The organism is Vibrio sp. OPT24, from assembly GCF_015163545.1.
In the GTDB taxonomy this organism is placed as follows: Bacteria; Pseudomonadota; Gammaproteobacteria; order Enterobacterales; family Vibrionaceae; genus Vibrio; species Vibrio cyclitrophicus.
In genome coordinates, this window is sequence record NZ_JADDYI010000003.1 from 34,598 (window position 1) to 79,412 (window position 44,815).

At 45.3% G+C, this 44,815-nt stretch carries 46 protein-coding genes and 1 pseudogene; 26 read left to right on the forward strand and 21 right to left on the reverse strand.

All coding sequences use genetic code 11. The features are described 5' to 3' along the window. The 14 genes and pseudogenes from gidA to glmU form a co-directional block, all read left to right on the forward strand. Nucleotides 1–266: pseudogene (gidA, locus tag IQO02_RS21980) on the forward strand (tRNA uridine-5-carboxymethylaminomethyl(34) synthesis enzyme MnmG); the annotation flags it as partial. Then, a complete protein-coding gene (gene rsmG, locus IQO02_RS00790) occupies nucleotides 266–898 on the forward strand; it encodes a 16S rRNA (guanine(527)-N(7))-methyltransferase RsmG (RefSeq protein ID WP_016767540.1) in 633 nt (210 codons plus the stop codon). The pseudogene gidA and the gene rsmG, both read left to right, overlap by 1 nt. A 14-nt stretch (nucleotides 899–912) precedes the next feature. After that, nucleotides 913–1,686 (forward strand): ParA family protein, encoded by a 774-nt coding sequence (locus IQO02_RS00795; protein ID WP_010433205.1) that lies wholly within the window; start codon nucleotides 913–915, stop codon nucleotides 1,684–1,686. Between the two features lie 23 nt (nucleotides 1,687–1,709). Further along, nucleotides 1,710–2,591: a ParB/RepB/Spo0J family partition protein gene (locus IQO02_RS00800; RefSeq protein WP_010433208.1), complete on the forward strand. Its 882-nt coding sequence runs from the start codon at nucleotides 1,710–1,712 to the stop codon at nucleotides 2,589–2,591. A gap of 191 nt (nucleotides 2,592–2,782) precedes the next feature. Continuing rightward, on the forward strand, nucleotides 2,783–3,172 hold the full coding sequence (locus tag IQO02_RS00805) for a F0F1 ATP synthase subunit I (RefSeq protein ID WP_010433210.1): 390 nt from the start codon (nucleotides 2,783–2,785) through the stop codon (nucleotides 3,170–3,172). Nucleotides 3,173–3,180: 8 nt separating this feature from the next. Next, the gene (gene atpB / locus IQO02_RS00810) at nucleotides 3,181–3,978 is read left to right on the forward strand and encodes a F0F1 ATP synthase subunit A (protein WP_009848124.1); all 798 of its coding nucleotides are present in this window, start codon (nucleotides 3,181–3,183) and stop codon (nucleotides 3,976–3,978) included. 49 nt (nucleotides 3,979–4,027) lie between these two features. Then, the gene (atpE, locus tag IQO02_RS00815) at nucleotides 4,028–4,285 is read left to right on the forward strand and encodes a F0F1 ATP synthase subunit C (RefSeq protein ID WP_004411110.1); all 258 of its coding nucleotides are present in this window, start codon (nucleotides 4,028–4,030) and stop codon (nucleotides 4,283–4,285) included. Between the two features lie 59 nt (nucleotides 4,286–4,344). Further along, on the forward strand, nucleotides 4,345–4,815 hold the full coding sequence (gene atpF / locus IQO02_RS00820) for a F0F1 ATP synthase subunit B (protein WP_010433231.1): 471 nt from the start codon (nucleotides 4,345–4,347) through the stop codon (nucleotides 4,813–4,815). Nucleotides 4,816–4,830: 15 nt separating this feature from the next. Further along, a complete protein-coding gene (gene atpH / locus IQO02_RS00825; RefSeq protein ID WP_010433233.1) occupies nucleotides 4,831–5,364 on the forward strand; it encodes a F0F1 ATP synthase subunit delta in 534 nt (177 codons plus the stop codon). 13 nt (nucleotides 5,365–5,377) lie between these two features. Continuing rightward, on the forward strand, nucleotides 5,378–6,919 hold the full coding sequence (gene atpA / locus IQO02_RS00830) for a F0F1 ATP synthase subunit alpha (protein ID WP_010433235.1): 1,542 nt from the start codon (nucleotides 5,378–5,380) through the stop codon (nucleotides 6,917–6,919). A gap of 48 nt (nucleotides 6,920–6,967) precedes the next feature. Beyond that, the gene (atpG, locus tag IQO02_RS00835) at nucleotides 6,968–7,834 is read left to right on the forward strand and encodes a F0F1 ATP synthase subunit gamma (RefSeq protein ID WP_009848120.1); all 867 of its coding nucleotides are present in this window, start codon (nucleotides 6,968–6,970) and stop codon (nucleotides 7,832–7,834) included. A gap of 34 nt (nucleotides 7,835–7,868) precedes the next feature. Further along, nucleotides 7,869–9,272: a F0F1 ATP synthase subunit beta gene (gene atpD / locus IQO02_RS00840; protein WP_009848119.1), complete on the forward strand. Its 1,404-nt coding sequence runs from the start codon at nucleotides 7,869–7,871 to the stop codon at nucleotides 9,270–9,272. 18 nt (nucleotides 9,273–9,290) lie between these two features. Continuing rightward, nucleotides 9,291–9,713 carry a F0F1 ATP synthase subunit epsilon gene (locus tag IQO02_RS00845; protein WP_010433239.1) on the forward strand — a complete coding sequence of 141 codons (423 nt, stop codon included), beginning with the start codon at nucleotides 9,291–9,293 and terminating at the stop codon, nucleotides 9,711–9,713. Nucleotides 9,714–9,896: 183 nt separating this feature from the next. Next, entirely contained in the window at nucleotides 9,897–11,258 is a 1,362-nt protein-coding gene (gene glmU / locus IQO02_RS00850; RefSeq protein ID WP_010433241.1) for a bifunctional UDP-N-acetylglucosamine diphosphorylase/glucosamine-1-phosphate N-acetyltransferase GlmU, read from the forward strand. Between the two features lie 78 nt (nucleotides 11,259–11,336). On the opposite strand, the gene punC is transcribed toward glmU, so the two are convergent. Continuing rightward, the gene (gene punC, locus IQO02_RS00855; protein WP_016787666.1) at nucleotides 11,337–12,548 is read right to left on the reverse strand and encodes a purine nucleoside transporter PunC; all 1,212 of its coding nucleotides are present in this window, start codon (nucleotides 12,546–12,548) and stop codon (nucleotides 11,337–11,339) included. Between the two features lie 163 nt (nucleotides 12,549–12,711). On the opposite strand from punC, the gene punR reads away from it, so the two are divergent. Then, nucleotides 12,712–13,626 (forward strand): DNA-binding transcriptional activator PunR, encoded by a 915-nt coding sequence (gene punR / locus IQO02_RS00860; RefSeq protein WP_010433246.1) that lies wholly within the window; start codon nucleotides 12,712–12,714, stop codon nucleotides 13,624–13,626. 99 nt (nucleotides 13,627–13,725) lie between these two features. On the opposite strand, the gene ilvA is transcribed toward punR, so the two are convergent. Genes ilvA through ilvG form a run of 5 tightly spaced genes read right to left on the reverse strand, consistent with a single transcriptional unit; the run spans nucleotide 13,726 to nucleotide 20,061 of the window. Next, nucleotides 13,726–15,270, reverse strand: a complete 1,545-nt coding sequence (ilvA, locus tag IQO02_RS00865) for a threonine ammonia-lyase, biosynthetic (protein ID WP_016799607.1) — start codon at nucleotides 15,268–15,270, stop codon at nucleotides 13,726–13,728. 2 nt (nucleotides 15,271–15,272) lie between these two features. Next, the gene (gene ilvD, locus IQO02_RS00870) at nucleotides 15,273–17,114 is read right to left on the reverse strand and encodes a dihydroxy-acid dehydratase (RefSeq protein WP_016787664.1); all 1,842 of its coding nucleotides are present in this window, start codon (nucleotides 17,112–17,114) and stop codon (nucleotides 15,273–15,275) included. 33 nt (nucleotides 17,115–17,147) lie between these two features. Beyond that, the gene (locus IQO02_RS00875; RefSeq protein WP_010433254.1) at nucleotides 17,148–18,116 is read right to left on the reverse strand and encodes a branched-chain amino acid transaminase; all 969 of its coding nucleotides are present in this window, start codon (nucleotides 18,114–18,116) and stop codon (nucleotides 17,148–17,150) included. 12 nt (nucleotides 18,117–18,128) lie between these two features. Beyond that, complete coding sequence (ilvM, locus tag IQO02_RS00880; protein ID WP_010433257.1) at nucleotides 18,129–18,413, reverse strand: acetolactate synthase 2 small subunit; 285 nt, start codon at nucleotides 18,411–18,413, stop codon at nucleotides 18,129–18,131. Nucleotide 18,414: 1 nt separating this feature from the next. After that, a complete protein-coding gene (ilvG, locus tag IQO02_RS00885; RefSeq protein WP_010433260.1) occupies nucleotides 18,415–20,061 on the reverse strand; it encodes an acetolactate synthase 2 catalytic subunit in 1,647 nt (548 codons plus the stop codon). Between the two features lie 471 nt (nucleotides 20,062–20,532). Here ilvG and IQO02_RS00890 point away from each other — a divergent pair, with 471 nt between their 5' ends. Next, nucleotides 20,533–22,056: a YifB family Mg chelatase-like AAA ATPase gene (locus IQO02_RS00890; RefSeq protein ID WP_016767536.1), complete on the forward strand. Its 1,524-nt coding sequence runs from the start codon at nucleotides 20,533–20,535 to the stop codon at nucleotides 22,054–22,056. Nucleotides 22,057–22,183: 127 nt separating this feature from the next. On the opposite strand, the gene IQO02_RS00895 is transcribed toward IQO02_RS00890, so the two are convergent. From IQO02_RS00895 to IQO02_RS00920, 6 genes are all read right to left on the reverse strand, one after another. Beyond that, a complete protein-coding gene (locus tag IQO02_RS00895; RefSeq protein ID WP_010433296.1) occupies nucleotides 22,184–23,137 on the reverse strand; it encodes a DUF2860 domain-containing protein in 954 nt (317 codons plus the stop codon). A 139-nt stretch (nucleotides 23,138–23,276) separates the two neighbouring features. Further along, nucleotides 23,277–23,876 (reverse strand): thiol:disulfide interchange protein DsbA/DsbL, encoded by a 600-nt coding sequence (locus IQO02_RS00900; RefSeq protein WP_010433299.1) that lies wholly within the window; start codon nucleotides 23,874–23,876, stop codon nucleotides 23,277–23,279. A 55-nt stretch (nucleotides 23,877–23,931) separates the two neighbouring features. Further along, a complete protein-coding gene (locus IQO02_RS00905) occupies nucleotides 23,932–24,918 on the reverse strand; it encodes a serine/threonine protein kinase (protein WP_010433301.1) in 987 nt (328 codons plus the stop codon). A 74-nt stretch (nucleotides 24,919–24,992) separates the two neighbouring features. Beyond that, a complete protein-coding gene (gene ccoG, locus IQO02_RS00910) occupies nucleotides 24,993–26,411 on the reverse strand; it encodes a cytochrome c oxidase accessory protein CcoG (protein ID WP_016784122.1) in 1,419 nt (472 codons plus the stop codon). 327 nt (nucleotides 26,412–26,738) lie between these two features. After that, nucleotides 26,739–27,002: a YihD family protein gene (locus IQO02_RS00915; RefSeq protein ID WP_010433308.1), complete on the reverse strand. Its 264-nt coding sequence runs from the start codon at nucleotides 27,000–27,002 to the stop codon at nucleotides 26,739–26,741. 130 nt (nucleotides 27,003–27,132) lie between these two features. Next, nucleotides 27,133–27,300, reverse strand: coding sequence for a hypothetical protein (locus IQO02_RS00920; RefSeq protein WP_010433312.1), 168 nt, complete (start codon nucleotides 27,298–27,300; stop codon nucleotides 27,133–27,135). Between the two features lie 283 nt (nucleotides 27,301–27,583). Here IQO02_RS00920 and IQO02_RS00925 point away from each other — a divergent pair, with 283 nt between their 5' ends. Continuing rightward, a complete protein-coding gene (locus tag IQO02_RS00925) occupies nucleotides 27,584–28,375 on the forward strand; it encodes a sporulation protein (protein ID WP_010433315.1) in 792 nt (263 codons plus the stop codon). A 123-nt stretch (nucleotides 28,376–28,498) separates the two neighbouring features. Next, a complete protein-coding gene (gene trhA / locus IQO02_RS00930) occupies nucleotides 28,499–29,152 on the forward strand; it encodes a PAQR family membrane homeostasis protein TrhA (protein WP_010433318.1) in 654 nt (217 codons plus the stop codon). On the opposite strand, the gene IQO02_RS00935 is transcribed toward trhA, so the two are convergent. From IQO02_RS00935 to def, 6 genes are all read right to left on the reverse strand, one after another. Beyond that, nucleotides 29,149–29,739, reverse strand: coding sequence for a DUF3157 family protein (locus IQO02_RS00935; protein WP_010433321.1), 591 nt, complete (start codon nucleotides 29,737–29,739; stop codon nucleotides 29,149–29,151). The genes trhA and IQO02_RS00935 overlap by 4 nt on opposite strands. A 26-nt stretch (nucleotides 29,740–29,765) precedes the next feature. Next, the gene (locus IQO02_RS00940; protein WP_010433323.1) at nucleotides 29,766–31,211 is read right to left on the reverse strand and encodes a TrkH family potassium uptake protein; all 1,446 of its coding nucleotides are present in this window, start codon (nucleotides 31,209–31,211) and stop codon (nucleotides 29,766–29,768) included. Nucleotides 31,212–31,307: 96 nt separating this feature from the next. Beyond that, nucleotides 31,308–32,684 (reverse strand): Trk system potassium transporter TrkA, encoded by a 1,377-nt coding sequence (trkA, locus tag IQO02_RS00945; RefSeq protein ID WP_010433327.1) that lies wholly within the window; start codon nucleotides 32,682–32,684, stop codon nucleotides 31,308–31,310. A 109-nt stretch (nucleotides 32,685–32,793) separates the two neighbouring features. After that, entirely contained in the window at nucleotides 32,794–34,074 is a 1,281-nt protein-coding gene (rsmB, locus tag IQO02_RS00950; RefSeq protein ID WP_016784119.1) for a 16S rRNA (cytosine(967)-C(5))-methyltransferase RsmB, read from the reverse strand. Nucleotides 34,075–34,193: 119 nt separating this feature from the next. Next, nucleotides 34,194–35,159, reverse strand: a complete 966-nt coding sequence (fmt, locus tag IQO02_RS00955) for a methionyl-tRNA formyltransferase (protein WP_010433333.1) — start codon at nucleotides 35,157–35,159, stop codon at nucleotides 34,194–34,196. Nucleotides 35,160–35,197: 38 nt separating this feature from the next. Next, nucleotides 35,198–35,710, reverse strand: a complete 513-nt coding sequence (gene def, locus IQO02_RS00960; protein ID WP_010433336.1) for a peptide deformylase — start codon at nucleotides 35,708–35,710, stop codon at nucleotides 35,198–35,200. A 140-nt stretch (nucleotides 35,711–35,850) separates the two neighbouring features. Between def and IQO02_RS00965 the strand changes: the two genes are divergently transcribed. Genes IQO02_RS00965 through IQO02_RS00980 form a run of 4 tightly spaced genes read left to right on the forward strand, consistent with a single transcriptional unit; the run spans nucleotide 35,851 to nucleotide 39,113 of the window. Further along, a complete protein-coding gene (locus IQO02_RS00965; protein ID WP_016787660.1) occupies nucleotides 35,851–36,942 on the forward strand; it encodes a LysM peptidoglycan-binding domain-containing protein in 1,092 nt (363 codons plus the stop codon). Further along, nucleotides 36,939–38,051 (forward strand): DNA-processing protein DprA, encoded by a 1,113-nt coding sequence (gene dprA, locus IQO02_RS00970; protein WP_016789736.1) that lies wholly within the window; start codon nucleotides 36,939–36,941, stop codon nucleotides 38,049–38,051. The genes IQO02_RS00965 and dprA overlap by 4 nt, the downstream gene beginning before the upstream one ends. Before the next feature lie 3 nt (nucleotides 38,052–38,054). After that, nucleotides 38,055–38,531 carry a DUF494 family protein gene (locus tag IQO02_RS00975; RefSeq protein WP_009848094.1) on the forward strand — a complete coding sequence of 159 codons (477 nt, stop codon included), beginning with the start codon at nucleotides 38,055–38,057 and terminating at the stop codon, nucleotides 38,529–38,531. 12 nt (nucleotides 38,532–38,543) lie between these two features. Then, nucleotides 38,544–39,113: a type I DNA topoisomerase gene (locus tag IQO02_RS00980; protein WP_010433345.1), complete on the forward strand. Its 570-nt coding sequence runs from the start codon at nucleotides 38,544–38,546 to the stop codon at nucleotides 39,111–39,113. Nucleotides 39,114–39,181: 68 nt separating this feature from the next. Here IQO02_RS00980 and IQO02_RS00985 read toward each other — a convergent pair whose 3' ends face one another. Together IQO02_RS00985 and purE are read right to left on the reverse strand one after the other, a co-directional pair. Further along, nucleotides 39,182–40,312: a 5-(carboxyamino)imidazole ribonucleotide synthase gene (locus IQO02_RS00985; protein ID WP_016799604.1), complete on the reverse strand. Its 1,131-nt coding sequence runs from the start codon at nucleotides 40,310–40,312 to the stop codon at nucleotides 39,182–39,184. A gap of 5 nt (nucleotides 40,313–40,317) precedes the next feature. Further along, nucleotides 40,318–40,803, reverse strand: a complete 486-nt coding sequence (gene purE, locus IQO02_RS00990) for a 5-(carboxyamino)imidazole ribonucleotide mutase (RefSeq protein WP_004735777.1) — start codon at nucleotides 40,801–40,803, stop codon at nucleotides 40,318–40,320. Nucleotides 40,804–40,998: 195 nt separating this feature from the next. Between purE and IQO02_RS00995 the strand changes: the two genes are divergently transcribed. The 4 genes from IQO02_RS00995 (at nucleotide 40,999) to IQO02_RS01010 (ending at nucleotide 43,686) form a co-directional block, all read left to right on the forward strand. After that, the gene (locus IQO02_RS00995) at nucleotides 40,999–41,556 is read left to right on the forward strand and encodes an L-threonylcarbamoyladenylate synthase (RefSeq protein WP_010433350.1); all 558 of its coding nucleotides are present in this window, start codon (nucleotides 40,999–41,001) and stop codon (nucleotides 41,554–41,556) included. A 19-nt stretch (nucleotides 41,557–41,575) separates the two neighbouring features. Beyond that, nucleotides 41,576–42,493 (forward strand): oxygen-dependent coproporphyrinogen oxidase, encoded by a 918-nt coding sequence (gene hemF / locus IQO02_RS01000; RefSeq protein ID WP_102282647.1) that lies wholly within the window; start codon nucleotides 41,576–41,578, stop codon nucleotides 42,491–42,493. Between the two features lie 75 nt (nucleotides 42,494–42,568). Beyond that, entirely contained in the window at nucleotides 42,569–43,399 is an 831-nt protein-coding gene (aroE, locus tag IQO02_RS01005; RefSeq protein ID WP_010433366.1) for a shikimate dehydrogenase, read from the forward strand. Between the two features lie 17 nt (nucleotides 43,400–43,416). After that, on the forward strand, nucleotides 43,417–43,686 hold the full coding sequence (locus IQO02_RS01010) for a DUF1488 domain-containing protein (protein ID WP_010433369.1): 270 nt from the start codon (nucleotides 43,417–43,419) through the stop codon (nucleotides 43,684–43,686). Here IQO02_RS01010 and IQO02_RS01015 read toward each other — a convergent pair. After that, a complete protein-coding gene (locus IQO02_RS01015; protein ID WP_010433372.1) occupies nucleotides 43,683–44,228 on the reverse strand; it encodes a gamma carbonic anhydrase family protein in 546 nt (181 codons plus the stop codon). The genes IQO02_RS01010 and IQO02_RS01015 overlap by 4 nt on opposite strands. Nucleotides 44,229–44,815 lie beyond the last annotated feature (587 nt).

Sequence of the window (44,815 nt, forward strand, 5' to 3'; positions counted from 1 at the left end):
TCCAAGTAAAGTACGATGGTTATATCCAGCGTCAACAAGATGAAATTGAAAAATCACTGCGTCATGAAAACACCAAACTGCCGGCTGACATCGACTACAGCAAGGTAAAAGGGCTTTCTAATGAAGTGGTTCTAAAACTAACTACCGCTAAACCTGACTCGATCGGTATTGCATCGCGTATCTCTGGTATTACACCTGCTGCAATCTCGATTTTGTTGGTTTATCTGAAAAAGCATGGCCTGTTGAAAAAAGGTGAGGAAGCATAATGAGCGTATTGCGCGAAAAACTGGATCACCTGATTGGCCAGACTGAACTTGAAGTATCGGAAAAACAACGTAGCCAATTAGTGGGCTACGTTGAGTTACTCAATAAATGGAACAAGGCCTATAATTTAACGTCTGTTCGTGACCCGCAAGAAATGATGGTGAAACATATCTTAGATAGCATCATTGTTAGCACTCACTTACAAGGCAAGCGCTTTATTGATGTCGGTACCGGCCCTGGTCTTCCTGGGATTCCGCTCTCAATCATGAACCCTGACCGTGAGTTTTACTTGTTAGATAGCTTAGGTAAGCGTATTCGTTTCATCAAGCAGGTGATTCATGAGCTGGGTATCGACAACGTAGTACCGGTTCAAAGTCGCGTTGAAGAATTTCAACCTGAAGAAAAGTTTGATGCAGTGCTCAGTCGTGCGTTTGCGTCAATGACAGACATGGTAGAGTGGTGTCACCATTTACCTAAAGAGCAATCCGGTGTATTTTTGGCTCTTAAAGGACAACATCCTAGAGACGAAATTGATCTGTTACCTGAATGGTGTTCAGTGACAGACATTAAAGCTTTGCAAGTACCAGAGCTTGATGGAGAGCGTCATCTAGTTACTTTATCGCGTCAGGGATAATCAGCGAGGCCATAGTGGGTAAAATAGTAGCAATTGCCAACCAGAAAGGTGGCGTAGGAAAAACAACAACTTGCATTAATTTGGCAGCATCAATGGCGGCAACAAAACGCAAGATATTGGTTGTTGACCTCGATCCTCAAGGTAATGCCACTATGGCGAGCGGTGTCGACAAGTATCAGGTTGAAGCAACTGCTTACGATTTGTTGGTTGAAGACACCCCATTTGATGAGGTAGTTTGTCGGAGTACATCTGGCAATTATGACCTCATCGCCGCAAACGGTGATGTGACTGCGGCAGAAATCAAATTAATGGAAGTGTTTGCTCGTGAAGTTCGTCTTAAGAACGCGCTCGCATCAGTTCGCGATAACTATGATTTCATCTTTATCGATTGCCCACCTTCTTTAAACCTGCTTACAATCAATGCGATGGCTGCGGCTGATTCCGTATTGGTTCCGATGCAATGTGAATATTTTGCATTGGAAGGTTTGACTGCGTTGATGGATACCATCAGTAAACTCGCTGCGGTAGTAAACGAGAATCTTAAGATCGAAGGTCTTCTACGTACTATGTACGATCCTCGTAACCGCTTATCGAACGAAGTATCTGATCAACTCAAAAAACATTTTGGTAGCAAAGTCTACCGAACTGTTATCCCTAGAAATGTGCGTCTGGCAGAAGCGCCTAGTCATGGCAAGCCAGCAATGTACTACGACAAATATTCCGCAGGAGCGAAGGCATATCTTGCTCTTGCAGGCGAAATGTTGCGTCGTGAAGAAGTCCCAGTATAGGTCTAACCAAAGGAATTCGATCAATGTCTAAGCGCGGTTTAGGAAAGGGGCTAGATGCATTGCTTGCAACTAGCTCTCTGGCTCGTGAAAAACAACAAGTAGCTTCTCATAGTCAAGCGTTATCGGCTGATGGTGAGCTCATCGAACTTGCTGTCGGTTGCTTAAAGCCAGGTGTATATCAACCGCGTAAGGATATTGCGCCGGAAGCGCTAGAAGAGTTAGCGGTATCTATCCAATCTCAAGGCATTATCCAACCGATCGTTGTACGCCCTTTAGCGCACGACCAATTTGAGATTATTGCTGGTGAACGTCGTTGGAGAGCGGCTCGTCAAGCTGGTCTTAAACAAGTTCCATGCTTGATCAAGAGAGTAGAAGACAAGGCCGCGATTGCGATGGCATTGATCGAGAACATTCAACGTGAAGATCTGAATGTTATCGAAGAATCACAAGCGCTAGAGCGCTTGCAGAACGAGTTTTCACTTACACATCAGCAGGTCGCCGATGTGATTGGTAAATCCAGAGCTACCGTTAGTAACTTATTACGTCTAAATCAGCTCGAAAATGAAGTAAAAGGTTTAGTTTCCAGTAAACAACTAGAAATGGGGCATGCTAGAGCACTGCTTGCGCTTGAAGGTGTTACCCAGGTTGAGGCAGCGAATACTGCAGCAACCAAAAAAATGACCGTGCGTCAAACTGAGCAACTTGTCAAAAAGTGCTTAAAACCAGACGTTGAAGCTGAATCGAAGCCCGAAGACACTGAGGCCATCGAACTTTCACGAAGACTCACGGAAAAATTGCAAGCAAACGTTTCAGTTACTCGTTCTGTTAGCGGTAAGTCAAAAGTGACAATTACTCTTGATGAGCCTCACAAATTAGAGCAACTTATTGCTAAACTAGAGTACTAAATGAGATAATTGATTTAGGTCAATTATGAAATAAACAAGTAATTTCTTACAAAAGTTGTCGGTTTGTATACAGAAATGTAAATGATTGCTGCATTCTTATTGCAATCAATTTGGCTGAACGTATAATTTTCGCCAATTTCTCAGCACGCTTTTAAGCGAGTGGTAAAGTGGGCTTAAAGAGGAACGAATACATGGTAGCGGCGTTAGCAAGACCAGGACGAGTGCTTGCAAAGCAAATGTTATTGATCGAGCTTAGCGCGGTTATATTAGTGGCGATAGGGTTAGGTTTAGCTGTTAATCCTGATTGGGGTTTTGCTGCATTGGTTGGTGGCGGTATTTTTGTCATCGCGAATGTGGTTTTTTGTGTGTGTGCTTTCCTATTTTGTGGAGCTCGCGCAACTAAGTTAGTTGCGGCGTCGTTTTACGCAGGCGAAGCACTAAAGATCCTTATCACAGTTCTACTATTCTCTATTGTCTACATGTATATGCAGGTGGAATTAATTCCCCTCAAACTGACCTATTTACTGGTTCTAGGTATTAATATCTTTGCGCCAGTGCTTTTCATTAACAATAAAAAATAGGATGAGTTATGGCTGCGCCAACAGCATCCGGATACATTGAACACCATTTACAAAACCTTTCTTTAGCTAAGTTTGGTCTTGTAGAGGAGACAAGTTTCTGGAACGTACATATAGACAGTCTGTTTTTTTCGGTGTTGACAGGGATGTTATTCCTTTGGGTTTTTCGCTCAGTCGCTAAGAAAGCAACAGTAGGTGTACCTGGTAAGCTTCAGTGTTTTGTTGAAATGGTAGTGGAATTCGTTGGCGACAACGTTAAAGAAACTTTCCATGGTCGCAACCCTCTGATTGCCCCACTAGCACTGACTATATTCTGCTGGATTATCATTATGAACTTGATGGACTTAGTGCCTATCGATTTCTTACCATATCCTGCAGAGCATTGGCTAGGTATCCCTTACTTGAAAGTGGTTCCTACAGCTGATGTAAATATAACCATGGCAATGGCTTTGGGTGTTTTTGCTCTGATGATCTACTACAGCATCAAAGTGAAAGGCCTAGGCGGGTTTGCTAAAGAATTGGCACTGCATCCATTTAATCACCCAATCATGATCCCATTTAACTTGGTACTTGAGGTAATTTCGTTATTAGCGAAGCCACTATCTCTAGGTATGCGTTTATTTGGTAATATGTTTGCGGGTGAGGTGGTGTTTATTCTTATCGCGGCAATGCTACCGTGGTACTTACAATGGGTAGGTGCACTACCTTGGGCTATCTTCCATATCTTAGTTATATTGATTCAAGCGTTTGTTTTCATGATGTTGACAATCGTTTACTTATCAATGGCTCATGAAGATAGTGATCACTAAAAAATTTTTAAGCTTTATTCTAACTATTAATGTTAATCGGAGAACGTAAATGGAAACTGTACTAAGTTTTTCAGCAATCGCTGTTGCTATTATTGTTGGTCTTTGTGCCGTAGGTACTGCAATTGGTTTTGCTATTCTTGGTGGTAAATTCCTAGAAGGCGCTGCGCGTCAACCTGAAATGGCTCCAATGCTACAAGTTAAGATGTTCATCATCGCTGGTCTACTGGATGCTGTTCCAATGATCGGTATCGTAATCGCACTACTATTCACGTTTGCTAACCCATTTGTTGGTCAACTAGCAGGCTAATTAACTCTTTAATAGTTAATTAAATTTTTGTAGTTGATTCTTAACGAGGGGTAGCTGTTGTGAATATGAACGCAACTCTGCTAGGTCAAGCAATTGCTTTTTCACTGTTTGTTTGGTTCTGCATGAAATATGTATGGCCACCAATCATGCAAGCAATTGAAGAACGTCAGAAAAAAATTGCTGACGGTCTTGTAGCCGCTGAACGCGCTGCTAAAGACTTGAACCTGGCACAAGCCAACGCTTCTGAGCAAATGAAAGAAGCAAAGCGCACTGCAACTGAGGTTATTGATCAGGCAAACAAACGTAAAGCTCAAATTATTGATGAAGCACGCGAAGAAGCTCAGGCAGAACGCCAGAAAATCTTAGCGCAAGCTGAAGCAGAAATTGAAGCAGAGCGTACACGTGCCCGTGATGACCTGCGCAAACAAGTCGCAACTCTGGCTATAGCTGGTGCTGAGAAAATCCTTGAGCGTACAATCGATAAAGATGTACACGATGATCTTCTTAACAACATTACTGCAAAACTTTAAAGCAAGGGGCTGTATATGTCTGATTTGACTACAATCGCACGCCCCTATGCTAAAGCAGCGTTTGACTTTGCGGTAGATAAAGGTGAGCTAGACCAATGGGGTCAAATGCTTACTTTTGCTGCCGAAGTGGCACAAAATGATGATGTTCACAATTTATTAAGCGGTTCTATGACTGCTGAAAAATTAGCTGAAGTATTCATTGTAATTTGTGGCGAACAATTTGATGAATTCGGCCAGAACTTAATTAAAGTGATGGCAGAGAATGGCCGCTTAATGGCTTTTCCTGATGTTTGTAAAGAGTTCTTTATACTCAAAAAAGAGTATGAGAAAGAGATCGACGTTGAAGTTACTTCAGCTGTTGAACTTTCTGAAGAACAACGCACAAGCATTATCAGCAAATTGGAACTGCGCCTTGCGCGCAAAGTTCAGCTGAATTGCAGTATAGATGAGACTCTACTTAGTGGAGTTATTATTCGAGCCGGAGACCTAGTCATCGATAACTCAGCGCGCAGTCGTTTAGACCGCCTGAGCGATGCATTGCAGTCTTAATGGGGATTGGAGCATGCAACTTAATTCCACTGAAATTAGCGATCTAATTAAACAACGTATTGAATCTTTCGACGTTGTTAGTGAAGCTCGCAATGAAGGTACTATCGTTTCTGTAAGCGATGGCATCCTTAGCATCCACGGCCTAGCGGACGTGATGCAAGGTGAAATGATCGAACTACCGGGTGGCCGTTACGCTCTAGCACTGAACTTGAACCGTGATTCGGTTGGTGCTGTTGTAATGGGCCCGTATGCTGACCTACAGGAAGGCATGAAAGTTACAGGTACTGGTCGTATTCTAGAAGTACCAGTAGGTCCTGAAATGCTTGGTCGTGTTGTAAACACGCTAGGTGAGCCAATTGATGGTAAAGGTCCAATCGAAGCTAAATTGACTTCGCCTGTAGAAATTATCGCACCAGGTGTAATCGACCGTAAATCGGTAGATCAACCTGTTCAAACTGGTTACAAGTCTGTTGACTCAATGATCCCTATCGGTCGTGGTCAACGTGAACTAGTAATCGGTGACCGTCAGACTGGTAAAACAGCAATGGCGATCGATGCGATTATTAACCAAAAAGATTCTGGTATTTTCTCTATCTACGTAGCTATCGGCCAAAAAGCGTCGACTATTGCTAACGTAGTTCGCAAACTAGAAGAGCACGGCGCACTAGCAAATACTGTTGTTGTTGTTGCATCGGCTTCTGAATCTGCAGCGCTGCAATACCTTGCACCTTATGCTGGTTGTGCGATGGGCGAATACTTCCGTGATCGCGGTGAAGATGCACTGATTGTTTATGATGACCTATCTAAGCAAGCTGTAGCTTACCGTCAAATCTCGCTACTACTTAAGCGTCCACCAGGTCGTGAAGCGTTCCCAGGTGATGTTTTCTACCTTCACTCTCGTCTACTAGAGCGTGCTGCTCGTGTAAGCGAAGCATACGTAGAAAAATTCACTAACGGCGAAGTGACAGGCAAGACTGGTTCTTTAACTGCTCTTCCTATCATCGAAACGCAAGCTGGTGACGTATCTGCATTCGTACCAACGAACGTAATCTCGATTACTGATGGTCAGATCTTCCTACAAACTGAGCTATTCAACGCCGGCGTACGTCCAGCTGTTGACCCTGGTATCTCAGTTTCTCGTGTAGGTGGTTCGGCGCAGACTAAAATCATCAAGAAGCTATCTGGCGGTATCCGTACTGCTCTAGCTCAATACCGTGAACTTGCTGCATTTGCACAATTCTCATCGGATCTTGATGAAGCGACTAAGAAGCAACTAGACCACGGTCAAAAAGTTACAGAACTGATGAAGCAGAAGCAATACGCTCCTATGTCTGTATTTGACCAAGCTCTAGTAATCTTCGCTGCAGAGCGTGGATACCTTCAAGATGTTGAACTGTCAAAAGTTCTAGATTTTGAAGCTGCTTTACTGTCGTTTGCTCGTGGTCAATATGCCGATCTAGCAACACAGATCGACACAACGGGTGCTTTCAATAAAGAAATCGAAGCTGAGCTGAAGAAGCTTGTTGACGATTTCAAGGCAACCCAGACCTGGTAATTGGTAGGTGGTCTTAGGGCCACCTCATACCATTAACGGAGAGTAACGATGGCCGGCGCAAAAGAGATACGTAATAAAATCGGTAGTGTTAAAAGCACACAGAAGATTACGAAAGCAATGGAAATGGTAGCAGCTTCAAAAATGCGTCGTTCTCAAGACGCAATGGAAGCTACTCGTCCATATGCAGAAACAATGCGTAAAGTGATCGGTCATTTGGCTAATGGTAGCCTCGAGTATAAGCATCCTTATCTTGAGGAACGTGAAGCCAAACGTGTTGGTTACATCATCGTTTCTACAGACCGTGGTCTTTGTGGTGGTTTGAACATTAACTTGTTCAAGAAAGCCATGAACGACATGAAAGATTGGTCTGAGAAAGGTGCTGATGTAGAGCTTGCAATTGTAGGTTCTAAAGCAACAGCATTTTTCAACAACAGCGGCGCGAAAGTAGCAGCTCAAGTTTCAGGTCTGGGCGATCGTCCAAGCCTTGAAGACTTGATTGGCTCTGTAAGCGTTATGCTGAAGAAATATGATGAAGGCGAATTAGATCGCCTGTTCGTAGTGTTCAACAAGTTTGAAAACACTATGGTTCAAGAACCAACGATCGATCAATTACTTCCTTTGCCTAAATCAGATAGCGAAGAAATGAAACGCAGTCATTCTTGGGACTACATTTATGAGCCCGAGCCAAAACCACTACTAGATGCACTATTGGTTCGTTATGTCGAATCTCAAGTGTACCAAGGTGTGGTCGAGAATCTTGCTTGTGAGCAAGCAGCTCGAATGATTGCTATGAAATCAGCAACAGATAACGCTGGTGACATTATTGATGACTTAGAACTTGTGTATAACAAAGCCCGTCAATCGGCGATTACACAAGAACTTTCTGAGATCGTTTCAGGCGCAGCTGCGGTTTAAGCTTAGGTAAAACTAAATAGTTAGAGGATTAACGATGGCTACAGGTAAGATCGTACAGATCATCGGTGCGGTAGTCGACGTAGAGTTCCCACAGGGCGAAGTACCTCGTGTATACGATGCTCTGAATGTTAATGAAGTGAAAGAGCGTCTAGTTCTTGAAGTTCAGCAACAACTTGGCGGTGGCGTAGTTCGCGCAATCGTAATGGGTAGCTCTGATGGTTTACGTCGTGGTTTGACAGTTGAAAATACTGGCGCTCCAATCTCAGTACCAGTAGGTACTAAGACATTGGGTCGTATCATGAATGTCCTAGGTGACGCGATTGATGAGTGTGGCGAGATTGGTGCTGAAGAGCATTACGCCATTCACCGTGAAGCTCCAAGCTACGAAGAGCAGTCTAACGAGACAGCTCTTCTAGAAACTGGTGTTAAAGTAATCGACTTGATTTGTCCATTCGCTAAGGGTGGTAAAATCGGTCTATTCGGTGGTGCTGGTGTAGGTAAGACCGTTAACATGATGGAACTTATCAACAACATCGCACTTCAACACTCAGGCCTATCTGTATTTGCAGGTGTAGGTGAGCGTACTCGTGAAGGTAACGATTTCTACTTTGAAATGCAGGAAGCAGGTGTTGTAAACATCGAAAAACCTGAAGAATCAAAAGTAGCGATGGTTTACGGTCAGATGAACGAGCCACCAGGTAACCGTCTACGTGTTGCACTGACTGGTCTAACAATGGCAGAGCGCTTCCGTGACGAAGGTCGTGACGTTCTACTGTTCGTTGATAACATCTACCGTTACACACTAGCAGGTACTGAAGTATCAGCACTTCTAGGTCGTATGCCTTCTGCGGTAGGTTACCAACCTACACTAGCTGAAGAAATGGGTGTTCTGCAAGAGCGTATCACGTCAACTAAAGCTGGTTCTATCACGTCTGTACAGGCGGTATATGTACCTGCGGATGACTTGACTGACCCGTCTCCAGCAACAACGTTCGCTCACTTGGATGCAACGGTAGTACTTAACCGTAATATCGCATCTATGGGTCTATACCCAGCGATCGACCCGCTAGATTCTACTTCACGTCAACTGGATCCATTGGTAGTTGGACAAGAGCACTACGACATCGCTCGTGGCGTTCAGTCTACACTTCAGCGCTATAAAGAGCTGAAAGATATCATTGCTATCCTAGGTATGGACGAGCTATCTGAAGAAGATAAGCAAGTTGTATCTCGTGCTCGTAAGATTGAGAAGTTCCTAACTCAGCCTTACCACGTAGCGGAAGTATTTACAGGTGACCCAGGCGTTTACGTACCTCTTAAAGAGACTCTACGTGGCTTCCAAGGTCTTCTATCTGGTGAATACGATGACATTCCAGAGCAAGCGTTCATGTACTGTGGTGCAATTGACGAAGCTATCGAGAATGCTAAGAAGCTATAAGGCTAACTAGGAGGCGATATGGCAGCAATAACCTTTCATCTAGACGTTGTAAGTGCAGAGAAACAACTTTTCTCTGGTCTTGTTGAAACGTTTCAGGTGACCGGTAGTGAAGGTGAACTTGGTATTTTCCATGGTCACACTCCACTGCTGACCGCTATCAAGCCTGGTATGGTGCGTATTGTTAAGCAGCACGGCCACGAAGAAATCATTTATGTTTCTGGTGGTATGGTAGAAGTTCAACCTGGTACAGCGACTGTACTGGCTGATACTGCTATCCGTGGTGAAGAACTAGACGCAGCAAAGGCGGAAGAAGCTAAGCGCAAGGCTGTGGAGAATATCCAAAATCAGCATGGCGACATGGACTTCGCACAAGCGGCCGGTGAACTGGCTAAAGCCATTGCTCAGTTACGAGTTATCGAACTGACGAAGCAGCGCCGTTAATCTTTTATAAGATTATTGGCTCTGAGATAAAGGCGACCTACGGGTCGCCTTTTTGCATTTTTGATACATCGAAATTGTTCAGTTTTACGTATTAATAATGGTTTAGTGTGATTGAGATTTAATTTATAGACCCAAAACGGTTACAATATCGGCTTAATAAAAATAATGTTGGATAGGTTTACAATGAAGTTTAGCGCAGTGATTCTCGCAGCGGGCAAAGGCACTCGCATGTATTCAAACACACCAAAGGTTCTGCATACGCTTGCGGGCAAGCCAATGGTGAAACATGTGATCGACACTTGTAATGGGCTAGGCGCTCAAAACATCAACTTGGTTTACGGCCACGGTGGTGATCAGATGAAAGCTGTTTTAGCTGAAGAGTCTGTTAACTGGGCACTACAAGCTGAGCAGTTGGGTACTGGTCATGCGGTTGATCAAGCATCTGCGCACTTCGCGGATGATGAAAAAGTACTTGTGCTATACGGCGACGTGCCTCTCATCTCTCCAGAAACCATTGAAAATCTATTAGACGCTCAACCCAACGGTGGTATTGCATTGTTAACGGTCGTGTTGGACAACCCAATGGGCTACGGTCGTATTATTCGTCGTAACGGTCCTGTTGTCGCTATCGTTGAGCAAAAAGACGCTACGGATGAGCAGAAGCTTATCAAAGAGATCAATACTGGCGTTATGGTTGCTACTGGTGGCGATCTGAAACGTTGGTTGTCAGGCCTAAGCAACGATAACGCACAAGGTGAATACTACCTGACTGACGTTATTGCTGCAGCTCACGATGAAGGTCGTGCCGTTGAAGCAGTACACCCGGTAAGCCCTATTGAAGTGGAAGGCGTGAACGACCGCTCTCAACTGGCTCGTTTAGAGCGCGCTTACCAAGCTGAGCAGGCTGATAAGCTATTGAAGCAAGGCGTAATGTTACGCGACCCAAGCCGTTTCGATTTGCGTGGTGAATTGCAGTGCGGTATGGATGTTGAGATTGATACTAACGTTATCATCGAAGGCAGCGTAAGCATCGGCGACAACGTGGTTATCGGTACGGGTTGTGTATTGAAAGACTGTGAGATTGATGACAACACCATCGTTCGTCCATACAGCGTAATTGAAGGTGCAACGGTCGGTGAAGACTGTACGGTTGGTCCTTTCACTCGTCTACGCCCTGGTGCTGACATGCGTAATAACTCGCACGTTGGTAACTTTGTAGAAGTGAAGAACACTCGCCTTGGTGAAGGTTCTAAAGCGAACCACTTAACGTATCTAGGCGATGCTGAAATTGGTCAGCGTGTAAACGTAGGTGCGGGTGCAATTACTTGTAACTACGATGGTGCTAATAAGTTTAAGACTATCATCGGCAACGACGTATTTGTTGGCTCAGACAGCCAATTAATCGCACCAGTTACTATTGGCAACGGCGCTACCGTTGGTGCTGGCTCTACAGTAACTCGTGATGTTGCTGAAAATGAATTAGTTATCAGCCGAGCTAAAGAGCGCAAGATCGCGAACTGGCAACGTCCGGTTAAGAAAAAATAGTTCGTAATAAACATGATTATCTAGATATGAAAAAGAGCGAATAATATCGCTCTTTTTTTTTTGGGATTGGATTAGAAACTAGTCTTGTTTCTCATCTGTCACCACTCGAGAGTTATCCGGTGTAGCGAAATGTTCAGATAGCTCTTTGTTTGAAATGATGTAGCCAACCCACAATGCACCTAAACAAATTACCACTGCGATACCTGTTGCGCTCAATGCTTGGCTAGCCATTGCTGCTACCAAGGCACTTGATAGGCCACTGATACTGATTTGCAGGCTGTTCTGTAAACCAGCCGCCGTTGCTGGGCTTTGCTTGGCACTTGATAGAGCACGGTTTACCACGATTGGGTAAAGTGCGCCATTTGCTACAGCAATCAAACAGAAAGGTGCTAGTAGAGGCCAGATTGATGTCAGTTCCCACTGTGATGCGATAAAGATAAGCATCGCCGCTACGCTGAACAAGCCGATAAGGTTTCTTAGTACCACACCATCACCGTACTTCTTCACTGCTTGCTTACCGAAATAACCACCAGCCATGAATGCAATTGTCTGTGGAATGAAGCTAAGGCCTATATCTTTTGCTTCATAACCCAGTTGAGCCATGATCTCTGGCATACCCGTTAGATAAGCGAAGAACGCAGCTGACGCCGATGCAAACATCAATACGTTGCCCATGTATGGCTTTGAATGAAGCAGTGCTTTGATGTCGGTTTTGATCGATGTTTGTTTTATTTCTGGCGCTTCTTTTGGTTGAGCCATGGTCGTTGCGATCAACAATGCGCCCATTAGCGTCAATGTGATAAAGATACTGTGCCAACCAAAACTGTCTGCTAGCAACACACCTAACTGAGGTGCTAGTGCAGGAGATAGCGCTACCAAAGGCATGATAGTCGCAAAAATTTGCTGGCTACTGCTTTGCGAGTAGCGCTTGATAACCATTGCTTGCCAGATTACCGCTGGGGCACATACACCGATTGCTTGAATGAATCGTAGTGTCAGTAGGTGCCATACCTCGGTGCTGAATGCTAAGCCGAATGACGCTGCAGTAAAGATAACAAGACCAACCGCCAGTGTATTTCGGTGGCCATACTTGTCACTCGCTAGACCCCAAAGAAGTTGACCCATTGCCATACCGCCAAGGAATACGGTTAGAGACAGTGCGATTTGTTCTGGACCAGTTGCGAAATCAATCTCCATTGCCTTAAATGCAGGGAGGTACATATCAGTCGCGATAAAACCAAGCATTGAGAGAACTGCAAGATAGACCAATTGAAATTTAGAAATATTCATAAGATGCCATTAAACTAAAGGTAGTGATGTTTTTATCATCAAAAAAATTGTTTGATATACAGAGGTTAAAGTCCCTGTTTGTTTATGCTGACATTCTATTTTTCAGAACTGATAAAATAAAACGCTAAAATATATGGTTATCAATCAAAAAATTTGAAGGCTTATGTTCTCTAAATCCTCTTTAGAAATGCTCGATACGGTTGCTCGCTTAGGCAGTTTTACTGCGGCTGCAGAGCAATTACACAAAGTACCATCAGCGATCAGCTATGGTGTTCGGCAAGTCGAGCAAGAACTGGATGTTCTACTTTTCAGACGTTTACCGAGAAAGGTAGAGCTGACACCAGCAGGTGAGTTGTTCATTGAAGAGGCACGTGCGTTACTGAGACAGATGGAGGAGGTCAGTGCCCAGACTCGCCGAGCGGCACGTGGTTGGAAGAAAACCTTGCGCCTAACGCTCGATAACGTGGTTAAGCTCGATAAGATGAAGCCGATGATTGAAGAGTTTTATCAAACCTTTGAGTTCGCTGAGCTGCAGATCAACATGGAAGTGTTCAATGGTTCTTGGGAAGCCATTGCACAGGGCAGGGCGGATGTCGTCATTGGAGCCACTTCGGCGATTCCGGTCGGTGGCGACTTCGAAGTAAAGGATATGGGGCGTTTAGATTGGGCATTTGTGATGTCGCCAAGTCACCCATGCGTCCGTGAGCAAAACCTTAATGAAGCGTTTGTTAGCCAATACCCAGCAATATGTTTGGATGATACTTCTAGTGTACTGCCTAAGCGACACACAGGACACTTTTCGAATCAAAGGCGACTGTTGTTACCTAACTGGTATAGTGCGATTGAATGTCTAAAAAATGGCGTTGGTGTAGGTTACATGCCAAGGCACATTGCCGCGCCTATTATCGAGCAAGGCTTGCTGGTGGAGAAAATACTGCCAGAACCAAGCCCGCAGAGTCATTGCTGTTTGGTGTGGCGAAAAGACGATAACCATAAATTGATCGAATGGATGGTGAAGTACTTAGGATCGAGTGAGCAACTTCATCAAGATTGGTTGGATCATCGAAAGGCGATCTAATAACTCTTTATAAGATGATCTTTTTCAAGCTTGAGCTGAATATTCACCAATAAAAAGAGCGAGTAAAAACTCGCTCTTTTTGGTTCGATAGCTTAATTCTTAAGACAAGAAGAACTTGTAAGAAGGGTTATCGGTTTCATCTTTACACTGATAACCAAGCTCTCGTAAATGTGTTGAGAACTGAGCTAAATCATCATCGCCAAGTTCGAAGCCACACAATACGCGACCATAATCGGCACCGTGGTTACGATAGTTGAACAGGCTGATGTTCCAATGGGTACCTAAGGTATCAAGGAACTTAATCAAGGCACCTGGGTATTCCGGAAACTCAAAGCTGTATAGGCGTTCTTTCAATGGCTTCGATGGTTTGCCGCCAATCATGTAGCGAATGTGCAGTTTCGCCATCTCATCATCAGAAAGGTCGACAACAGGATAACCACCCTCGCGTAGGTCATTGATGATGTGCTCGAGTTCTTCTTGACCACCTTGCAGACGTACACCAACGAAGATATTCGCTAGGCTTTCATCATTGTGGCGGTAGTTAAACTCAGTCACAGCTCGGCCACCGATCAGATTACAGAACTCTAAGAATGCCCCTTGTCGCTCAGGAATCGTCACCGCAAGTAGACCCTCTCGCTTCTCACCTAATTCACAACGTTCAGAGACATAACGCAGACCGTGGAAGTTAGTGTTTGCACCAGAAAGTACTGTTGCTAACTGCTTACCTTGCAGTTGGTTTTGTTCTGCAAACTTTTTCAAGCCAGCCAGAGCAAGTGCTCCCGAAGGTTCGGCAATCGCACGGGTGTCTTCAAAGATGTCTTTAACCGCAGAACAGATCTCATCACTAGAAACCGCAACATGGCCATCGATGTACTGCTGGCAAAGCCGGAAGGTTTCTTCGCCAATACGTTTAACCGCAACGCCATCTGCAAACATGCTGACTTGATCCAGGACCACAGGCTCGCCTGCATCCAGCGCTGCCTTCAAGCAAGACGAGTCTTCCGGTTCAACCGCAATGACTTTAATCTCTGGCATCAGCTGCTTGATTAACACAGCAACACCAGCCGCTAAGCCACCGCCACCAACAGGCACAAAGATATAATCCATGTGGCCGTTTTGCTGCAGCATCTCCATACCCATCGTACCTTGCCCAGCAATCACCAATGGGTGATCGAAAGGAGGAACAAAAGTGTAGCCATGTTTAGCCGAAAGGCGTTCCGCTTCCGCTTTCGCTTCATCAAAGTTACTGCCGTGCAGAACAACATTACCGCCAAATCCACGTACCGCATCAACCTTGATGTCTGGTGTGGTTTTTGGCATCACAATCGTGGTCTGAATACCCAATTTAGAACCCGACAGTGCCATGCCTTGAGCGTGGTTACCAGCCGATGCCGCAATCACACCAGCGGCTTTCTGTTGCTCAGTGAGGCTTGATACCATGTTGTAGGCACCACGCAACTTGAACGAGTGCACAGGTTGGCGATCTTCGCGTTTTAGCTGAACCAGGTTACCAATTCGAGCACTTAAACGTGGCATATCCTGTAGAGGTGTCACAATCGCCGCTTCGTAAACTGGCGCTCTCAGGATCTGACGCAGATAATCTGCGCCAGTTTGTTTCTGGGGACTGGAGGCGTCATCACTCATAGTTAGCCCTCTAACTTAGACTTATCACGTACAGCGCCTTTGTCAGCACTGGTTGCCATGCTTGCGTAAGCTTTCAATGCGAAAGACACTTCACGTTGACGGTTTTCTGGTTTCCAGCCTAGTGCATCTTGCTTAACACGACGTGCTTCTAGTTCTTCTTCAGGAACATCAAGCGTGATTGAGCGGCTAGGGATATCGATAGTGATGATATCGCCTGTTTTCACTAGACCAATTACACCACCGCTTGCTGCTTCTGGAGAGGCGTGACCGATAGACAGACCTGATGTACCACCAGAGAAACGTCCGTCAGTTAATAGTGCACAAGACTTACCTAGACCCATAGATTTTAGGTAAGTGGTAGGGTAGAGCATCTCTTGCATGCCCGGACCACCTTTAGGACCTTCGTAGCGAATAACAACCACTTCGCCTGCTTTTACTTTACCCGCTAAGATACCGTCTACTGCCGTATCTTGGCTTTCGAATACGATTGCAGGGCCTTGGAATTTAAGGTTTTCTTCATCAACACCCGCGGTTTTAACGATACAACCATCAACGGCGATATTACCCGAAAGTACCGCTAGGCCACCTTCTTGGCTGAATGCGTTCTCTTTGGTACGAATACAACCTTCTTTGCGGTCGTCATCAAGACGATCCCAACGACAATCTTGTGAGAAAGCTTTGGTGGTACGGATGCCCGCAGGGCCAGCGCGGAAGAATTTAAGTACGGCTTCGTCTTCTGTCTGCATGATGTCGTATTGAGCAAGTTGCTCTTGCATGCTTAGACCAAGAACGGTGCGAGTTTGGTTGTTCAATAGACCTGCACGATCAAGCTCACCTAGGATAGCCATTACGCCACCAGCACGGTGCACGTCTTCCATGTGGTATTTAGGTGTTGAAGGAGCAACCTTACATAGGTGTGGAACGCGGCGAGACATCTCGTCGATATCACCCATATCAAAATCAATCTCACCTTCTTGAGCTGCCGCTAAAAGGTGAAGTACTGTGTTACTTGAACCACCCATCGCGATATCTAGCGCCATTGCATTATCAAAGGCTGCGCGGTTAGCAATGTTGCGTGGCAGTGCTGATTCGTCATCTTGCTCGTAGTAACGCTTAGTTAGGTCAACGATGCGTTTACCAGCATTGATGAATAGCTCTTCACGGTCAGCGTGCGTTGCTAGCATAGAACCGTTACCTGGCTGAGAGAGGCCAAGCGCTTCTGTCAGACAGTTCATTGAGTTAGCCGTGAACATGCCTGAACATGAGCCACATGTTGGACATGCAGAACGTTCTACTTGCTCACTTTGCGCATCAGAAATGGTTGGATCGGCACCCTGAATCATCGCATCAACAAGGTCTAGCTTGATGATTTGATCTGAAAGCTTGGTTTTACCGGCTTCCATTGGGCCGCCAGAAACAAAGATTACAGGGATGTTGAGGCGCATTGCAGCCATCATCATTCCCGGAGTGATTTTGTCACAGTTAGAGATACACACCATCGCATCTGCACAGTGCGCATTCACCATGTACTCTACTGAGTCTGCGATAAGCTCACGTGATGGCAGTGAGTACAGCATGCCGCCGTGACCCATTGCGATACCATCATCCACAGCGATGGTGTTGAATTCTTTAGCGATACCGCCCGCTTTCTCGATTTCACCCGCAACCAGTTGACCCATATCTTTAAGGTGAACGTGGCCTGGTACGAATTGAGTGAACGAGTTTACAACCGCGATGATTGGCTTACCGAAGTCATCATCTTTAACGCCAGTTGCACGCCATAAAGCGCGCGCACCAGCCATGTTGCGTCCGTGGGTAGTCGTTGCTGAACGATAGATTGGCATTGCTTAAATCCTTATAAAATATTTGGCTGTTGCTTACTTAGTTGTTTGCGTTTGGTTTTCTGACGCGTGGTCTGCTGGGTAAACATAATCTAACCAGCCCCACTTATCTTCAGTCGTGCCATTGAATAAACCAAAGTAAGCCGCTTGAACTTTTTCAGTGATAGGACCGCGTTTGCCTTCACCTACTGTAATTTTGTCTACGCTGCGAACCGGAACGATTTCTGCTGCTGTACCTGTCATGAAGACTTCGTCAGCAAGGTACAGGGCTTCACGAGCAATGTTCTCTTCACGGATTTCATAACCCATGTCTTTTGCTAGTGTCATGATCGAGTCACGAGTGATACCCGGCAGAATCGCGCTGGTTGCTGGTGGTGTAGAGAGAATGCCGTTACGAATAACAAAAATGTTCTCGCCTGCACCCTCTGAAAGATAACCATCAACACTCAGAGCAATACCTTCATCGTAACCATGACGACGCGCTTCACCACCAACTAGCAATGAAGATAGGTAGTTACCACCAGCCTTTGCTGAGGTTGGGATTGTATTTGGTGCTGCACGGTTCCAGCTTGAGATCATCGCATCTACGCCATTTTCTAGTGCTTCTTCACCAAGGTAAGAACCCCATGGGAAAGCGGCGATGATCAGATCCATTTCTGTATTTTCAGGAGGGCAAACACCTAAACCAACGTTACCCACAAAGCCTAGAGGGCGGATGTACGCTGACTCTAGCTTATTTTGGCGTAGCGTTTCGCGAGTCGCTTCCATTATTTCTTCCTCAGTAAAAGGAATTGGGAAGCGGTAGATTTTCGCTGAGTCTTTTAGGCGTCTTGCATGCTCTGGGTGACGGAAGATAACCGGACCCTTTGGCGTGTTATAGCAACGAACGCCTTCAAATACAGAAGTACCGTAGTGCATTGCGTGAGTAAGAACGTGAACGTTCGCCTCTGCCCAAGGAACCATTTCACCGTTAAACCAAATATAGTCTGCTGTTTTAGCTGTCATGTTTGCGGTTCCTTATGCGCTTATCTTTTGTTGTAAGTTGTTGTTTGGCAATTCATTACGGCTGATAGAGATAACGTCAACGGTACGCACATCCCACAGCTTTTCTATTTGATTAACCAAGAATGAAATCGGACGGTCACTGTCAACAATGATCTCAACGCTTGCCACTTTGCTTTCTTGGTTTTGGGTTCCTGCCACTTGTTTAACGATGAAACCACGGTGACGGATAACACGAAGAACACGTTCTAGTAGTACTGGTTTATCATCGGCTTTGATGTCTAGTAAGTATCTTTTCATGTTATGTGTTCTCCAACATTTCGCTGTTTGAAGCACCTGGCGGTACTAGTGGCCATACGTTTTCTTCTTCATCGATAAGAACATGAAGTAGGTAAGCGGTTTTGCTCTCAAGCATCTCTTTTAATGCAGGTTCTACTTCTTCTTTACGTGTGATGGTTTTGCCCGGGATATCGAATGCTTTTGCCAGCATCACGAAATCTGGGTTGTCATCCAAGATGGTTTCACTATGGCGGCCATCAAAGAACAGAGATTGCCATTGGCGAACCATGCCTAAGCGAGAGTTATTAAGCAGTACCATCTTCACTGGGATTTGACGACGTTTTAACGTGCCAAGTTCTTGTACGTTCATCATGAATGAACCGTCACCAGAGATAAGAATAGATTGGTCATCAGGACGACCAACCGATGCACCCATTGCTGCTGGTAAACCAAAGCCCATGGTGCCCAATCCAGCAGAGGTGATGAAGTTCTGTGGATCGCGTGGTTGAATATGCTGAGCTGCCCACATCTGATGTTGGCCTACATCTGTCGAAACTATAGAGCTTGAAGGCATCATGTCAGATAGTTGCTTGAGCAGTAGTGGAGCAAAGATAAGATCGCCTGGGTGGTCGTAGCGCCATTTGAACGAAGTACGTAGCCCTTCAGAGTGGTGAACCCAAGATGAGATGTCTTGGCTCAGTTCCAGTTGAGGCATGATTTTGTTGATGTCACCACGAATTGGTGCATCTGCCAGGCGCAATTTACTGAACTCAGCCGCATCGATATCGATATGAATGACTTTTGCGTGAGGAGCAAAGGTATCGAGCTTGCCTGTTACTCGGTCATCAAAACGAGCACCGACAACAATCAACAGGTCACTCTCTTGAACAACTAGGTTAGCGGCCTTGGTGCCGTGCATACCAAGCATACCAAGGTAATGTGGGTCGTCACGCTCGATAGTACCTAAGCCTTTGAGCGTGCTTACGGCTGGCATTGGGTTTAGGCGTAAAAATTCGCGAACGGATTCCGTTGCTTTAGCCAGTTGAACGCCACCACCTACGTATAAAACAGGACGAGTCGCTTGAGATAGGAAGTGTTGTGCTTGTTCAATCGCGTCAGTTGTCGCAACAGGTATCGCTGGTGGTGTAAATTCAGGAAGAACATCGACAGGTGTTTCTGCTAATTGAACGTCTTTTGCGATATCAACAATAACCGGGCCGGGACGACCTGATTTTGCTACGACAAACGCTTCCGCTAGTGTTGGAGCGAGGTCTTCAATATCGGTTACTAGGTAGCTGTGTTTAGTACATGACAGAGACATACCAATCACATCCATTTCTTGAAATGCATCAGTACCGATGTGTGAGCTAGCAACTTGACCTGTGATAGCAACGAGTGGGATGGAATCCATAAAGGCATCAGCAAGGCCGGTTACTAGGTTTGTCGCACCAGGGCCTGAGGTTGCCATACAAACAGCCACATCTTGAGTTGCACGAGCCATACCAATGGCAGCCATTGCTGCACCTTGCTCATGGCGACATAGGATATGTTCAACACCGCCGTCATAAAGAGCATCGTAGATTGGCATGATGGCACCGCCTGGGTAACCAAATACGGTCTCAATGCCTTGTTGCTTGAGTGCGGATACGACCAGTTCTGCGCCTTTCATCGTAATTCCTCCGTATTACCTTTATTTTGGTAATTGTTTCCATTGTCTCTGCACATCTTGTGCTCCCATTCTTCCTGTAAATCGGCAAAGCCGAAAATAATAAAATTATAAAAATCGAATCTTTAAATTAGAAAAAACCCCCGAACTTTTCAGTGCGGGGGTTTTTTCTAATTCGTGGTTACTTTTTTCCCACTCGCCCCCGCGCAGTCTCAATAATGACTACGATAATCAGGTTAATCAGTGCATAAATGCGAGCGTTAAATGTCATAAAATTCGAGTTTTCTCGTTTATTGTCTTAAGTAAATGTCTACATCTCTAGTGTTATCACACAAATCTGCTGCATGACAAGGAAAATGTCATTCTTTTTTCACATTAAAACACCATTCCACCACGCTATATAACAACCTTATCGCTTTGGTGAGCAATGAATATCCAGGGCGAATACTTTTAAATCAAAGACAAAGGAAAGTTATGGGACTCGCGATAATTCATAGTCGAGCTAGTGTGGGTGTAGAGGCTCCAGAAGTGACAGTCGAGGTGCATATCAGCAATGGAATGCCCGGTTTTACGTTGGTGGGTTTACCTGAAACAACGGTCAAGGAATCTAAAGATCGAGTGAGAAGCGCGATCATCAATTCTCGCTTTGAGTTTCCATCGAAAAGAATCACGGTTAACTTAGCTCCCGCAGATTTACCGAAAGAAGGTGGGCGGTTTGACTTGCCTATCGCGCTTGGGATTTTAGTTGCGTCGGACCAGTTACCCACATCAAAAATAGCTCAACATGAATTTATTGGTGAGTTAGCGCTGTCGGGTGAGTTGCGCTCGGTGAAAGGGGTACTGCCTGCAACACTCGCTGCTGACAGAGTTGAGCGTTGCTTAGTCGTACCGCATCACAATGGCGATCAGGCTGCTTTAGTCGGTAAAGGGGCACATAAGTCGGCGCAAACCTTGTTGGAGGTTTGTGCAGATATGTGTGGTCAGGCTCAGCTTGGTCTATATAGAACGGAACATCATCAGGCTGATGTTTCAGTGCTTCGCGACCTACAAGATATTATCGGCCAGCAGCAAGGCAAGCGAGCATTAGAAATCGCTGCTGCTGGTAACCATAATTTATTGTTCCTCGGCCCGCCTGGAACTGGCAAAACGATGTTGGCCTCGCGACTACGCGATTTATTGCCTGAGATGAGTAACGAAGAAGCGATGGAAACGGCTTCGATCGCTTCTTTAACTCAACAAGAGATCAATCAATACAACTGGAAGCAACGACCTTTTCGGTCCCCCCATCATTCGAGCTCAATGGCAGCATTGGTGGGTGGTGGTTCGGTGCCTCGCCCTGGTGAGATATCTTTGGCGCATAACGGGTTATTGTTTCTTGATGAGATGCCTGAGTTTGAGCGCAAGGTACTCGATTCTTTGCGAGAGCCGTTGGAGTCGGGTGAAATCATTATCTCTCGTGCGGCAGGTAAGACGCGTTTTCCTGCGCGCTTTCAATTAGTCGGTGCACTTAACCCAAGCCCTACAGGTTATTATGAAGGCAATCAAGCTCGAGCGAACCCACAAATCATCCTTCGCTACCTCAATCGACTATCAGGGCCGTTATTGGACCGATTCGATATGTCGTTAGAGATCCCCCTGTTGCCCAAAGGGATGTTAGCCGAAGGTGGCGACCGTGGTGAAACGACTCAAGTCGTAAAGCAAAGGGTCAGGCAGGCTCGTGAGCTGATGCTATCTCGCAATCATAAATCGAATGCACTGTTAGGTAGCCGAGAAATTGAAAAGTATTGCCCGTTAAGACGTGAGGATGCGGAGTTTCTGGAAACGGCATTGCACCGATTGGGCTTATCGATTCGCGCTTACCACCGGATCATCAAGGTGGCGCGAACCATTGCTGACCTTGACGGTAATGAGCAGATTGAAAAGAAGCACCTATCGGAAGCGCTTGGCTATCGAGCCATGGATCGGTTGTTGAAGCAACTCACAGCTCAAGCTGTATAGTAATACCAATCGTAGTAAACAACGGGTCATTTATTTACTACGATTGGTATAAAAACAAGAAAGCCTGCTTTTTACGCAGGCTTTCGTTGTTATGAACTAATGGTTATGAGCGAGCAATGAAGCCTAACTAGAACTTGTAGTTCAGACCTACTGAGACGATGTATTGAGACTCATCGTAGAAGGTAATATTCGAGTCGCTGGTACCGTAGCCCGCCAGTGAAACAAACGACCAGTTTTCCCAGTTCATGAACTGCTCATACTCATATGCGGCAAACAGGTTAATGTTGTCATCGCTACGCGTTTTGCCGTAAATCGGGTTGCTAGCATCGTAGGATCGTTGGTTGTAACCCGCAGTCAACGCGTATTGGTGACGACCCATGCCACCAAATAGACTTACCTCACCGCCAAACTGTTCATAAGAGGCAGCCTTGCCATCTGCAGAGCTTGATTGGTAAATCAATGATGGTACTAACATCATGGTACGGCTGAGTGGAACGCGGTATTGGCCTTTCAGGTAGAAGGTTTCTGCATCACGTTGGAGTTCTTCTCTAACTAAATCATCTTCTACATCTTTGGTGGCGTAGGCCATGTCTAGCGAGAAAGCTGAGCCTGCAATGCTGCTTAGCTTCAAACGAAAGGCATTGCCAGTTTCATCGGTTTTGCTTCGAGTAACGCCTTCTGCATATGGATTCGCCCAAGTTTTACCTGACATAATGGTTGGCAGAAGTGAAGCGTCAATGACCATACCTGACTCTAGTTGGTATTTATAACCAACCTCTAGCACAACAGTACCTGTTGCTACGTCATCACGAGCGGTACCCGTATACACTTGATGATTTAATTTTTCACCAAAGGTGTAAGCGACATTGCCCAAAGGCGCGACTAGAAATGAGCTCTCAGATGAGGCTTTCTGGTTATTTGACGAGATGGTGCTATCAGTATCGGTATTAAAATTTGAGGTGGAAGAGGTTACCCCGGTATTGATAGAGATTTCACCACTGAAGCCTTGTTCGTTTGCAAGCTTGGCAAAGGCAGGCGAAGCAGCAACGCTTAATGCGAGAAGTGTGATTTTTATTTTCATTTACGGGCTCCTTGCCCACCGGTTCTTAGGGCGGGTTATTAATATCAGTAAAGCACGGTATTTCCTGGCTGATTATTTCTCAATGATGGTTTTTGATTTAGGAAAAAAAAGGAAGCCTGAGCTTCCTTTAATCATTAACTTACTTCTTTAATAAGAAGTTAACCAGCTCGAAGTACTCATCGAGAGAGTTAATACCTTGAGCATCGATCAGGTAGCGATTATTGACTACAACAGCGGGAACGCCTGACAGACCACTATCTTTAAATGCTTTGTCGAAGCGACGAACCATAGAATCTACTGCAAAGCCATTGTAAGCCGCATCAAATTTTTTCTCGTCGACGCCTTCGTCCAAGAAAATTTGACGTAGCTCTGCTTCATCGCGTGGTGGCTTGTTCATGTTGTGAATGCGGTTAAACATCACTGGCACCATTTTGTCTTCCACTTTCAATGCAATCATGGTTGCGTAAGCTTTGCTCATTGGTAAGCCCATGTTGCCACCCATGAATGAAACATGGTTCTTCTGTAGCTTGGCGTCTTTAGGTAGCTGTTGTTTTAGCTGCTGGATGATTGGCTCAAAGCTATTACAGTGTGGGCAGTAAAAAGAGAAGAACTCTGTCACCATTGGTTTTTTTGATGCTTCTAGGTCGAGAACTTTGTAGTGTTCACCTTCGTTAAATTTCGCAGCGTGAGCTGAAAGGCTCAACATGATCAATGAGAAAAATGCGAATAGCTTTTTCATTTATCCAATCTCCATTATGTTTGAATTTTTATCTAGTTGTATGTTGCGATTATTATTACCACTGAGGCATTAACGAAAGTGGTGGTTCTTGCAGGGTAGCAATTTGCTCTTTACAAGCAAGTACTTGTTGCTCCCAATATTTAGGATCATTAAACCATGGGAAGGCCAAAGGAAAAGCAGGATCGTGCCATCGTTTTGCTAGCCATGCCATGTAATGCACCATACGTAGACCGCGTAGTGGTTCGATTAGTTTCAGTTGTGAGGTATTAAAATCACAAAACTCTTGATAACTCTCTAGCAGAATATCCAGTTGCATCAGTTTATCTTGGCGTTCGCCGTTAAGTAGCATCCATAGATCTTGCACCGCTGGTCCATTGCGCGAATCATCGAGATCGACGAACATTGGTCCGTCGCGCCACAATATATTACCTGGGTGGCAGTCACCATGCAGGCGGATGTTCTCAATGTTGCTCGGCCACTGGTTCTCTAGCTCTTTTATCAGAAGGTCAACGTCATTGAAGAACGCGTTTTCTAGGTGCGTCGGGATAAACTGCGAATTCTCTAGAATCTTACGTGGCTGATATAGGTATTCATCTAAGCTAATGGTTGGACGGTGTTGGAATGTTTTGCCTGCACTTGCCTTATGAATTCGACCAAGGAAACGACCTACCCCTTCCAGTTGGTTCAAGTTATCGACTTCGTACTGCCTGCCACCAACACTGTCAAACAGTGTAAACAGATAGCCTTGATATTCATGTAGGGTTTCGCCATTGATGCGTATCGGCGGTGCGACTGGAATTTCTTGGTCGATAAGCTCAAGTGTAAAGTCGTGCTCTTCTTGAATCTGTTCTTTGCTCCAGCGTTGCGGCCGATAAAACTTAACGACGTAGCGTTTACGGTCTTCGTCGGTGAATTGATATACCCGGTTTTCGTAGCTGTTGAGGGCGAGAAGCCCAGATTCAGCTCGAACTCCAATACTCTCCAGTGCGTACCACATGAAGTCAGGGGTCAAGTTATCAAAGTTAAAGGCTTGCATCGTCATAGAATAAAAAAGGCTCATTACTGAGCCTTTTTCCATTTATAGGGAAGTTATACCAATCCGTGAGAGGCTTGGTATCAGAGTTTCTTGATAAAGCGGCTTTCTACTTCCATCGTAAACTCTTCATTATCCGAGAGTATAAACTGAATTGTCGAAACTGGTGAGCTCAGTTTTTCTGGGTCGACCCCCAAACTGATAGGTAGGTTCAAAACCTCGCCCGGATCGACCGTAATGGTTTGCTTACCGTACCAGATAGAATTGGGTAACCCTTTCACATCAAGTTTGTACTCTTGCTCTTGCTGAGTTTTGTTGATGACTTTCAAGTTGTAAGTATTTTCGACAAGCCCTTGAGTATTGATTCTAAATAGCTGGTTTCTATCTCGCAGAACGCTTAAGCCTGCAGGATCAACACTCGCGATTTGTGCAAAGAATAAACCCAGCATAACGATCAATATTACACCATAGCCTAAGAGTTTAGGGCGCATCACCTTGGTTGAGTGACCTTCAAGTCTATGTTCTGTGGTGTAGTTGATCAGGCCTTTTTCATAGCCCATACGTTCCATCGTGTGGTCACAGGCATCAATACACGCACCGCAGTTAATGCATTCGTATTGTAGGCCGTCACGAATATCGATACCTGTCGGGCAAACTTGAACGCATAAATTACAGTCAATACAGTCACCAAGGCCAAGCTCTTTTGGATCGGCTTTGCGAGAACGAGGGCCGCGGCTTTCACCACGTTCTGTGTCGTAACCAACGATGAAAGTGTCTTTATCGAACATAGCCGATTGGAAGCGCGCGTAAGGACACATGTGCAGACAAACAATTGAACGCATCCAACCGGCATTGGCATAAGTACAGCCTGCAAAGAACAGTACCCAAAACACCGGCCAGAAAGACGAGTTAAAGGTAAAGAAGCCAATCACCAACTCTTTGATAGGGATGAAGTAACCGACAAAGGTTAGTCCTGTTGCGATTGCAATTGCCCACCATGCGATGTGTTTGAGGGTTTTTCTAACGATTAGATTGCTTGTCAGTTTACCTGAATCTTGTTTTCTTCTCTTATTGGCAGCGCCTTCTAGCTTTTCTTCGAACCAGATGTACATAAAGGTCCACACGGTCTGAGGACACAAGTAGCCACACCAAACACGGCCTAAAAAGGTTGTGATAAAAAACAGGCCGAACGCAGCAATCATAAATAGGATGGCGAGGAGCGTCAGATCTTGCGGGTACAGCGTGGTGCCAAAGAAGTTAAACTGCTGGCTGCCGATATCGAGTAAGATCGCTTGTCGCTCACCAAATGGAATCCATGGGATAAGCGCAAAAAGTAAAAGTAAGAACCAACCGCCATAACGGCGCAGTTGTTGGAATTTACCTTTGCTTTCTCGAACATAGATTCGGTTACTTGGGTTAAATCGATCTCCATTACCTTTATGTGTTTTCGGGTTAAAGGTTTTAGGCGTCACATCTTTGATATCGATTTTATCCTGACTCATGGACTATCCTTTTTGTGGCTTGTTTGCCCTGTTAAAGAGGGCATGACGACATTACTTGAAAGTATGGTTTAGAGAACCTATTGAAATTGAGCTTGGTGCATTTGTTGTTATCGCACTCACTCTTATTATTTTAGAAGATTCTTATGGATGGCGATTATAACGACAATCTTGTTCTCATTTCTTTAACGCTATCAACCTTTAACAACAAAAGTCATAACAGTTGTGACGAAAAAATAGCGAACAGAAACAAAAAAGCGACCAAGAGGTCGCTTTTTAGAATTGAGCAATTTATTGATAAGGCAATTAAGCTTTAACGCATTTAAGCTGTTAAAGGATGCCACGCGCTTTTAAAATCGCGGTTTTGAAGTCATCTTCTTGGTCTTTTTTCAGGCCTGGGATCATTTCATCTTTTTCACTGTTACGCATTTTGAGGTGATAGATCAGAACGTCGTCTGTCAGTTCTTCAAGTTTACCTTCGTAGCCCGCTTCTTTTGACAGTTTAATGATGAATTCTAACAAGTTAAGCTCTTGATCTTTCTGCCACTCAGGCTCCATCAATTCAAGCAGTTCTTCAATACGATGACACTTCATACTTTATTCTCCACAAATTTTATAATGATTTGTGGCTTAAGGTATCAAATCAGGTAGGGAATACCAATGTGTAAACACATTTCAGAAAGGATAGGGCAAGAAAAAAGCGCAGTAAAAACTGCGCTTTTTATTAAGCGGCTTTAATTACTTTTGTTGCAGTCGGTGCTAATAAAGCAGTCTTCTCAACTAAAGTCATTGTTGGAGCCAATTTCTTAGCCATTGGAGCGGCAGCAAAGCCACTACGACGACGCATCGCACTACGGTTGGTGTGCGAGAACCTGACAGCTGTTGGGCGCATTCATTTACCTAACGGTCAGGCATATCCATTGCCAATCTAATGGCCTGATTTACCATGAGATCCGCTTCAATTACTTGAAGAGTCACTCGTCTGGCTTTCGCCAATCCGAATAATAAATCAGGATAATGATATGCATGCATATCAAGGCTTAGATTATCACTATCTAAGTTATCGATCGACGCTTGAGTGATAAATAGACGATATTAGAGCTAAAATAGTGTGAGCAGTATATTTGAGTTTGAACCTCTTTCAGGCTTAAGATGATGTTTTAAAGGAGGTGCATATGTCGTTCTTAAAGAAAACGTTAGCAAGTTTTGGTATTGGATCTGCCAAAGTGGATTCTGTATTGCAACAGGAAGTGCTTTATCCAGGGCAAAAGGCGAGCATTATTGTGCATGTGTATGGTGGCTCTCAACCGCAGGAGATAGATAACATCGATCTCAACCTGTGTTGTCGCTACATAAAAGAAGTGACCACTAATTCGCAAAGGCAAGAGGGCGGTCAAACACGTCGAATGCACCAAACATACTCGTTGGCCAAATGGAGCCTGCCGTATTCCTTTGTGATTCAGCCGGGAGAAACTCGTGACTTTGAATGCGAGTTTGATGTGCCGTTGAATACCCCTGTGACGATTGGTGACTCAAAGGTGTGGCTTGAAACCGGGCTCGATATTGCGATGGCGATTGACCCTTCGGATAAGGATATTTTAACGGTTCGTCCTGATGCGCTACTTGATGGCATTTTTAACGAACTCGAAGCTCAAGGTCTGCGCATTCGCCAAGTTGAATGTGAAGCGGTAGATGGCTTTGAATTACCGTTTGTACAAGAGTTTGAATTTGTTCCAACCACAGGCCCTTATCATGGCCGCTGGCGTGAGCTGGAAGTGGTTGCTCATCGTGATGATACGGAGCTTAAGCTGTGGTTTGAGATAGACCGCAATCGCGATGGTGCAAAAGGTATGTTGGCTAGCTTGCTAGGCATTGGTCAGCTGCAGCGTCAGTTGAGTGTGCCATTGGATACCTCACCAGAAGATGCGGGCAAAATGGTGCTTGAGTATTTAGACAACGCTTCTTAGTGTCTGAGGAGCGACTCGGTCACACATACTTAGCAGCATTTACGTCATAATAATTTAAGCTTACACGTGTAAGCTTAATGTGTAATACTAGGCAAATCGAACATTTACTCTAGTAGGATAACCATGTCTGCATCATCGGCTAGCGAATACAGTGATATTGAAGAACGCGCTAATGCGATAACCCATGGTTTGGGCGTTGTACTTGGTGTGGTAGGCCTGGCCCTATTGCTGATTCGTGCTTTTGATTACCAAGCCGACATGCTTACTGTTGCCAGTATGGCGGTGTATGGCAGCAGTATTATTCTGCTCTTTCTTGCTTCCACGTTGTACCACTCGATCACCACTGAGAAAACCAAGCGCTTGCTCAAAACTCTTGATCACTGCGCGATTTATTTACTGATTGCTGGCAGTTATACGCCATTCTTGTTAGTGAGCTTAAGAACACCATTAGCAATGGGGTTGATGGCGGTAATCTGGGGTATCGCGTTGGTCGGAATTATAATGAAGATTGCTTTTGTCTATCGATTTAAGCGCTTGTCATTGGTGACATATTTAGCGATGGGTTGGTTGTCGTTGATAGTGGTGTATCAACTAGCGATGAATATCGAGATGGGCGGTTTGGTATTATTAGCGCTTGGCGGTGTGATCTACTCTTTGGGGGTGATTTTCTATGTGGCAAAACGCATCCCTTACAATCATGCCATCTGGCACTTGTTTGTTTTGGCGGGCTGCGCTTGCCATTTCTTCGCTATTTACTTGTACGTGACTCCGGTTTAGCGAGCTAGTACTTCAGTAATTTCAGCTTTGATCTGATATTCAGGGTGTTGTTCTAGGTCGAGCTTGATTAGCTTGCCTTCCTCACCTGTCTTTGGTCGCAAATATGTGTCGGCCATTCGTTTGATTGATTTCCACACTGCAACTTTTTCTTCTGCCAACAACTCGCCTTCTACAGTAAATACGCTGATGTTAAGTGATACTAAAATGACAGCTTGAGTGCCTTGGTTGGTGATGGCAGTCGGAATAATAAGCTCACCATTTTCATAGCGACTTGCACCCAGTACAACATCCACTCCTGATTGAGACAGCTGTAAGCTTGGTTTTTTACTATTAACCACAACCGTTGTGCCACGAGTATTCGTCGCTACCGGGACGGCTACGACAGGTGCTGCTGCAACGGGCACGGCGATCTCTGATGTTGTCGCTGCTGCTTCCGTTTGCTTCGGTGCCACATATTGCCAAGTAAAATCATCTTTGAGTAACACTTGCTTGCCATCAGGCAATGTGACCATTTGATCAGCAAAGGCAGAACTTACGAATACTGAGTTTGCAAGCAATGCGCCAGCGAGAAGTACGTATGATTTCATCTGTGTTTCCTTGATTTTGTGCTTGGTTAGCGTCGCCAAAAGGCTGGAAAAAATAGAACAATGAGCGTCAGTATCTCGAGTCGCCCCATTAGCATGCCTAAACTTAGCAACCATTTAGCGGCGTCTGGCAGTGGGGCAAAGTTCCCGGTTGGACCGATCACGCTACCCATTCCCGGGCCCACGTTGGCAACGGCTGTGATAGCGCCAGATATACTGGTCACAGGATCAAGTCCCATCGCGCTCAAGCCGCCTGCAATTAAGATAATCGTGATAAAGAACATCAGACCAAATGCGACGAGTGAACGCACAATATCGTCATTCACAGGTCGCTGATTGTAGCGTTGAACAAACACGCCCGATGGGTGAATTAGCTTCATCATTTGTTTGTGGAGCATGGTCATCGCGATCTGGAAACGGAAGATCTTAATACCGCCAGAGGTTGACCCCGAGCAAGCTCCTGCCATCATCAGGAAGGCAAATAATGTGCTTGGCAGTGCGCCCCATGCAGTGAAGTCTTCTAAGCCAAAACCGGTTGTGGTGACGACTGATACAATGTTGAACATCGAAACGCGCATCGCATCCATGACAGTGTAGCCATCTCTAACCACCAACCATGTCGATATTACGGCACTAGTGACCAAAAATAGATACGTGAACCCTCTCACCTGTGCATCTTTATAGAGGATTGAGAGTTTTCTGCCTCGCAGTGCGCTAACAAACAGTAAGAACGGCAGTCCACCAAGGAACATGAACAGTGTTCCCACCCAGTGAGCACTGTTGGAGAAGTGGTTCATCGATCCATCTGAGGTTGAGTAACCGCCTGTAGATAGCGTGGTAAATGAGTGGTTGATGGCATCAAACACACTCATGCCCGCAAATAGGTAGCTCACCAAGCATAGGCCTGTTAATACCAAATAGACCGCCACGATGTTCTTGGCGACGGTTTTTGCTCTCGGGCTGCTTTTATCTGACCAATCGGAAGACTCAGTTTGGAACAAGCGCATACCACCGACGTTAAGCATTGGTAGAACCGCTACTGCCATTACGATGAACCCAACACCACCAAGCCACTGCAATATAGATCGCCATAATAGAATGCTTGGTGCCATGCTGTCTAAGCCGCTTAATACGGTTGATCCTGTCGTGGTGATACCCGACATGGTTTCAAAATAGGCATCAGTGAAGCTGATGTGGTTGATGAAGACAAAGGGTAGTGCAGCGAAGGCGCTGGCAATAGTCCAGACCAAAGAGGTGATCAGGAACATGTCTCGCACCCCAAGTCGGAAATTAGCTGAACGGCCTAAGCTTAAGCAGATGAACGCCACAATGTGCGTGATCACTACCGATTGACCAAACTCGAGGAAGCCACCGGTGCCAGTAAAAAAGGCAACCAATGTAGGGATGTACATGAAAAGGGCGAGTTTTGATAACACTAACCCTATCACTAATAATATCGGACGAAAGTTGACCATAGCTTAATAGACCATAGCTTAAATAGATTACAGCTTTGTGCCGGAGCGTCGTTCTCACAAAAAGAAAGTTGCGAGAAGAAGCTTACGAGAACAAGGCTATAAGAAGAATGGGCTCGGTTGGAATAGAGACTCAACATCAGGTACGTATTTCTTGTCCACTAGGAACATCACAACGTGGTCATCTTGTTCAATTACGGTTCTATCGTGCGCAATAAGAACCTCTTCTCCGCGAACAATTGCACCAATAGTGGTGCCCGGTGGCAGTTTGATGTCGCCAATCGCTCGGCCAACGACTTTCGATGTGGTTTCGTCACCGTGAGCAATGGCTTCGATCGCCTCTGCAGCGCCACGACGTAGAGAGGATACGTTTACAATATCAGCACGACGAACGTGAGTAAGCAACGCAGAAATGGTCGCTTGTTGTGGCGATATCGCAATATCAATCACACCACCCTGAACAAGGTCGACGTAAGCACCACGCTGAATCAGTACCATTACCTTCTTGGCACCCATTCGCTTAGCCAGCATAGCGGACATGATGTTGGTTTCATCTTCATTGGTTAGGGCAATGAACACATCCACCTGATCGATGTTCTCTTCGGTTAGCAGTTCTTGGTCGGCGGCATCACCACAAAATACGATGGTGTTTTCTAATTCTTCAGATAGCTTCTCAGCACGAGTGTAACTACGTTCGATAAGCTTGATGCTGTAGCTCTGCTCAAGGCGTTTCGCCAAGCTTGCACCAATGTTACCACCTCCGACAATCATGATGCGGCGGTATGGCTTCTCTAGGCGTTGCAGTTCACTCATTACTGAGCGGATATGGTTACTCGCGGCCACGAAGAAAACCTCATCGTCTGCTTCAATGATGGTAGTGCCTTGCGGGCGAATAGGGCGGCCTTGACGGAAAATAGCAGCAACACGAGTATCGATGTGCGGCATGTGCTCACGCAAAGCAGATAGGGCGTTACCGACCAGTGGACCACCGTAGTAGGCTTTTACTGCGACGAGGCTAACTTTCTGTTCAGCAAAGCTCACAACCTGCAATGCGCCTGGGTATTGAATCAGGCGCTCGATATAGCTGGTCACTAGCTCTTCGGGTGCGATCAGGTGATCGACTGGGATAGCACCAGACTTGAATAGCGCTTCTTTCTCTTCTAGGTATTGAGGAGAGCGAATGCGGGCAATTCGGTTTGGTGTGTTGAAAAGAGAAAAGGCAACCTGACACGCAGCCATGTTGGTTTCATCCATGTTGGTTACGGCAACCAACATGTCGGCATCTTGCGCGCCCGCTTCACGTAGTGTGTTCGGGTGGCTGGCATAACCGTTTACAACCCTAAGGTCGTATTTATCCTGAAGTTCACGAAGTCGGTCAGTATTACGGTCGACAATAGTGATGTCGTTGTTTTCACCAACCAGGTTTTCAGCAAGGGTACCGCCAACTTGGCCTGCACCTAGGATAATGATCTTCATAGCCTGTCTCTTTTCTTTACCGTCGTAATTCTAGTGATCTCACTTTGTTTTGATAATGCACTAGAAAGAAACAGCGGCTAAGAAATAAATTCTTAGCCGCTGTTAGTTGTTATGCCTGTTTTACTAGAACTGCGTAGTAGAAGCCATCCATATCTTCTTCTCCAGGCAGTATTTGACGACCTGGATTTTCGATATCAGACCCAACAAGCGTTGCGTTCTCGGTTCGCTCAAGGAATGCTTTCACTTGCAGCACGTTTTCTTGCGGCGTGATAGAACATGTCGCATAAACCATGGTGCCGCCTTCTTTCAGCTGACGCCACATTGCATCCATGATCTCGCTTTGCAGCTCTGCTAGTGCATCAATATCAGATGCACGACGTAGCCACTTGATGTCAGGGTGACGACGAATTACGCCAGTCGCTGAACAAGGAGCATCAAGCAGGATACGGTCGAACTTATCACCCATCCACCACTCTTCAGGGTAGCGAGCATCGCCACAGATTACGTCGGCACGCAGTTGTAGGCGTTCAAGGTTATCGTAAACACGGTCTAGGCGTTTAATATCACTGTCAATCGCAACCACTTCAGTGTCTTGAGTATGTTCAAGAATGTGCGCAGTTTTACCACCTGGCGCTGCACAACAGTCTAGGATTAGCTCACCATCTTTGGGTGTTAGGTAATCAACAGAAAGTTGAGCTGCAGCATCTTGTACAGATACCCAACCTCTGTCGAAACCCGGAAGCAAAGTAACATCACAAGGTGACGCTAATTTTATGGCATCAGCCGCTTCTGGGTGCAGTGTGTATTCAATGTTTTCGTTTTTAAGCAGTTCAACATACTCGTCACGAGTGTGGTGTTGACGGTTTACGCGCAGCCACATTGGTGCTTTGCTGTTGTTTGCTTCAATCAGTTGCTCCCACTGATCTGGGTAGCTTTCTTGAAGCATTTTTAGAATCCAGCTTGGATGGCTGTATTTGCCCGCATTGTGGCTAACTGCTTTTTCATCCAGCTCTTCTTGATCGCGCAGGTAGCTGCGAAGTACTGCGTTGATCAAACCACTCAGGCTTGGGCCGCGCAGCGTTTTGGTTGCTTCAACTGTTTCAGCAACGGCAGCATGCGAAGGGATGCGCATAAAGCTCAACTGGTAAATGCCTACTAAGATCAGGTGGTGGAATACGCGCTTTTTACCTTTAAGCGAGTTTTCCATCAGTTCGTTAGCGATTGACTCCAAGCGAGGCAGGTAACGAAGTGCGCCGTAGCAAATCTCTTGCAGTAGAGCATGGTCTCGCGGACGGATCGTTTTTTGAGCCGCAGGGAGAGCGTGTGAAAGAGAGTGGCCTTTATCGACAACTTGGAATAGGACATTTGCAGCAGCAGCGCGAACATTCATGAGGGGTACCGAATATTTATTTGAATACATGAGGGCATCTCTGCCCTCGTAAAGGTTTTCTAAACTGTGTTTTTACAAGCTACACGTTTTTAAGTACATATTGAGTAGCTTTAAAGCGGTTAAGAAAGTTGAGTACCAACTTCAAACCAGCTTGCACGTGAGTTCAAGATATCTTGAACTGACATAGCTTTTTTGCCTGGAACTTGTAACTGTTCCAATACTAGTACTTTGTCGCCAGTCGCAACATAAATACCAGTCTTATCTGCTTTGATTATTGAGCCAGCTGGCGCAGACGTCGATTCTTCATCAACACGTGTCTGCCAAACTTTAATGCTTTTTTCATCATTAGAGCTGCTATCAGTAATCGCAAAGTGACTCATTGGCCATGGGTTGAAAGCGCGCACACAACGTTCGATGTGTTCTGCACTGTCATTCCAATCAATTTTTGCTTCTTCTTTGCTCAGCTTCTTCGCGTAGTTAGCAAGCTCGTCATCTTGCTTCTCAGCAACAGCCTTACCAGAAGCGATGTCTGCTAAACACTCAACAAGAGCATCAGGACCAAGACCAGCTAACTTTTCGTACATTGACGCACTGGTATCTGTAGATTCGATTGGTAGCGTTGCGATGCTTAGCATATCACCGGTATCTAGGCCGATATCCATCTGCATGATCGTCACGCCAGTCTCTTTATCGCCCGCCCAGATAGAGCGTTGGATCGGAGCAGCACCACGCCAGCGTGGCAGGATTGAACCATGCACGTTGATACAACCTAAGCGAGGCGTATCTAATACAGCTTGTGGAAGCAATAAGCCGTAAGCGACAACAACCATGATGTCAGCATTCAAATCTGCTAGCTCTTGCTTAGCTTCATCTGACTTGAAGTTTTCTGGTTGGTAAACCGGAATATTGTTTTCAAGTGCGATGTTTTTTACCGGGCTCGCAGTCAGTTTTTTACCGCGGCCTGCTGGACGATCTGGCTGTGTGTAAACAGCAATAACTTCATGCTCCGAAGACAACAACGCCGCCAAGTGACGGGCGGCGAAATCCGGAGTACCTGCGAAGACAATTCTTAAAGATTGACTCAAGGTAGACTTCCTTCTTAATTTAGTAATAGCAGCGGTTATTAGCCTTGTTTCTCGTTGAAACGTTTAATCTTCGCTAGCTTATCTTGAATACGTTTGCGCTTTAGTGGCGATAGGTAATCAACAAACAACTTACCTTCTAGGTGGTCAAGTTCGTGCTGAACACAGATAGCCAGAAGGTCGTCAGCGTCGAATGTGAATTCGTTGCCTTCGCGGTCCAATGCTTTAACTGTGACTTCTGCAGCGCGAGGTACTAGAGCTCGAGCGCCGGGTACAGATAGACAGCCTTCTTCGATACCATCTTCGCCACGCTTCTCGGTAATTTCAGGGTTGATCAGAACAATAGGTTCATCACGTGTTTCTGAAATATCGATAACAACGATGCGTTGGTGGAAATCTACTTGCGTTGCCGCAAGGCCGATACCTTCTTCGTCGTACATGGTTTCAATCATGTCATCAACGAACTTTTGAATCTCTGGGGTAACTTCTTTTACCGGTTTCGCCACGGTACGTAGACGATCATCTGGTAATGTTAATACTTGTAATACAGACATATACACTCGAAATATTGAACTGTGCCGAAACAGCTTAAACCTTGTTGGCTCAATTCTAGACATTTTAGAGGTCAAATGACAGCATCCTGAAGGTAATTCTCAAATCAGATGTCATATATTCAGACCAAGGAACCTAGGTCATGCGTCATTTTTCTTCTATTTTTTCTCTCGTTTGTGCCTCACTTTCGTTCACCGTTATGGCTGAAAATAGTGAGCAACCTTTAACCATTAGGCAGGATGCACCTCAGGTTTATGTCGTAGTTAAGGGCGATACCTTATGGGATATTTCCACGATGTATCTCGATAGTCCTTGGTTGTGGCCGAGGTTGTGGCAAGTAAATCCAGAGATAGAAAACCCTCACCTTATTTACCCCGGAGATAAATTGTCTTTGGTTTGGATTAATGGCGAGCCTGTATTGAGCCTAAAGCCTGTAATTAAACTGAGCCCTAAGATTCGTGTCTCTGAGAAGAAAGCGGTGCCTACCGTCAACGAGGGGCTGGTTCTGCCATATCTACAATCTGACCGCTTGGTTGAGCAGCAAGATATCCAATCAGCTCAACGAGTGTTGGGGACAAGCGATGGTAAACGTTTCTTATCGGGTGAAGACCGGTTATTTATCTCGGGTAAACAGCAGTATCCCAAGTGGGGTATCTACCGCGCCGTCGAAACTTACCAGCGACAGCTACCTCAGGCGAGTATGACCTCGTTACGTTTGGTCGCCACGGCACGCTTAAAAGAAGTGGACGCTGAGTTCAGTCGCTTACAGATCGAGACCCAACTGCAAGAGGTGCTGCTTAACGATCTAGTGTTGCCTGAGCTTGGTGTCGATCAGGTGAAGCTCTCAACCACATTTTATCCAGCGCCTAGTGCTGCAGGGCAGTTTGCTAATATATTGGGTTCATTAGATGGCAGCCAATACAGTGCAAAGAATCAGGTGGTCGTTATCAATAAAGGCTCACAGGACAATCTTCGCCAAGGCTCTATGTTTACCCTCAGCGAAAACGGCGCTGTGGTGTTTGGTAAGCAAGGTGAATACAGCTACAAAGAGTCAGCGGCGAGCGATAAGGTGCAATTGCCAAGTACCTCGCTCGGTAGTTTGATGGTCATCCGCCCTTACGAGTATTTTAGTCTCGCCCTGATTACTCAGAGCTCAAAACCGGTTAGCAATGGCATTCTGGCGGTATCGCCTGTGGACCTTGCTTTGAAGGAAGAGGTTAAGGGCACCAAGTGAATGAGCAACCACTGATCGCTTGGCTCTCTCTGAGCTTTGTTCCGCAATTGGGTGGCAAGCGACTTTCTCGATTGCTGAGCATTGATTCCCCTCCGAATATTGTTGGTTACTCAAGTCAGCAACTGCAAGCGCTTGGTCTGTCTGCCAAGCAAATTGCTTATTTAAGAGAGCAAGCCCCAAGAGAAGTGGAGGCTTGCTTAGCGTGGCAAGCAAGACAACCCAACCATCACATCCTTACCCCGAATTGCCCTCATTACCCCAAACTGCTGAATGAGACCGCCTCTGCGCCAAGTGTGCTTTTTGTTAAAGGTCATGTTGAAAAATTGATTGAGCCTCAAATCGCGATGGTCGGCAGTCGCAATGCTAGTCTCGAAGGGTTGCAAACCGCGAAGTCTTTCGCCAAAGAGTTCGTTCAAAACGGTTTGATTGTCACCAGTGGCTTAGCGCTCGGTATCGATGGCTATGCTCATGATGGTGCTCTAGATAAGGGTGGGGAAACTTTTGCTGTGTTGGGTTCGGGTTTGGATTCTATTTATCCTGTCCGACACCGAAATTTAGCGGATAGAATTTGTGAGAATGGTGCGTTGATTTCAGAGTTCCGTCCAGATGCCAAACCACGACCTGAACATTTTCCTCGTCGTAACCGTATTATAAGTGGTTTATCGCTCGGAACCTTAGTGGTTGAAGCAGCTGAGAAAAGTGGCTCTTTGATTACGGCTCGCTATGCCATGGAGCAGGGGCGCGAGGTTTTCGCGCTTCCAGGTTCGATTCATAGCCCAACCAGTCGTGGAGGGAATAGTTTAATCAAAGCTGGTGCATGTTTGGTACAGAGTGCTCAAGATGTTCTGATTGAAATAAAGAGTCTGTTAGACTGGTCTATTGATCAGCAGCCCAGTTTGTTCGAACCTACGTCCAGTATTGGGGAAAATGAACAATTGCCATTTCCACAGCTGTTCGCTAACGTAGGGTTAGAGGCGACACCCGTTGATATTTTGGCACAGAGAACCCATATACCTGTGCATGAGGTCATGATGCAGCTTTTGGAGCTTGAGCTCTCAGGGCATGTTGTTGCAGTTTCCGGTGGCTATATTCGAAAGGGGAGAGGCTAAGCTATGATGATGGACATACTGATGTACTTGTTTGAAACCTACATCCATAGCGATTCTGAATTGCAGGTGGATCAAGATGAGCTGGAAGATGAGCTTCTTCGAGCAGGGTTTCACCAAGATGATATTTATAAGGCTCTCCATTGGTTAGAAGATCTTGCAGCATTGCAAGATACCGAGAACCAAGCGGCGATTAGTGTGTGTTCCAATACCTCGATGCGTATTTATACCAGTCGAGAGATTTCACGTATTAATATGGAGTGTCGAGGTTTCTTACTGTTCCTTGAGCAGATCAATGTACTCACAACAGAGATTCGTGAAATGGTGATTGATCGTGTGATGGGGCTTGAGACCAACGAATTTGAATTGGATGATCTGAAATGGATTATCTTAATGGTGCTATTTAATGTGCCGGGTAATGAAAGTGCTTACACGCAAATGGAAGAGCTGTTGTACACCAAAGAGCAAGGTATCTTGCATTAATACAGGCTTGTCATGAGTAGTAAGATTGATAATCAGCTTTTTTCAGCACATGAACATGCATTAGAGCATGAACCATGTCCACAGTGTGGTGGAGAGCTTCAGCTTCGCCATGGTAAGCACGGTCCATTTTTAGGCTGCAAGCAGTATCCAAGTTGCGATTACATCAAACCCCTACATCAAAACGATGGCCATGTGGTGAAAGAGCTGGGTGTACCATGTCCTAAATGCCAAAACGAATTGGTATTAAGGCAAGGTCGCTTTGGGATGTTTATTGGTTGTAGCAGCTATCCAGAGTGTAATCACATCGAATCTTTGGACCAACCGAAAGAACGGCCTGAAGAGCAGCCACTTGTTGCTTGCCCTGAGTGTGGCAGAGGCCATTTGGTTGAGCGTAAATCTCGCTATGGCAAAATCTTCTATGCTTGTGATAACTACCCTAAGTGTAAATTCGCCGTTAATCAGCCACCTGTTATAGGTCGTTGTGAAGAATGCTTGTTTCCATTGTTGCTGGAGAAGAAAACGGCCAGTGGTACTAAGAAGCAATGTGCTGATCGCAAGTGTCACCACATTCAATCTCAATAACCTGATGTTATAGACACAAAAACGGCGCTCAATGAGCGCCGTTTCTATATTAAACCCACAATGAAAGCTTACTTCAGTTGCTCTGCAAATTCATGAACAGCAGGGTAGGCTTGCTTATCGAGAATGTTTGCCAATGAACATAATGTTCTTTGCAGCTCGGCGTTGTAGTCAGCGCTCACATTGATGTGGCCCATCTTACGACCCGCACGCTTCTCTTTGCCATACCAATGAACATGACAACCGTCTTGAGCCAGAATAGCCTCAGGGAGGGTATCTTCGCCAAGAATGTTGATCATTGCCGTAGGACGAATCAGTTTAGTGCTGCCTAGTGGCATTCCACATACGGCACGTAGGTGATTTTCAAACTGACAAGTTTCAGCACCTTGTTGAGTCCAGTGGCCAGAGTTATGAACACGTGGTGCAATCTCATTTACAAGCAGTGAACCTTTAACATCAAAGAATTCAAGCGCCAACACACCAACGTAATCCAAACGCTCTGCAACTGAGGTGAACATGGTTTTCGCTTGCTCTTGCAGTTCAATGTCATCAATTGCTGTCGATAAGCTCAACACGCCATCGGTGTGAACATTCTCAGCCAGTGGGTACACTTGAATATCGCCATTGATACCACGAGCACCGACCAGTGAGACTTCGCGATCAAACGGGACGAACTCTTCAGCCACAATTGCTTGGTTATCTGTTGCGGCAATGCACTCCGCCATTTCTGTCCATGTCGTGTCAACATTGTCTAATGTCTTTAAGCGCCATTGACCTTTGCCATCGTAGCCGCCAAGTGTGCTCTTCAATACCATTGGTAAGCCAACGTGAGCGATCGCAGCGTCAAAGTCTTCGCGAGAATTAATCACGTAGTACTTGGCATTTTTCACATTTGCTTCGTCTAACAGGGCTTTTTCAAGGCGACGATCACCGCCAGCTTTGATTGCTTCTGTTGTCGGTAAGAACTTACCGCTGCGCTCACACACCTCAAGTACATCGTGAGGGATATGTTCGAATTCAGCAGTAATGACGTCCGCACGCTCAATCGCATTGTCTAAGCCGCTGCCTAGAATCGCTTGCGTTAATGGGTGAACAATATTTTTGCTGCCAACATCAAAAGCAGAAATTTCAATATTCAGTGGTGCCCCAGCTAGGGACATCATGCGAGCAAGTTGGCCCGCGCCTAACACAAGAACATGCATGGGAATTAGTCCTCTGCAGGGTTTGGATTAGCCAGAACCGTTTCTGTTTGCTCAGAGCGGAACGCTTCTACTTTTGCCATCACTTCTTCATTGTGAGTACCAATGATTTGCGCGGCTAGGATACCAGCGTTAGCAGCACCAGCTTCACCGATAGCCAGAGTACCTACCGCGATACCTTTTGGCATTTGTACAATAGAAAGCAGAGAGTCCATGCCTTTCAGTGCTTTAGACTGAACGGGAACACCAAGAACAGGTACGCTTGTGAAAGCTGCAGCCATACCCGGAAGATGCGCAGCACCACCCGCACCCGCAATAATCACTTTAATACCGCGCTCTTTCGCACTGGTTGCGTAGTCTGCAAGCAACTGAGGTGTGCGGTGAGCAGAAACCACTTTTGTTTCGTACGCCACGCCAAACTGATCCAACATTTCTGCAGCTAGCTTCATTGTTGGCCAATCAGATTTAGAACCCATGATAATACCGACAGTCATCTCAAACTCCTTCAGGTACGATTTAATTAGTGATTAGATATTTTGCGCGCATTATACGGGTAAAACTACTTAAGGAAAACGTTTGCGTCAGTCTAAGTTGTTAATTGATACATTTTATAAACAAATAGCTTTAGTCACAGTGAATGATAATTTGTACACTTAGCGAGTTTGATAACTGAATTAACGAGGCAGCCCGTGGATAACTTTCAACATACATTGCAGGCATTACAGCAAGGTGAAGTCATTGCTTACCCTACCGAAGGCGTTTTTGGGGTCGGTTGTGATCCCGATAATCCACAAGCTATCAAGAAATTGCTCGATTTAAAACAGCGACCGATGGAGAAAGGGTTGATCCTAATTGCTGCGAGTTATGAGCAGTTGTTGCCTTATATTGATGAAAGCCAGTTGACGGAAGCGCAGTTAGCGACCGTAAAAGCAACGTGGCCTGGCCCAGTTACTTGGATCATGCCAACCAGCAGCAAAGTGACTAACTGGGTCAGCGGCCAGTTTGATTCCATTGCAGTACGAGTGACTGATCACCCTTTAGTTCAAAGAATGTGTAATGAATTCGGTAAGCCGTTAACCTCTACCAGTGCCAACCTGACTGGCGAGCCGCCTTGCATGACGACTGAAGAAGTTCAGCAGCAACTTGGCCAATATCTAGTCTCTATTTTAGAAGGTCACACGGGTGGTCGCGAAAAACCAAGCGAAATTAGAGATGCAAAAACGTCGAAAATATTAAGACAGGGTTAAACCCTGCAAAGGAAGTAAGATGTCAGCAATTGATAAAGAAGCAGTAAAGCAGTTTTTACTGAGCCTACAAGATTCGATTTGCCAACAGCTTGAACAAGCTGATGGTGCAGCTCTTTTTGAAGAAGATGCATGGCAGCGTGAACCTGGCGAACGTCTTGGTGGCGGTGGTCGAACTCGCGTGATGACCAATGGTGCGGTATTTGAGCAAGGCGGTGTTAACTTTTCTCATGTCGCTGGTAAGGCTATGCCTGCCTCTGCAACAGCTCACCGTCCTGAATTAGCCGGACGTAAGTTTGAAGCTATGGGTGTCTCATTAGTTATCCATCCTAAAAACCCATACATCCCAACCTCACACGCGAACGTACGATTCTTTATTGCCGAAAAGGAAGGGGAAGATCCTATCTGGTGGTTCGGTGGTGGTTTTGATTTAACGCCATTCTATCCTGTCGATGAAGATTGCCAATCTTGGCATCAAACTGCTAAAGACCTGTGTGCACCATTTGGTGATGATGTTTACCAAGAACACAAAGAGTGGTGTGATAAGTACTTCTATCTACCTCACCGTGATGAAATACGTGGTGTTGGCGGTCTGTTCTTTGATGACTTAAACGAGTGGGGCTTTGAAAAGAGCTTCGCTTATATGCAGGCGGTCGGTGAAGGTTTTGCAGCCGCGTATTTACCAATTGTAGAACGACGCAAAGAGACACCTTATGGTGAACGTGAGCGTGACTTCCAGCTTTATCGTCGTGGTCGCTATGTTGAATTTAACCTTGTGTATGACCGTGGCACCCTATTTGGTCTACAAAGCGGTGGTCGTACAGAGTCTATATTGATGTCGATGCCGCCATTGGCTCGCTGGGAATACCGCTACGAACCACAAGCGGGTTCACCAGAAGCTCTGCTTTATAGCGACTACCTAAAGCCTCGAGTTTGGTAGTTCTTCCTTCCTTATAGGGATAGTGATAGGGTCATCTATATAGAAGACCCTTTTTTATTTCTGTTAGGTAAGGATATGACACAGCAAGTAGATCGTTATGCCGTTTTCGGTAACCCTATTGGTCAAAGCAAATCGCCATTCATTCACACATTATTTGCTCGCCAAACCAGCCAACAACTTACCTATACAGCATTACAGCCAGAACATAGTGAATTTATCACTGCTGCGAAAGCCTTTTTCAGCGAAGGTGGTAGAGGATGTAATGTCACAGCACCTTTTAAAGAAGATGCGTATCAGTTTGCCAATCGCCTAACTGAAAGGGCTGAACTAGCTGGTGCTGTAAACACACTTAAGAAGCTCGATGACGGAGAAATCATTGGTGATAACACCGATGGTGAGGGTTTAGTTCAAGATCTGCTTCAACATCAAGTTGCGTTAAAAGGAGCTCGCGTTCTTCTTCTTGGCGCTGGTGGTGCTGCGAGAGGAGTGATTCAACCTCTTCTCGACCAAAAGCCAAAACAGTTGGTGGTCGCAAATCGAACTAGTTCAAAGGCTGAACTTCTGGCTGAGATGTTTTCTTCATATGGAAACATTAAAGGAATGGGATTAAGCGATGTTAATGAAGGGTTTGATGTCATCATTAACTCGACCTCATCTGGTCTAAGTGGTCAGCTTCCTGAAGTTTCTGAGATTATCTTTAATTCGAATAGTTCCGTTTATGACATGGTTTACGGTTCGGGAACTACCGTATTTAATCAATGGGCATTAGATAATGGTGTTCATGCTGCTTATGATGGTTTGGGCATGTTAGTGGGACAGGCAGCAGAAAGCTTTATGCTTTGGCGTGGCCTTCGTCCGGGAACAAAACAGATTTTAAGAGAATTACGTAAAAACCTAGAGATGTAAGAAGGTATTTATAAAAAATGAATCAATCAATTCTATTTCCGGATATACAAGATTGGGATGAAGAGAATCAATCAATCACCTTCCCTGCGCAGCAGTCGGGCGCCCTGATTGAGTGTGTAATGTCTATTGAGGAACTATCTCGATTAGCTGGTAAAGAGATAGGAGAAGGCGATCAAGCTTTAGTTATTTTTTCAGAGTTACGTTTTGATATTGAAGAGCTAGCTGAAGAGTTAATAGAAGAAGAGGAGTATGACTCCTCTAATCGGATTCAAATCAAAATGCTTTAGACTGGCAGTACAGAGTCTAGATAGTCGTTTTTATTCTGAACATAGTTGTCAGCTGACTTCTGTAAAAAGGCACGCTCTTTATCATTTAATGGGCGTGCTTGTTTTACTGGGCTTCCTACATATAGATAACCGCTTTCAAGTACCTTATTAGGTGGAACTAAGCTACCAGCACCAATCATCACTTCTTCTTTAACAATAACGCCATCAAGCACGATAGCTCCCATGCCAACAAGTACGCGATCTTCAATAGTACAGCCATGCAGCATTACTTTATGTCCGATAGTGACATCATTACCTATTAATAGAGGATAACCGTCAGGGTTTTCTGCATTCTTATGGGTGACATGCAAGACACTGCCGTCTTGGATATTCGTTCTCTCCCCAATATGAATGTGGTTAACATCTCCTCGAGCTGCAACCAAAGGCCACACGCTAGAGTCGTCACCGATTTTGATATCACCAACCAGTACCGAACTTGTATCTATATAGACACCTTGTCCAATCTGAGGGGATATTCCTTTATAACTGCGTATTGAACTCATAAGTCCTCCTTTATATAGGTACCTTAAGCCCTTAATTAAGAGGAATACTAGTGATAATGAGGTGTTTTGAACAAAAAACGCTCGAACAATCAAAAAAGTAAGAAAAACTTCAAAAAGGGCTTGCCAGTGTGATCGAAATCTCTATAATGCGACCTCGTTGAAACGGGAAGGCTTCTTAGGAAACCAAAACGAATCAACAAGCCAAATTAGCCAAGTTAAGCGCTTGAAAAAAGTTTTGAAAATAGTGGTTGACACTAAAACTTAAATCGCTAAAATGGCCGTCCGATTTGAGCGAAGCTCAAAAAGGAAAAGCTCTTTAACAATTTAAACCTATCAATCTGTGTGGGCACTCGTTGATGAATATCAAAACGTTTTATCGTTAGATAAAACAGATTCTTCGGAATCAAAATTGATTTCAATGAACTGAGTGACCAATACGAATAACTTCGGTTATTTGGCACAGTCAATTCATTATCATTCTGTTGGAATGGTAATAGCTTTAAAATTACATAGTAGTTTTGAAGTCAGTATTCGTTGAGTCACAAAATCTTAAATTGAAGAGTTTGATCATGGCTCAGATTGAACGC

Coding starts and splice junctions, on each gene's coding strand:
- rsmG (WP_016767540.1), top strand. CDS start 266: ATGAGCGTATTGCGCGAAAAACTGGATCACCTGATTGGCCAGACTGAA.
- IQO02_RS00800 (WP_010433208.1), top strand. CDS start 1,710: ATGTCTAAGCGCGGTTTAGGAAAGGGGCTAGATGCATTGCTTGCAACT.
- IQO02_RS00805 (WP_010433210.1), top strand. CDS start 2,783: ATGGTAGCGGCGTTAGCAAGACCAGGACGAGTGCTTGCAAAGCAAATG.
- atpB (WP_009848124.1), top strand. CDS start 3,181: ATGGCTGCGCCAACAGCATCCGGATACATTGAACACCATTTACAAAAC.
- atpE (WP_004411110.1), top strand. CDS start 4,028: ATGGAAACTGTACTAAGTTTTTCAGCAATCGCTGTTGCTATTATTGTT.
- atpH (WP_010433233.1), top strand. CDS start 4,831: ATGTCTGATTTGACTACAATCGCACGCCCCTATGCTAAAGCAGCGTTT.
- atpA (WP_010433235.1), top strand. CDS start 5,378: ATGCAACTTAATTCCACTGAAATTAGCGATCTAATTAAACAACGTATT.
- atpG (WP_009848120.1), top strand. CDS start 6,968: ATGGCCGGCGCAAAAGAGATACGTAATAAAATCGGTAGTGTTAAAAGC.
- atpD (WP_009848119.1), top strand. CDS start 7,869: ATGGCTACAGGTAAGATCGTACAGATCATCGGTGCGGTAGTCGACGTA.
- IQO02_RS00845 (WP_010433239.1), top strand. CDS start 9,291: ATGGCAGCAATAACCTTTCATCTAGACGTTGTAAGTGCAGAGAAACAA.
- glmU (WP_010433241.1), top strand. CDS start 9,897: ATGAAGTTTAGCGCAGTGATTCTCGCAGCGGGCAAAGGCACTCGCATG.
- punC (WP_016787666.1), bottom strand. CDS start 12,548: ATGAATATTTCTAAATTTCAATTGGTCTATCTTGCAGTTCTCTCAATG.
- punR (WP_010433246.1), top strand. CDS start 12,712: ATGTTCTCTAAATCCTCTTTAGAAATGCTCGATACGGTTGCTCGCTTA.
- ilvA (WP_016799607.1), bottom strand. CDS start 15,270: ATGAGTGATGACGCCTCCAGTCCCCAGAAACAAACTGGCGCAGATTAT.
- ilvD (WP_016787664.1), bottom strand. CDS start 17,114: ATGCCAATCTATCGTTCAGCAACGACTACCCACGGACGCAACATGGCT.
- IQO02_RS00875 (WP_010433254.1), bottom strand. CDS start 18,116: ATGACAGCTAAAACAGCAGACTATATTTGGTTTAACGGTGAAATGGTT.
- ilvM (WP_010433257.1), bottom strand. CDS start 18,413: ATGAAAAGATACTTACTAGACATCAAAGCCGATGATAAACCAGTACTA.
- ilvG (WP_010433260.1), bottom strand. CDS start 20,061: ATGAAAGGCGCAGAACTGGTCGTATCCGCACTCAAGCAACAAGGCATT.
- IQO02_RS00890 (WP_016767536.1), top strand. CDS start 20,533: ATGGGACTCGCGATAATTCATAGTCGAGCTAGTGTGGGTGTAGAGGCT.
- IQO02_RS00895 (WP_010433296.1), bottom strand. CDS start 23,137: ATGAAAATAAAAATCACACTTCTCGCATTAAGCGTTGCTGCTTCGCCT.
- IQO02_RS00900 (WP_010433299.1), bottom strand. CDS start 23,876: ATGAAAAAGCTATTCGCATTTTTCTCATTGATCATGTTGAGCCTTTCA.
- IQO02_RS00905 (WP_010433301.1), bottom strand. CDS start 24,918: ATGACGATGCAAGCCTTTAACTTTGATAACTTGACCCCTGACTTCATG.
- ccoG (WP_016784122.1), bottom strand. CDS start 26,411: ATGAGTCAGGATAAAATCGATATCAAAGATGTGACGCCTAAAACCTTT.
- IQO02_RS00915 (WP_010433308.1), bottom strand. CDS start 27,002: ATGAAGTGTCATCGTATTGAAGAACTGCTTGAATTGATGGAGCCTGAG.
- IQO02_RS00920 (WP_010433312.1), bottom strand. CDS start 27,300: ATGCGCCCAACAGCTGTCAGGTTCTCGCACACCAACCGTAGTGCGATG.
- IQO02_RS00925 (WP_010433315.1), top strand. CDS start 27,584: ATGTCGTTCTTAAAGAAAACGTTAGCAAGTTTTGGTATTGGATCTGCC.
- trhA (WP_010433318.1), top strand. CDS start 28,499: ATGTCTGCATCATCGGCTAGCGAATACAGTGATATTGAAGAACGCGCT.
- IQO02_RS00935 (WP_010433321.1), bottom strand. CDS start 29,739: ATGAAATCATACGTACTTCTCGCTGGCGCATTGCTTGCAAACTCAGTA.
- IQO02_RS00940 (WP_010433323.1), bottom strand. CDS start 31,211: ATGGTCAACTTTCGTCCGATATTATTAGTGATAGGGTTAGTGTTATCA.
- trkA (WP_010433327.1), bottom strand. CDS start 32,684: ATGAAGATCATTATCCTAGGTGCAGGCCAAGTTGGCGGTACCCTTGCT.
- rsmB (WP_016784119.1), bottom strand. CDS start 34,074: ATGAATGTTCGCGCTGCTGCTGCAAATGTCCTATTCCAAGTTGTCGAT.
- def (WP_010433336.1), bottom strand. CDS start 35,710: ATGTCTGTATTACAAGTATTAACATTACCAGATGATCGTCTACGTACC.
- IQO02_RS00965 (WP_016787660.1), top strand. CDS start 35,851: ATGCGTCATTTTTCTTCTATTTTTTCTCTCGTTTGTGCCTCACTTTCG.
- IQO02_RS00975 (WP_009848094.1), top strand. CDS start 38,055: ATGATGATGGACATACTGATGTACTTGTTTGAAACCTACATCCATAGC.
- IQO02_RS00980 (WP_010433345.1), top strand. CDS start 38,544: ATGAGTAGTAAGATTGATAATCAGCTTTTTTCAGCACATGAACATGCA.
- IQO02_RS00985 (WP_016799604.1), bottom strand. CDS start 40,312: ATGCATGTTCTTGTGTTAGGCGCGGGCCAACTTGCTCGCATGATGTCC.
- purE (WP_004735777.1), bottom strand. CDS start 40,803: ATGACTGTCGGTATTATCATGGGTTCTAAATCTGATTGGCCAACAATG.
- hemF (WP_102282647.1), top strand. CDS start 41,576: ATGTCAGCAATTGATAAAGAAGCAGTAAAGCAGTTTTTACTGAGCCTA.
- aroE (WP_010433366.1), top strand. CDS start 42,569: ATGACACAGCAAGTAGATCGTTATGCCGTTTTCGGTAACCCTATTGGT.
- IQO02_RS01010 (WP_010433369.1), top strand. CDS start 43,417: ATGAATCAATCAATTCTATTTCCGGATATACAAGATTGGGATGAAGAG.
- IQO02_RS01015 (WP_010433372.1), bottom strand. CDS start 44,228: ATGAGTTCAATACGCAGTTATAAAGGAATATCCCCTCAGATTGGACAA.